Annotated in this window: 46 protein-coding genes (2 of these 46 running past the window's edge); 35 read left to right on the top strand and 11 right to left on the bottom strand. The window is 70.9% G+C overall.

What is annotated here, in order from left to right; translation table 11 throughout:
- The 4 genes in view from ACZ53N_RS13120 to ACZ53N_RS13105 are tightly spaced (at most 25 nt apart) and all read right to left on the bottom strand, a layout consistent with a single transcriptional unit that may run on beyond the window.
- A protein-coding gene (locus ACZ53N_RS13120) for a response regulator (protein ID WP_469140954.1) crosses the window boundary here: on the bottom strand, positions 1–355 show its 5' portion. It extends 317 nt beyond the left edge of the window; only the first 355 of its 672 coding nucleotides appear in the window; its start codon is at positions 353–355; its stop codon lies off the left edge, out of view.
- Positions 352–1,650, bottom strand: a complete 1,299-nt coding sequence (locus ACZ53N_RS13115; protein ID WP_469140953.1) for a sensor histidine kinase — start codon at positions 1,648–1,650, stop codon at positions 352–354. Before ACZ53N_RS13115 ends, ACZ53N_RS13120 begins: the two co-directional genes overlap by 4 nt.
- Before the next feature lie 25 nt (positions 1,651–1,675).
- Complete coding sequence (locus ACZ53N_RS13110; RefSeq protein WP_469140952.1) at positions 1,676–2,851, bottom strand: acyltransferase family protein; 1,176 nt, start codon at positions 2,849–2,851, stop codon at positions 1,676–1,678.
- The gene (locus ACZ53N_RS13105; protein ID WP_469140951.1) at positions 2,844–3,812 is read right to left on the bottom strand and encodes an alpha/beta hydrolase; all 969 of its coding nucleotides are present in this window, start codon (positions 3,810–3,812) and stop codon (positions 2,844–2,846) included. The genes ACZ53N_RS13110 and ACZ53N_RS13105 overlap by 8 nt, the downstream gene beginning before the upstream one ends.
- 360 nt (positions 3,813–4,172) lie before the next feature.
- On the opposite strand from ACZ53N_RS13105, the gene ACZ53N_RS13100 reads away from it, so the two are divergent.
- The 3 genes from ACZ53N_RS13100 to ACZ53N_RS13090 are packed head-to-tail and all read left to right on the top strand — an operon-like array spanning position 4,173 to position 8,249.
- Complete coding sequence (locus tag ACZ53N_RS13100; protein WP_469140950.1) at positions 4,173–6,404, top strand: MMPL family transporter; 2,232 nt, start codon at positions 4,173–4,175, stop codon at positions 6,402–6,404.
- A gap of 5 nt (positions 6,405–6,409) precedes the next feature.
- Positions 6,410–7,585, top strand: a complete 1,176-nt coding sequence (locus ACZ53N_RS13095) for a sensor histidine kinase (RefSeq protein ID WP_469140949.1) — start codon at positions 6,410–6,412, stop codon at positions 7,583–7,585.
- 1 nt (position 7,586) lies between these two features.
- Positions 7,587–8,249, top strand: a complete 663-nt coding sequence (locus ACZ53N_RS13090; RefSeq protein ID WP_469140948.1) for a response regulator — start codon at positions 7,587–7,589, stop codon at positions 8,247–8,249.
- Here ACZ53N_RS13090 and ACZ53N_RS13085 read toward each other — a convergent pair.
- Entirely contained in the window at positions 8,227–8,568 is a 342-nt protein-coding gene (locus ACZ53N_RS13085) for a nuclear transport factor 2 family protein (RefSeq protein WP_469140947.1), read from the bottom strand. The genes ACZ53N_RS13090 and ACZ53N_RS13085 overlap by 23 nt on opposite strands.
- A gap of 235 nt (positions 8,569–8,803) precedes the next feature.
- Here ACZ53N_RS13085 and ACZ53N_RS13080 point away from each other — a divergent pair, with 235 nt between their 5' ends.
- Positions 8,804–9,916: a CapA family protein gene (locus ACZ53N_RS13080; protein ID WP_469140946.1), complete on the top strand. Its 1,113-nt coding sequence runs from the start codon at positions 8,804–8,806 to the stop codon at positions 9,914–9,916.
- A gap of 33 nt (positions 9,917–9,949) precedes the next feature.
- On the opposite strand, the gene ACZ53N_RS13075 is transcribed toward ACZ53N_RS13080, so the two are convergent.
- Positions 9,950–11,293, bottom strand: a complete 1,344-nt coding sequence (locus ACZ53N_RS13075) for an NHL repeat-containing protein (protein WP_469140945.1) — start codon at positions 11,291–11,293, stop codon at positions 9,950–9,952.
- A 76-nt stretch (positions 11,294–11,369) separates the two neighbouring features.
- On the bottom strand, positions 11,370–13,676 hold the full coding sequence (locus ACZ53N_RS13070) for an NHL repeat-containing protein (protein ID WP_469140944.1): 2,307 nt from the start codon (positions 13,674–13,676) through the stop codon (positions 11,370–11,372).
- A gap of 621 nt (positions 13,677–14,297) precedes the next feature.
- Between ACZ53N_RS13070 and ACZ53N_RS13065 the strand changes: the two genes are divergently transcribed.
- From ACZ53N_RS13065 to ACZ53N_RS13055, 3 genes are all read left to right on the top strand, one after another.
- Positions 14,298–14,495, top strand: a complete 198-nt coding sequence (locus ACZ53N_RS13065; RefSeq protein ID WP_469140943.1) for a hypothetical protein — start codon at positions 14,298–14,300, stop codon at positions 14,493–14,495.
- Between the two features lie 714 nt (positions 14,496–15,209).
- A complete protein-coding gene (locus ACZ53N_RS13060) occupies positions 15,210–16,568 on the top strand; it encodes a glycosyltransferase (protein ID WP_469140942.1) in 1,359 nt (452 codons plus the stop codon).
- A 96-nt stretch (positions 16,569–16,664) separates the two neighbouring features.
- On the top strand, positions 16,665–17,765 hold the full coding sequence (locus ACZ53N_RS13055) for a calcium:cation antiporter (protein WP_469140941.1): 1,101 nt from the start codon (positions 16,665–16,667) through the stop codon (positions 17,763–17,765).
- A gap of 47 nt (positions 17,766–17,812) precedes the next feature.
- On the opposite strand, the gene ACZ53N_RS13050 is transcribed toward ACZ53N_RS13055, so the two are convergent.
- Positions 17,813–18,253 carry a hypothetical protein gene (locus tag ACZ53N_RS13050; protein ID WP_469140940.1) on the bottom strand — a complete coding sequence of 147 codons (441 nt, stop codon included), beginning with the start codon at positions 18,251–18,253 and terminating at the stop codon, positions 17,813–17,815.
- Positions 18,254–18,512: 259 nt separating this feature from the next.
- Between ACZ53N_RS13050 and ACZ53N_RS13045 the strand changes: the two genes are divergently transcribed.
- The 26 genes from ACZ53N_RS13045 (at position 18,513) to ACZ53N_RS12920 (ending at position 53,783) form a co-directional block, all read left to right on the top strand.
- Positions 18,513–19,076 (top strand): Pycsar system effector family protein, encoded by a 564-nt coding sequence (locus tag ACZ53N_RS13045; RefSeq protein WP_469140939.1) that lies wholly within the window; start codon positions 18,513–18,515, stop codon positions 19,074–19,076.
- A gap of 82 nt (positions 19,077–19,158) precedes the next feature.
- The gene (locus ACZ53N_RS13040; RefSeq protein ID WP_469140938.1) at positions 19,159–19,818 is read left to right on the top strand and encodes a Crp/Fnr family transcriptional regulator; all 660 of its coding nucleotides are present in this window, start codon (positions 19,159–19,161) and stop codon (positions 19,816–19,818) included.
- A 132-nt stretch (positions 19,819–19,950) separates the two neighbouring features.
- The gene (locus tag ACZ53N_RS13035; RefSeq protein ID WP_469140937.1) at positions 19,951–20,754 is read left to right on the top strand and encodes a hypothetical protein; all 804 of its coding nucleotides are present in this window, start codon (positions 19,951–19,953) and stop codon (positions 20,752–20,754) included.
- Positions 20,755–20,791: 37 nt separating this feature from the next.
- Positions 20,792–23,062 (top strand): hypothetical protein, encoded by a 2,271-nt coding sequence (locus ACZ53N_RS13030; RefSeq protein ID WP_469140936.1) that lies wholly within the window; start codon positions 20,792–20,794, stop codon positions 23,060–23,062.
- On the top strand, positions 23,059–23,772 hold the full coding sequence (locus ACZ53N_RS13025) for a hypothetical protein (protein ID WP_469140935.1): 714 nt from the start codon (positions 23,059–23,061) through the stop codon (positions 23,770–23,772). The genes ACZ53N_RS13030 and ACZ53N_RS13025 overlap by 4 nt, the downstream gene beginning before the upstream one ends.
- Before the next feature lie 69 nt (positions 23,773–23,841).
- The gene (locus ACZ53N_RS13020) at positions 23,842–24,081 is read left to right on the top strand and encodes a hypothetical protein (RefSeq protein ID WP_469140934.1); all 240 of its coding nucleotides are present in this window, start codon (positions 23,842–23,844) and stop codon (positions 24,079–24,081) included.
- A 47-nt stretch (positions 24,082–24,128) separates the two neighbouring features.
- Positions 24,129–25,979 (top strand): phage tail sheath C-terminal domain-containing protein, encoded by a 1,851-nt coding sequence (locus ACZ53N_RS13015; RefSeq protein WP_469140933.1) that lies wholly within the window; start codon positions 24,129–24,131, stop codon positions 25,977–25,979.
- Between the two features lie 7 nt (positions 25,980–25,986).
- Positions 25,987–26,511: a phage tail protein gene (locus ACZ53N_RS13010; RefSeq protein ID WP_087924793.1), complete on the top strand. Its 525-nt coding sequence runs from the start codon at positions 25,987–25,989 to the stop codon at positions 26,509–26,511.
- An 11-nt stretch (positions 26,512–26,522) separates the two neighbouring features.
- A complete protein-coding gene (locus tag ACZ53N_RS13005; RefSeq protein WP_469140932.1) occupies positions 26,523–27,254 on the top strand; it encodes a T4 family baseplate hub assembly chaperone in 732 nt (243 codons plus the stop codon).
- Positions 27,247–27,984, top strand: coding sequence for a hypothetical protein (locus ACZ53N_RS13000; protein WP_469140931.1), 738 nt, complete (start codon positions 27,247–27,249; stop codon positions 27,982–27,984). Before ACZ53N_RS13005 ends, ACZ53N_RS13000 begins: the two co-directional genes overlap by 8 nt.
- Positions 27,981–29,255, top strand: coding sequence for a Pvc16 family protein (locus ACZ53N_RS12995; protein ID WP_469140930.1), 1,275 nt, complete (start codon positions 27,981–27,983; stop codon positions 29,253–29,255). Before ACZ53N_RS13000 ends, ACZ53N_RS12995 begins: the two co-directional genes overlap by 4 nt.
- Positions 29,256–29,291: 36 nt before the next feature.
- Positions 29,292–31,295 (top strand): ATP-binding protein, encoded by a 2,004-nt coding sequence (locus tag ACZ53N_RS12990; RefSeq protein WP_469140929.1) that lies wholly within the window; start codon positions 29,292–29,294, stop codon positions 31,293–31,295.
- Entirely contained in the window at positions 31,286–31,642 is a 357-nt protein-coding gene (locus ACZ53N_RS12985) for a hypothetical protein (protein ID WP_469140928.1), read from the top strand. Before ACZ53N_RS12990 ends, ACZ53N_RS12985 begins: the two co-directional genes overlap by 10 nt.
- A complete protein-coding gene (locus ACZ53N_RS12980) occupies positions 31,639–37,788 on the top strand; it encodes an eCIS core domain-containing protein (protein ID WP_469140927.1) in 6,150 nt (2,049 codons plus the stop codon). Before ACZ53N_RS12985 ends, ACZ53N_RS12980 begins: the two co-directional genes overlap by 4 nt.
- A 27-nt stretch (positions 37,789–37,815) precedes the next feature.
- The gene (locus tag ACZ53N_RS12975; protein ID WP_469140926.1) at positions 37,816–38,409 is read left to right on the top strand and encodes a hypothetical protein; all 594 of its coding nucleotides are present in this window, start codon (positions 37,816–37,818) and stop codon (positions 38,407–38,409) included.
- Positions 38,406–39,056: a hypothetical protein gene (locus ACZ53N_RS12970; RefSeq protein ID WP_469140925.1), complete on the top strand. Its 651-nt coding sequence runs from the start codon at positions 38,406–38,408 to the stop codon at positions 39,054–39,056. Before ACZ53N_RS12975 ends, ACZ53N_RS12970 begins: the two co-directional genes overlap by 4 nt.
- Positions 39,056–39,421 (top strand): hypothetical protein, encoded by a 366-nt coding sequence (locus ACZ53N_RS12965; protein WP_469140924.1) that lies wholly within the window; start codon positions 39,056–39,058, stop codon positions 39,419–39,421. The genes ACZ53N_RS12970 and ACZ53N_RS12965 overlap by 1 nt, the downstream gene beginning before the upstream one ends.
- Positions 39,414–40,556, top strand: coding sequence for a hypothetical protein (locus ACZ53N_RS12960; protein ID WP_469140923.1), 1,143 nt, complete (start codon positions 39,414–39,416; stop codon positions 40,554–40,556). The genes ACZ53N_RS12965 and ACZ53N_RS12960 overlap by 8 nt, the downstream gene beginning before the upstream one ends.
- A 78-nt stretch (positions 40,557–40,634) precedes the next feature.
- Positions 40,635–41,150, top strand: a complete 516-nt coding sequence (locus tag ACZ53N_RS12955; protein WP_469140922.1) for a phage baseplate assembly protein V — start codon at positions 40,635–40,637, stop codon at positions 41,148–41,150.
- Between the two features lie 15 nt (positions 41,151–41,165).
- Positions 41,166–41,498, top strand: a complete 333-nt coding sequence (locus tag ACZ53N_RS12950; RefSeq protein WP_469140921.1) for a hypothetical protein — start codon at positions 41,166–41,168, stop codon at positions 41,496–41,498.
- Positions 41,495–41,914, top strand: a complete 420-nt coding sequence (locus ACZ53N_RS12945) for a GPW/gp25 family protein (RefSeq protein ID WP_469140920.1) — start codon at positions 41,495–41,497, stop codon at positions 41,912–41,914. Before ACZ53N_RS12950 ends, ACZ53N_RS12945 begins: the two co-directional genes overlap by 4 nt.
- Positions 41,914–45,108, top strand: coding sequence for a putative baseplate assembly protein (locus tag ACZ53N_RS12940; protein WP_469140919.1), 3,195 nt, complete (start codon positions 41,914–41,916; stop codon positions 45,106–45,108). Before ACZ53N_RS12945 ends, ACZ53N_RS12940 begins: the two co-directional genes overlap by 1 nt.
- Positions 45,105–49,016 carry a putative baseplate assembly protein gene (locus ACZ53N_RS12935; RefSeq protein WP_469140918.1) on the top strand — a complete coding sequence of 1,304 codons (3,912 nt, stop codon included), beginning with the start codon at positions 45,105–45,107 and terminating at the stop codon, positions 49,014–49,016. Before ACZ53N_RS12940 ends, ACZ53N_RS12935 begins: the two co-directional genes overlap by 4 nt.
- Positions 49,013–51,229: a hypothetical protein gene (locus tag ACZ53N_RS12930; RefSeq protein ID WP_469140917.1), complete on the top strand. Its 2,217-nt coding sequence runs from the start codon at positions 49,013–49,015 to the stop codon at positions 51,227–51,229. The genes ACZ53N_RS12935 and ACZ53N_RS12930 overlap by 4 nt, the downstream gene beginning before the upstream one ends.
- 46 nt (positions 51,230–51,275) lie before the next feature.
- The gene (locus ACZ53N_RS12925; RefSeq protein ID WP_469140916.1) at positions 51,276–52,832 is read left to right on the top strand and encodes a DUF6519 domain-containing protein; all 1,557 of its coding nucleotides are present in this window, start codon (positions 51,276–51,278) and stop codon (positions 52,830–52,832) included.
- Between the two features lie 75 nt (positions 52,833–52,907).
- Positions 52,908–53,783, top strand: a complete 876-nt coding sequence (locus ACZ53N_RS12920) for a peptidoglycan-binding protein (RefSeq protein ID WP_469140915.1) — start codon at positions 52,908–52,910, stop codon at positions 53,781–53,783.
- 65 nt (positions 53,784–53,848) lie between these two features.
- On the opposite strand, the gene ACZ53N_RS12915 is transcribed toward ACZ53N_RS12920, so the two are convergent.
- The gene (locus ACZ53N_RS12915) at positions 53,849–54,658 is read right to left on the bottom strand and encodes an alpha/beta fold hydrolase (RefSeq protein WP_469140914.1); all 810 of its coding nucleotides are present in this window, start codon (positions 54,656–54,658) and stop codon (positions 53,849–53,851) included.
- An 89-nt stretch (positions 54,659–54,747) separates the two neighbouring features.
- Between ACZ53N_RS12915 and ACZ53N_RS12910 the strand changes: the two genes are divergently transcribed.
- Positions 54,748–55,221 (top strand): MarR family winged helix-turn-helix transcriptional regulator, encoded by a 474-nt coding sequence (locus ACZ53N_RS12910; protein WP_469140913.1) that lies wholly within the window; start codon positions 54,748–54,750, stop codon positions 55,219–55,221.
- 211 nt (positions 55,222–55,432) lie between these two features.
- Here the strand turns inward: ACZ53N_RS12910 and ACZ53N_RS12905 are convergent, their stop codons facing one another.
- Positions 55,433–56,992, bottom strand: a complete 1,560-nt coding sequence (locus ACZ53N_RS12905; RefSeq protein WP_469140912.1) for a flavin-containing monooxygenase — start codon at positions 56,990–56,992, stop codon at positions 55,433–55,435.
- A gap of 179 nt (positions 56,993–57,171) precedes the next feature.
- On the opposite strand from ACZ53N_RS12905, the gene ACZ53N_RS12900 reads away from it, so the two are divergent.
- Positions 57,172–57,351, top strand: coding sequence for a hypothetical protein (locus ACZ53N_RS12900; RefSeq protein WP_469140911.1), 180 nt, complete (start codon positions 57,172–57,174; stop codon positions 57,349–57,351).
- A gap of 12 nt (positions 57,352–57,363) precedes the next feature.
- On the opposite strand, the gene ACZ53N_RS12895 is transcribed toward ACZ53N_RS12900, so the two are convergent.
- Positions 57,364–57,671, bottom strand: partial view of a hypothetical protein gene (locus ACZ53N_RS12895; protein ID WP_469140910.1) — the 3' portion only. The gene runs 226 nt beyond the window's last position; the window shows 308 of its 534 coding nt (coding positions 227–534); its start codon lies beyond the right edge, outside the window — the gene reads right to left on this strand; it ends in the stop codon at positions 57,364–57,366.

The raw sequence follows: 57,671 nt of genomic DNA, 5'->3' as shown, positions 1-57,671 counted from the left end.
GTACGGCCTGGGCGAGTTCGGCGGCGGAGGCGTCCTTCAGCAGGAACCCGGAGGCGCCCGCGCGCAGCGCCTCGTACACGTACTCGTCGAGGTCGAAGGTGGTCAGGACGAGGACCTTCACGGTGGCCCCGGCCGGTTCGGTGATGAGGCGCGTCGCCTCGATGCCGCCGAGGCCGGGCATCCGTATGTCCATCAGGACGACGTCGGGGTCGAGTTCGGCGACCTTGGCGACGGCGTCGAGACCGTCCACCGCCTGCCCGACGACCTCGATGCCGGGCTCGGCATTGAGCAGCACCGTAAAGCCCTGACGCACCATCATCTGGTCGTCGGCGATCAGCACGCGGATGGTCGTCATGGGGTGTCCTCGGCAGGTTCGGCGGGCACGGCAGGGGGGTGTACGGGCAGGATCGCGGTGACTTCCCAGCCGCCGTCCGGGGTGGGGCCGGTGGCCAGTTCGCCGCCCAGCATGGCAGTGCGCTCGCGCATGCCGAGCAGACCGTGGCCCGCGCCCGGCGAGGCCGGTGCGGTCCGGTCCGGTGCGGTGTTCGTGACCCGCACGGTGACCCCGGCCGGGCGGTACCCGATCTCCACCCGCACATCGGCTCCGGGCGCGTGCCGCATCGCGTTGCTGAGCGCCTCCTGCACGATGCGGAATGCCGACAGCTCGACGCCCGGTGGCAGCGGGAGCGGATCCCCGCTGGTGAGGCGGGTCACCGTGAGCCCGGCACCGCGCACGTTGCCGAACAGGTCGTCCAGCCGGTCGAGAGTGGGCTGCGGGGCGTGCCGCACGGTCTCCGAGAGGGGGTCCTCGGAGCGCAGCACACCGAGCACCTGGCGCAGCTCGGTGAGTGCCTCGACGGCGTTCTCGCGGATGCCCGCGAGGTTCTCCTTCAGTTCCTCGGACGGGTTCTCGACCAGGTGCGGGGCGACCTGTGCCTGGATGGAGATGACCGACATATGGTGCGCGACGACGTCGTGCAGCTCGCGGGCGATCCGGTTGCGTTCTTCGAGGAGGGTGCGCCGGGCCCGCTCCTCCGCGGTGAGCTCCTCCTGCTCGACCAGTCGCGAACGGGCCACCGCACGGCCGCGCAGCGCGGCGCCGATCGCCGTCGCGGCGACGAACACCGGGATGGCCACGTCGGCGTTCTGGTAATAGCCCGTCTGCGGGGGGCTCGCCAGGCAGACCAGCCCCGACAGCGAACTGATCACCAGCACCATGACCGAGGCCCGTACGCGGACCCGCAACGCCACCAGGAGCAGCACCGCGGCCTGAACGCCGATCCCGCCGCCGGTCCACGGGAACGGCATGGGGATCCTGGTGTCGACCAGGGACTGAGCGGCCACGAACGTGGTGAGCGTCGTGGCCCACCAGGCCGGGACCGGCCGGTACATCGCGACGACGAGGGCCACCGACTGGACGCAGGCGAGCGAAATGCCGAGGCCGTTACCCAACTGGTAGTCGAAGGCGTAGTCGTTCGCGTTCAGGAGCATCAGCAACCCCGCCGCCAGCAACAGGGGCACCGCGAGCGCGGGCCGCCAGTCCAGCCAGCTCGGCCGCCGCCGGTGGGGCAGCGGGTCGGGCTCCGCCGTCCACAGGTCCTCGCGCAGGGCGCGCGCCGCCGCTCGGATGCCTTTCGGCCACTTCGCCATGTTCTCCCCCTGTACAAGATCCACTCTAGGCACCGCGCACCACCGTCTTCCGCGCGGGGCGCCCCTCGCGCACGACTCTGTTGTGTTTTCGCGGCCGCCCCCGCTCGTGGGTCTCGTAGGTCCGGAACGCCGCCCAGCACACCAGCAGCGCCACCGCGAACACCGGCAGCCAGGCGAGCCGGGCGAACACCCAACCGGCACCGTCGGGAACGGTGTGCAGACCGGGCAGGGTGCTGCCCGTGAGCAGGCCGAGGGCGGTGACCGCGATCATCGCGGTCTGGTGCCACAGGAACACCGTCATCGCGGAGAGGTTCATCAGCGCCACCGCCGCCCACACCGCCGGCCGTCGCAACACCCGGCGCAACGGGCCGAGCAGGAGGAGGGCCGCCCCGCTCTGGGCGAGGCCGAAGGTGACGGCGGCGAGCGTGGGCGGGTTCAGGTTGGAGATCCCGGCGCCGGGCACGCCGACCATCGAAGCCGGGTAACCGGCGAACAGCACGAGAGAGGCGGTGGCGCACGCACCGCCGAGGAGCAGCCCCCAGCCGAGCCGGGGCCGCACCGGCAGCCCGCGCCGTGCCCAGCGCGTTCCCAGGCAGTACGGGACCATCCAGCCCGCCGCCACGTTGACCCAGCCGAGCGGCTCGGGGCCGTCGAAGGCGAACCGGAGCACATCGACGGACAGCACGACGACCAGGGGCCACAACGGGTGCAGCCGGGATATCACCGGGGTCGCCGCTGTCAACGCGGTGAAGACCAACAGGAACCAGAGGGGCGACACGACCAGTTTGCAGAGGGCCTGCACGGTCTTGAAGCCGGCCCCCGACATCAGCATGGCGCCCGCCGCCACCGCCCACACCGCCAGTACGGCGACGACCGGCCTGAACAGCCGGCCCGTCCGTGCGCCGAGCCACTGCCGGAACGTCATCCCCCGGGCACGGGCACCGGCCTGACTCCTGGCCCCTACGTACCCGCCCACCAGGAAGAAGATGGCGAGGGTCTGGAACACCCACGAGACGGGGGTGAGCCGGGGAATGCAGTGCAGGGGGCTGATACCGCGTACCGTGCCGCTGTCGGCGACCAGGGCGGTCACCAGCCAGTGTCCGAGCACCACGCCGAGGATGGCCAGGGCGCGCAGGGCGTCGACGGCCCGGTCGCGGTCCGGCGGGGTGGCGGCGTCGATCCGCCGGACGAGATCACGCATGACGGCCCGCCACGGAAGGCGCCTGTCCCAAGACGATCCGGGCGATGTTCCGCAGGGGAACGGAACCGGGCTTCAGATAGTCGCTGTGGCCGCCGGTCCCCGCGTCGAAGACACGGGCACCGAATTCCTTCGCGACGGGGTCGGGTCCGAAGCCGACGGTGGCGAAGGGCAGTCGGAGCCGCACATGGGGCACGGCGGCGATCCAGTCGTCGGCGCCCCGGCCCGCCCAGACGGTGGCCCGGCTGCGCAGTCGGCCGACGTCGTCCGAGCCGGTGCCGGGGCTGCCGTACAGGACGATGGCATCGACCCGCAGGCCCGAGGCGCCGCGGGCACAGACGACCGAACCGTAGGAGTGGCAGAGCAGCGACGTCCGGGCGGTGGGCTTCACCGCACGCAACTCGTCGATGAACCGGCGGAGTCGGGGCGCTGCCGCGTCGGCCCGCCCCGGTGTCATGGCCTCGGTGCTCATCATGCTCGGTGTCCCGTAGCCGAGCCAGGCGATGACCGCGGCCCTGTCGCCCAACTGCTGCCGCAGGGCGACGGCACCGGCTCGGAAGCGTCCGTACGTGTCGAGGCTGGTGTCCGAGCCCGGTACCAGCACGGCTATCCGCTCGGCCCGGGACAGGTCGCCGAAGACCTCGGTGGTGCGGCCGCCGTCGCGGCCGTCGAAGGAGAGGAAGTGACGCGTCGGTTCCGCCATGGCGCGCAGCACCCCGGCCCGCCTCCGGTCGCCGTGGTCCGCGGCCATCCGCCCGGCCGCCCGGATGCCGTCGCGGTTGACCGCGTAGCGCTCGTCGAGGGCGGCGGGCGTCGCGGCCGTCATCGGGGCGAGGAGGGCCGGTGCGGGCGCCGGGACGGCGGCCGGGCGGGCCGCTCCCGCCAGCGGCACCGCCACCGAAGCGGCGACGAGCGCGGCGAGCAGGGTGCGGCGCGGGCGGCTGCCGCGCGGGCGGAACGCCATGGTGTGGGTCCTTCCGTACCGGGTGTCTTGCGTGTTTCCGGTACCGAAGTTATGGATCGGGCCGAGTGGTCGGCGTCCCGCCGGGGAGTGCGCTTTCCGCGTAGCTCCGGAGTACTACGAGTAGGGGGTGGGGCCCGCCCGAGCAGCGACTGTCGTGGACGAGGTGTACGGCGAGCTCGAGGTCCCGGCCGCCGACGATGCGGCGGGCTGGCGTTCGGCCGCGGGCCGCAGTGGTGCCAGTCTGCGGTCGAAGCGACGAGATGGCGAGTCGGCAACACCTCGTGTCCACCGACAGGTGGACACGGAGTTCAACCGGTCGGGGCTCATGGCAGCCGCACCCCGGCGACCAGCATGTACGCCATGACGACTTTCCCTGTACGTATGGCCCGTTGGAGTGCCGGGCACCCGTGGCGTGCGACAGCCGGCTGGTTCCTCTTCGTCGCGCTGTGTCTCGGCACCGGAATCTCGGTGGGCGGCAACGCCGCCACCAGTGAGGACTTCCGCGTCGGCGAAGCGGGCCGGGCGGAAGCCATGGCGGCCGGGGGCGGTCTGCAACAGAGGCCCGTGGAGCGGGTGCTGATCTCCGCGAAGCCCGGCGCGGGCACGCTCGACCGGGCCGCCCAGGACACCGCCGCCCAGGACACCGCCGCCCAGGACATCACCGCCCGGATGCGGAAACTCCCCGAAGTCGGCGCCGTGGCCGCGCCCGTGCGCTCGGCCGACGGCAGAGCGGTCCGGGTCGACGTGACCATGAAGGGCCCCGAGCTCGACGGCAAGAAGCACGTCGGCCCCTTGCGGGCACAGACCGCCGCGGTGCAGGCCGCACATCCCGCACTGCGCGTGGAGGAGACCGGCAGTCCCTCCATCAGCAAGGGCGTCGAGAAGCTGCGGGGAGACGATCTCTCCCGCACGGAGATCATCGCGCTGCCCGTCACCCTGATCACCCTGCTGTTCGTCTTCCGCTCCGTGGCGATGGCCACCGTGCCGCTGCTGCTGGCGCTCTCCTCGATCGCCGCCGCCATCGGCCTGTCGATGCTGGCCTCCCACGCCTTCCCCGACGCCGGCGTCGGCACCAACGTCATCCTGCTGATCGGCCTGGCCGTCGGCGTCGACTACACCCTCTTCTACCTCAAGCGCGAACGGGAGGAACGCGCCCGGGCGGGCGGCCGGCTCAACTCGCAGGCCGTGGTGGAACTCGCCGCGGCCACGTCCGGACGGGCCGTCGTGCTCTCCGGGCTCGCCGTCGCCGTCTCCAGTGCGACGCTGTACCTGGTGGACGACGTCATCTTCTCCTCGATCGCCACGGGAGCGATCGTCGTCACCCTGGTCGCCGTGGTCAGCTCGCTCACCGTCCTGCCCGCGCTGCTGGCCACGTTCGGCGAGCGGGCGGAGCGCCGCGCGCTGCGCAAGGCCGCCCGCGCGGCGGGGAGCGGGACCGCGCAGCCGAAGCAACCCCGGCAGCCGAAGGCCGGTGCCGGTCGGATCACCGGGGCCGTACTGCGCGCCACGAGCAGGCGCCCGGCCGCCACCCTGACGGTCGCTGTCCTCGCGACACTCGCCCTGGCGGCCCCGCTGCTGGACCTCAAGCTGACCGACATGGGCCGCGAGACCCACTCCCGTTCTATCCCCGCCATGCGGACGTACGACCGGCTGAACCACGCCTTCCCGGAACTGAAGTCCATGCACCAGGTCGTCGTACGCGCCGAACCCGCCCGCGCCGACGAGGTGACCGGCGCGCTGCGCGAACTCGCCCGCCGCGCCGAAGCCGATCCGGCACTCGCCGGCACGGCGGAACTGCGCACCTCACCCGACCGGCGCGTCAGCCTCCTGGAACTGCCCGTACCGCACTACGTGAGCTCCGACGCGGCGCAGACTTCCCTCGAACGCCTTCGCCGGACGTACGTACCGGCCACCGTCGGCCAGGTGACCGGCGCCCGGACCGCGGTGACCGGGGACGTCGCCCGCTATGCCGACTACCCCGAACACCAGAAGCAGAAGCTGCCGATCGTCATCGGGTCCCTGCTCCTGGTGACCTTCGCCATGACGGTGTGGGCGTTCCGCTCCGTGGTCCTCGGCCTCGTCGGCGTGGCACTCAACCTGCTCTCGGCCGCCGCCTCGCTCGGCCTGCTGGTGCTGGTCTTCCAAGGCCAGTGGGCCGAGAGCCTGCTCGACTTCACCTCCACCGGCTCGATCGGGTCGCGCGTACCGCTGTTCCTGTTCGTGATCCTCTTCGGTCTGTCGATGGACTATCAGGTGTTCGTCATCAGCCGGATCAAGGAGGCCGTGCTCCGCGGTGTGCCGACCCGGCAGGCCGTACTCGAAGGCATCGGCGGCTCGGCGAGTGTGGTGACCAGCGCCGCCTTCGTGATGGTGACGGTGTTCGCCAGCTTCGTGCCCCTGCACATCATGGAGATGAAGCAGATCGGGTTCAGCCTGGCGGTGGCCGTGCTGATCGACGCCTTCGTCATCCGCATCGTGATCCTGCCCGCACTCATGCTGCTGCTCGGCGACAGGTGCTGGTGGCCGTCGGTGAAGGGACGCGGAGCACAGAACCTTGCCCCGGCCGGCCGGACGCTCGAAATCGTAGGCTGACCAGCATGAATCAACGGCCACAGCCGAACGACCAGTTCTGGATACCGACGCTCCACCGGTGGTACACCGTCTCCTGGGTGCTCCTCGGTCTGGCGCCCTCCGTCATCGGCGTGCAGAACGATTCCGGAGCGGCGAAGTACTGGTCGCTGGCGCTGCTGGCCGTGATCTCCCTCGGCTACGGCGTCCTGTGTCTCTTCCCGGACAATCCCGTGGTGCGTCCGCACGTCCATCTGAGTGTCCTCGCCCTCGGCGTGGGGGCGATGGCCGGTCTGCCGGGCGGGGGCGCGGCGCTGTTCATCGTGTCCCTCCCGCAATTCTGGATCTTCGCCGCGAGCCCGGGATCCGCCATCGCCTACAGCGGCGCCGCCGTGGTGGCGACCGTGACCGCCCGGGCCGTTCAGCACGCGGACCTCCTCACGGGCAATGTCGCCTTCACCGTCATCGGCTACGCGGCCGGTGTGCTCGTCGGGCTGCTGGTGCACCGCATCGTGCAACAGAGCGACGAACGCACCCGCCGCCTGAACACCGAGCTGGCGAACACCCATCAGCAGCTGGTCGAGGCCCACCAGCGGCAGGGCGCCGCAGAGGAGAGGGAACGGCTCGCGCGGGACATCCACGACACGCTCGCCCAGGGCTTCGCGTCCATCATCGTGCTCGCCGAGGCGGCCCGCTCCGGTCTCGGCACCGACCCGGGGAAGAGCGCCCAGCAACTGCTCTCGATCGAGCACACCGCCCGCGAGAACCTCGCCGAGGCGCGCGTCCTGGTCGGCTCCGCCCCCCAGAGCGGCGTCGCCCCCGGCTCGGTCGCCCGCACCCTGCGCCGCACCCTGGACCGGTTCGCCGAGGACACCGGCCTCACGGTCGACGCGGAGCTGCCGGACGTCGAATGCGACCAGCAGACCCGGATCGCCCTGCTGCGCTGCACGCAGGAGTCGCTGGCCAACATACGCAAACACGCGGCCGCCTCCACGGTGGGCGTCGTCCTCGCCGACCACGGCTACGGCCTGGAACTGGAGATCACCGACGACGGCCGCGGCTTCGTCGTCGGTGACTCCCGCGGCTTCGGCCTCGACGGCATGCGCAAGCGGCTGGCCGAACTCGGCGGCGAACTCACGGTCACCAGCTCGGTCGGCGACGGCACCCGCGTTCTCGCCATGCTCCCCACGAACGGTCAGGTGTGACATGACGGCTGTGACAGCGACAGAAGGCAAGCTCCGCATCATCGTGGTGGACGACCACACGGTGATGCGCGCCGGCGTGGTCGCCCTGCTGGCCTCGGAGCCCGCCATCGACATCGTCGGCGAGGCGGGCAACGGCCGGGAGGCCGTCGAGCTCGCCCGGCGCCTCGAACCCGATGTGGCCCTGATCGACCTGCGCATGCCGGTCCTCGACGGGGTGGCCGCCACCACGGAAATCGTGGCGGGCCGGACCGGGACGCGCGTCCTGATCCTCACGACCTACGACACCGACGTCGAGATCGAGCGCGCGGTCGAGGCGGGCGCCATCGGCTACCTGCTCAAGGACACCACGCGCGAGCAACTCGTCGACGCCATCCGTTCCGCAGCCCGGGGCGAGACCGTCCTGGCCCCCCGCGTCGCGCAACGGCTCATGGCCCGAATGCGGCAACCGGTCCCGGTCGCGCTGACCTCAAGGGAACGGGACGTGCTGAACGCGGTCGCCGACGGCCTGTCCAACGCCGACATCGGCAGGCGGCTGGTCATCGCGGAAGCCACGGTGAAGACGCACCTGCTGCGTGTCTTCGCGAAGCTCGATGTGAACGACCGCACGCACGCGGTGGTCACAGCCCTCGAACGCGGCCTCCTCACCCGCCCGGAACGCGGGTAGGCGTGGGCGCGGGCATACAACGAGGAGCATGTCGACGAACCGCGGTCTCGCCGGTGGCGAGGAACTTCTGATCCACCATGTCGAACGACTCCCACATGTCGCTCATCGCGAGGAAGAACCGTGCCATGCCCGCGTGCCCACGCCAGGTTCCGCCGTAGGGGAGCGCCGCGGCTTGACGCAGTACGACATCGGACGCGAAGTAAGGGGCGAGGAGATCGAAGGGCGCCTCGCCGGGGCTGCCGGCTGCCAGGTATGTCGCCTCGGCTTCGTACATGCCGGTGAGGACAGTCATCGAGTCGGTCGTGGATGGTTTCGTCATGCTCGCCAGTGTGATCAGTGGAGCCGGACGTTACTGGCGTCCTTCGGACATCGATATGAGGGGTGATGCAGAGCCGCTCGGCCGTCCAGCGGGGGCACGACGATGGGCCGTTGAGGAGATTCCCGAACGGGCCGGACCGGGGCCTCTGCCGTTCGGCATAGTCCGTGAACAGAACCGGGGACCGCGCCGATCACCGTGACGTGAAAACCAGAACGAATGGGCATAGCCTGGGGGAATGGGTGGTGACCCCGTCACCCTGTTCCTCAGCGGTGACGTGATGCTCGGCCGCGGCGTCGACCAGATCCTTCCGCACCCCGGCGACCCTGCCCTGCGGGAGGCGTACATCAAGGACGCCCGCGCCTACGTCGAGCTGGCAGAGGCGGTGAACGGCCCGATTCCCCGCCCCGTCGACTTCCCCTGGCCGTGGGGTGACGCGCTGGCGGTAATCGAGGAAGCCGCGCCCGACGCGCGGATCCTCAACCTGGAAACCAGCGTCACGCAAAACGACGAGGTCGCACCCGGCAAAGAGGTGCACTACCGCATGCACCCCGCCAACCTGCCCTGCCTGGCCGCCGCCCGGCCCGACGTCTGCGTGCTGGCCAACAATCACGTCCTGGACTACGGCCACCGTGGGCTGGAGGAAACCCTCGATGCCCTCGCCGCCGCGGGGCTGCGCACCGCCGGGGCCGGACGCGACGCGCAGGAGGCGCGAAGGCCTGCGATCGTCCCTGTCACCGGGGGCCGACGAATCCAGGTCCACTCCTTCGGGATGGCGTCCAGCGGCGTCCCCCGGAACTGGGCCGCCACCGCAGCCCGGAGCGGCGTCCACTTCGTGGCCGGGCCGTCGGACGCCGCGGCAGCCGAGGTGGTCGCGCGGATACGGCAGTCGAAGCGCCCCGAAGACATCACCGTCGCGTCGATCCACTGGGGCTCCAACTGGGGTTACGACGTCTCACGCGACCAGATCCGCTTCGCGCACGCCCTCATCGACGGCGGCGCGGACGTCGTGCACGGGCACTCCTCACACCACCCCCGCCCGCTGGAAGTGCACCGGGGAAAACTCATCGCCTACGGCTGCGGCGACCTGGTCAACGACTACGAGGGCATCACCGGCTACGAGGCGTACCGGGACGACCTGCGGCTGCTGTATCTGGTCTCGGTCGAGCCCGGCACCGGCCGCCTCCACGAGGTGCGCATCACGCCCTTGCAGGCCTGGCGAATGCGGTTGCGGCACGCCTCGCCGGAGGACTGCCGATGGCTTCACGGCCTCTTCGAGCGGATCGGCCGTGACTTCGGTACACGCGTCGATTCCGCGCCGGACGGCACGCTGATCGTTCATCCCGCCTGAGACGCGTGCCGCAGCCGCCGCCCGCGCGCCCCGTCACTCACGTTCCGCACCGCCGCTCACCTTCCGCACCCGATGGTTGCCGAAGTCGGCGATGTACAGCTCGCCGGTGACATCGACCGCGATGCCGAGGGGCTGATCGAGCAGGGCCAGCGGAGCGGGCCCGCCGTCCCCGCCGTACCCCTTCACCCCTCCGCCTGCCACCGTGGTGATGATCCCGTCCGTGCCGACCCTCCGAACCCGCTCATTGCCGTAGTCGGTGATGTAGAGGTTGCCGGTGCCGTCGACCACCACACATTGCGGCAGGTTCAGGGCGGCCGTGACGGCAGGGCCGCCGTCACCACGGAAACCGATGGTGCCGTTGCCGGCCACGGTGGTGATGATGCCGTCCGGATTCACCTTCCGCACCCGGTGGTTGTACCGGTCCGCGATGTAGAGATTGCCGGTGCCGTCGAACGCCACGGCGTGGGGAAAGTGGAGTGAGGCGGCGGTGGCGGGCCCGCCGTCGCCGCCGAAACCGTCGGCACCGTTGCCGGCCACGGTGGTGATGATGCCGTCCGGATCCACCTTCCGCACCCGGTGGTTGTAGTCATCGGCGATGTACAGATCTCCGGCACCGTCGACCATCATGGCGTGCGGAAAGTTCAGCGAGGCGGCGGTGGCGGGGCCGCCGTCACCGCCGAATCCGGGGGTGCCGTTGCCGGCCACGGTGGTGATGATGCCGTCCGGGCCCACCTTGCGCACCCGCTGGTTGGAGCGGTCCGCGATGTACACGTTGCCCTCGCCGTCCAGCGCCACACCGGCGGGATCCTTCAGGCTCGCGGCCGTGGCGGGCCCGCCGTCACCGCCGTATCCCTTGGCACCGTCGCCGGCCACGGTGGTGATGATGCCGTCCGCGCCCACCCTTCGCACCCGGTGGTTCTGGTAATCGGCGATGTAGAGAGAACCGAGGCCGTCGAGCGCCACGCCGAAGGGGCAGTGCAGACCGGCCGCCGTGGCGGGGCCGCCGTCGCCACCGAACCCGGCGGTACCGCTGCCCGCCACCGTGGTGATGCTGCTCCCGAACGGCGCCGCTGTCGGCTCCGCGATGCCGTCCCTCGTCGCTGTCAGATCCATGAAGAACCCTTTCGCAGGCGGATCGATGGTCTGTCCGGGCTGCCCCCACGCGGGCCCCGCCGGCCTTGAAGCGCTGCACCACCTGGGTGGTCCCGTCGAGGGGAGGTTTCCGGCACGGTCCACGGCCATGCCGTTGGGGAAGTTGAGCGGGATGGCGGTGGCCTGGCTGCCGTCGCCCGCGTAACCGCCCTGCCGGCCGTTGCCCGCGACGGTGGTGATGATCCCGATCGTGGCGAAGGGAGAAGCGGCAGAGCCTCCGGACATGCGGAAGCCCCACCGGGACCGCCGTCCACCCACGCCCAGGGGCGCGAGTGGACGGCGGCGGCCGACAACGCCTCGGTCAGAGGACGCGGCCGATCAGCGGTACGGGCGCGAGGCGGCCGATGACGGCCCGGCCGTCGTTGGGCTGGGTGCCCGATGTCGCGCCCGGCAGGGCCCTGACCACGATCGTGTGGATCAGGGAGGTCTTGTCCGTGGTGCCGGTGTTCAGGTGCGGGTTGGACTGGATGACGAGCGTCCTGCCGTTGTCCTCGAGGCGGGTGTCGAGGTTCCCCGTGACGTACGGCTTGGCGTTGTAGTAGCCGTAGGAGGCGGCGCCGGTGAACTCGAAACCGGTGGGTGCGGTGAGGCGCTGTTCGATGGTGCCGGGGTTGACCGGCTGGTTGTCGAACGAGCGGAACTCCAGGTTGAACTTGGAGGTCTGGCCCGGTGCCGCCGCGGGTACCGACGCCTGCACCACGCGCAGCGCGGTCTCGTCGTGGGCCTTGCTGGTGATCTTGCCGGAGATCTGGACCGGGGAGTGCCGGCCGATGCTGGCCGAGCCGTTGTCGTACTGCCCGGGCACCGCGTTGATGCGGGCCTGGACGGGGATCGTGTAGATCACCGAGCCGCTGTCGCTGGTGGTGGTGTTGACGTGCGGGTTGGCGGTGATGATCAGGGTGCGGCCCTCGTCCTCGATCCGGTAGTCGAGACTTCCGGTGACGATGCCGTCGAGGGCCTCGTAGTACGCGTACGTGGGCTGCCCGGCGAAGATGAAGGACGTCGGGGCCGTGAAGCGCTGGACGATGGTGCCGGGGTTGACCGGCTGCCCGGCCGGTGAGGTGTAACGCATGATGAAGGTGGACCGCTGGCCCGGGGCTACGTCGGGAACGGTGTCCTGGTAGATCGTCAGCGCCGTCTCGTCCGCGACGGGGGAAGGCACGACGACCGTGACGGGCAGGGTGTACGTGTTGTCCTTGAGGTTCAGGTCCCCGCCGTACTGGATCTCCAGCGTGGACTCGTACGTGCCCGCAGGGGTGGTGTCCGGGGCGATCACCCGGAAGACGCCGTCCAGGCTGCCCTGGTACGGGATGAGTTGCTGTCCGGTGAACGTGCGGGTGAGCCGCCGTCCCGTGGTGCCGGGGCCGCCGACGAGGCCGTCGGCCAGGGTGAGCACCATGGTCACGTGCTGGCCGTCGGCCGGGTTCGGGCCGCGGCTCCTGATCCGCGCGCCGAGGTCGAACTCCTGGCCGCGCTGGACCCGGTACGGGCTGACGACCTCTCCGTACAGATCGGCGGCCGGCGGGAGCGGCGGGGTCATCTGGGCCACGCCCGTGACGCCGCGCACCCGGTGGTTGTACTGGTCGGCGATGTACAGATTGCCGGCCCGGTCCAGGGCCACCCCCACGGGGTAGTAGACGCGGGTGCCCGCTGCGGGGCCGCCGTCGTCCACGTAGCCGGCCGTTCCGTTGCCTGCGACGGTGGTGATGGTGCCGTCCGAGGTGACCTTGCGGATCCGGTGGTTGTGCTGGTCCCCGATGTACAGGCTGCCGGCCGCGTCCAGCGTCACCCCCCACGGGTAGTGGAGCCGGGTCCCGATCGCGGGCCCGCCGTCGGAGACGTATCCGGCGGTGCCGGTGCCTGCCACGGTGGTGATGATGCCGTTGGGCGTGACCTTGCGGATGCGGTGGTTGTGGCGGTCGGCGATGTACAGATTTCCTTCGCCGTCCACGGCCACCGCCACGGGGTAGTGCAGCCGGGTCGAGATCGCCGGTCCGCCGTCGGAGACGTAGCCGGCTTCGCCGTTGCCCGCGACGGTGGTGATGTTGCCGTTGGGAGTGACTTTGCGGACGCGGTGGTTGTAGTGGTCGGCGATGTACAGGTTTCCGCCGCCGTCCACGGCCACCCCGTACGGGTAGTGGAGCCTGGTGGCGATGGCGGGCCCGCCGTCGGAGACGTAGCCGGCTTCGCCGTTGCCCGCGACCGTGGTGATGATGCCGCTCGGGGTCACCTTGCGGATCCGGTGGTTGTGGGTGTCCGCGATGTAAAGATTGCCTGCGTCGTCCACCGCCACGCCACCGGGGTAGTGGAGCCGGGTGGCGACCGCGGGTCCGCCGTCGGAGATGTAACCGCCGGTGCCGTCGCCCGCGGCGGTGGTGATGATGCCGCTCGGGGTCACTTTGCGGACCCGGTGGTTGTGCTGGTCGGCGATGTAGAGGACGCCGTTCTTGTCCACCGTGACGCCGAGCGGGTGATAGACCCTGGTCAGCGCGCCCGGTCCGCCGTCGGAGATGAACCCGGCCACGCCGTTGCCCGCCACCGTGGCGATGGCGCCTTCGGTCAGGCCCGCGGGTTGCGGGCCGGTTCCGGTGCTGGGTGTGGTTGTCATGAGTTGGTGCTCCTGTCTGGTCAGAGGACGCGAGCGGTCAGTGGTACGGGTGCGAGGCGGCCGACGGTGGCCTCGCCGTCGTGGGGCTGGGTGCCCGGTGTCGCCGTGGGCGGTGCCCTGATCGCGAGGGTGTGAATGAGGGCGGTCTTGGCGCGGCTTGACGTTCGCAGGGGCGGGGCATCGGGTACGGGCCCGGAGGCCGGCGGCACGTGACCGGGCATCGCCGGGCTGCCCGGTCGCCCCCGCGGGGAGCCCGCAGCGGGAGCCGGTTGACTTCTCGCACCCGATGACGCACCCGCATCCGCGAATTCCCTTTCGGCCGCCGCGTCGAACCTCACACCCAAGCGAAGGCACTGCGTGAAATAAGATCCGGGGCGCGCGTTCGGGACGTGACCGTACATCGACTCCTCGCTCGCGGTACGGACCAATGGATTCATGAGGCTTGCCACGCAAAGGTCAATGACGGGCACGGATAGGATCTCTGTCGCCGCCGGACCAATGCGTCGGATTGAAAGCTTCCGCTTTCTTCCTCGGTGCGCGGTCGCCAGAGCGAGCGAGGGCGTAATTCTGTTCGATTCGTTTTGATTCGGAATCGGATCGTCGGCGGATGGCCTTCGGGTCGTGGTGACGACCGAGTCGATCGTGGTGTCGTCGGTCGCCGGAATCTGCTCGTCCGCCGCGGCCTGGGTGATGGCCTCACGGGCCTTCGATTCCTGGGTGGCCGGCGGGGATTTGATGGCCTTCGGCCGGGTTTGCGCGGCCGTCGAAGAGTGCTGTCGGGCGTTCGACGTCCCCATGCTCTCCGCCCCTCGTGCGTAAAAAAGCAGCCGGCATGTCGGCGGCCCGAAGGAATGGTGGCGCACAGAATCGACCGCCCTCGCTCGGCGTGCTGAAGGCCCAGCAAAGGCAGGGAGGTTGAAATGGATACCTGTCACTCATGGTGTGGAGTGCGGTCCGCCCATGAAGTTAACGGCCCGCGTACGCGGCGTGCAATGGGCTCGATACGGCGTGATTGGCCGGATCCCCACAGTGTCGGGATTTATTGGGCGGAAACCCCTTGGTGTGCCTGGCGGGTGGGGAATACGGATACCTCCTGGGTCGGCGCGAAACTGCCCTCCGGCGCCCTATGTGCGTTGTGGTGGGGTCTGGTCACCGGCCGTTTCCTGAGCAAGAGTGGTCGGACTCTCTTCCCCCCTGCGCGCAGGACGCGCTCCCTGCTGCCCGGAGGTGCCGCCGCACTATGTACACGGGATTCACCTGGCCGCTGGTCGGCGGCATGGCGGCGACCCGTGTCGGGGGAGGCGGCGCGTCCGGACGCGGCGCACTCCTGGCGGCGATCGGTGCGGCAGTGGTGCCCGTGGGCTTCGTCCTGGGACGGGAGATGCAGCGTCGCATCACCGGGAGCATCTGGATGGCTGAACCCGCCCCGGAGAAGGCCGAAGGCCTTCCTGCGGTACCCGCGCACCCACTGCCGGCTCCCGCAGTACCGGTGCGGCTGCCCTCATGGAGACGTCAGAAGTGGGAGGCCCGTCGGTGAGACGCAAGCTGTTGAAGGCCGTTGACACGATCGGCCTTGCCGTCATCGGCATGTCCGCGAGCTATCTCGCCCTCGCCATGGGGGCGGGCCTCATCGAACTGCGCCGCCAGAAAGCCGCGTTGCGCGTCCAGGGCGACACCGTGTACGGCAGCCCACATCTGGGCCGCCACGATTGCCGGCATCTGTACGCCCTCATCCCGTGTCTCAACGAGGAGTCCGTGATCGGCACGACGGTCACCGGGCTGCTCGGACCCCGTACCACGGTCGTCGTCATCGACGACGGCTCGGACGATGCCACCGGGCAGGAGGCGGAACGGGCCGGTGACGAGGCGCGGGTGGCGGGGCGGCCGGGCGAGGCGGTCGTGCTGCGTCGGGAGCTGCCGAACGCCCGACAGGGCAAGGGCGAGGCCCTCAACCACGGAATCCGGCGAATCCGGGAGAGCGTCGCGGCGCGCGGCCAGGATCCCGGCGAGGTGATCGTGTGCGTGATGGACGCGGACGGCCGCCTGTCGGACCGGGCGCTGAGCCACGTCCTGCCGCTCTTCGACGACCCCCGCGTCGGCGGCGTACAGCTCGGTGTGCGCATCCGTAACCGCCGCGGCAACTTCCTGACGTGGTTTCAGGACTACCAGTTCTGGGCGATGGCGGCGGTCACCCAGTTCGGCCGCAACCTCACGTCGACCGTCAGCCTCGGTGGCAATGGACAGTTCACCCGGCTCTCCGCCCTGGACGGCCTGGGGGACCGCCCGTGGTCGCAATCGCTGACCGAGGATCTGGACCTGGCCATCAGTCTCGCCGCGCGGGGATGGCGACTGCGCACCACCGCCCACGCCTCCGTGGACCAGCAGGGTGTGAGCGATCTGCGACGGCTCGTCCGGCAGCGGACCCGCTGGTACCAGGGCCATATGACGGCGATCCGGCGGATGGGCGAGATATGGCGGGCGCCTCGGATGCGACACCTGGCCGCCCTGGAGATGTTCTCCTACCTGCTGGTCCCCTGGGTGCTGGACCTGCCTTGGTCGATCCTCTTCCAGTACTGCCTGATCTGGTTCATCCGCAGCCCCAATGTGCTGGTGCTGCACGGTCGGCGTGTCGCCGCCGTCAACGCGACCTGGCTGAAGTGGCCGGTCAACCTCATCGCCTGGTACCTGCTCACCTTCGCGCCCGCGCTCGCCACGTCCTGGACGTATCTGCGCCGGGACAGGACCGTGGGCGTGCGGCGGGCCCTGCTGCTCGGGCACTCCTTCGTCGTCATGAACTACATGTCGTTCCTCTGCGCCTGGAGTGCCTTGTTCCGCATGATCCGCGGGCAGACGGGCTGGACCAAGACCGCCCGGGAGGCGGAGGCGGCCTGATCGTCACCCGATGGTCACGCAGGACGTCGGGGCGCTGCACGCATTCCAGCAACACGGGTGAAAGGGATTTTCCGGGCAATCTGCGAAGCTTGCCCTATGAACCATCAGCTCCGCACGCTTGCCGGGCGCTGGCCCTTCCTTGTGCCTGCCCTGGCCGCCGTCGTCCTCGCCCTGACCTGGGGGCGGTCACTGTCCGCCGGGATGGTGGCGCTGGTGAGCTGCTGTCTGGCCGGTGCGGTGCTCTCCGCGGTGCACCACGCGGAGGTGATCGCGCACCGGGTCGGCGAACCCTTCGGATCGCTGGTGCTGGCCGTCGCGGTGACCATCATCGAAGTGGCCCTCATCGTGACCCTGATGGCCGACGGCGGCGAGAAGAGCAGCTCCCTCGCCCGTGACACCGTCTTCGCCGCCGTCATGATCACTTGCAATGGCATCGTCGGCCTGTCGCTGTTGGTGGGCGCGCTCAGGCGCCGGGTGGCGGTGTTCAACGCCGAGGGCACCGGCGCCGCCTTCGGGACCGTGGCGACGCTGGCGGGGCTGAGCCTGGTCCTGCCGACCTTCACCACCAGTACCCCGGGACCGCGGTTCTCCTCGGCCCAGCTGGTCTTCGCGGCGCTCGCCGCGCTGATCCTGTACGGGCTGTTCGTGGCCACCCAGACCGTGCGGCACCGTGACTACTTCCTGCCGGTAACCGCCGAGGGTGTGGTCATCGACGCCGATGACCACGCCGATCCGCCCTCGTCCAAGGTCGCTCTCACCAGTCTCGGCCTGCTGGCCGTCGCCCTGCTTTCGGTGGTCGGTCTGGCCAAGGGGGTCTCCCCGACGATCGAGTCCGGGGTGGCCGCCGCCGGTCTGCCCGCCTCGGTCGTCGGGGTCGTCATCGCGCTGCTGGTCCTGCTCCCCGAGACGATCGCGGCCGTGCGCGCGGCCCGCCGCGACCGCGTCCAGACCAGTCTCAACCTCGGACTCGGCTCGGCCATGGCCAGCATCGGCCTGACCATTCCCGCGGTCGCGATGGCCTCGATCTGGCTGGAGGGCCCGCTGGTGCTCGGCCTGGGCGCGACCCACATGGTGCTGCTGGCCCTGACGGTGGTCGTCGGCACCCTCACGGTGATCCCGGGCCGCGCGACGCCGCTCCAGGGCGGCGTGCACCTCTCCCTGCTGGCGGCTTACCTCGTGCTCGCGGTCAGCCCCTGACCCGCCGTATCGGCGCCGCACGGCCCCCGCCTGCCCCGCCGGTGGACTCATCCCTCCGGCAGGGCGAAGACCATGAGGATCACCATCACCGGTGGCAGCAGCGCGCACCACGCGACGATCCTGCGTGCCGTCGAGAACCGCATGCGACGTGGCAGAAGCCAGGAGGTCAGAAGCAGCGCGGGCGTGCCGAACACGGTCGCGTAGAGGCATCCGATGATGCCCGCGAGGGCCTGATCGAGGGCAGCGGAACAGTGGTCCGGGCCGCAACTGTCCGTGGCCATCGGGGAGAGCCCGCCGAAGATCATGGCCACGGGGATGAGGAACAGCGCCAGTCCCGTGGCCCAGCCGGGTGCCACCCAGGCGGTCTCGTCGCGGTCGGCGGGCCCTCGGGGTGAGGTGTCGCGTGCGTCCGCGGCGGCGTCCGCGGCGTTGGCGGTGGCCCACGCCCGCCGCAGTTCGCGGTCCGCGACCGTCTCTTGATCGTTCATACGGGCAGTGAACCCTCCGGCCCCGGCGACGCGCTTCGGGACGGGTACTCAGAAGGCATCGGTACACCTACTCAGTACCCGAGACGCCCGCGGCCCTGTGGTGCCCGGGGAAGCCGGATCCGCTCGGGCAGCGGCACGTGCCGCGGATCTCCTCCCGAGTGCCCAGCATTGGGCAGCGTCCCGCCCCGCACACAGCCACTCTGGGGTCACCTGCCCGGACTTCCGGCCGGACCCTGGAGGGACCATGAACCACCTCGGCATGAGGACACCTCGCACCACGGACCCCGACCCCTCTTCGTGCTCCTTGGCATCCCGCTCCGCGGACGAGGTCGCGGTCGAGCGTCTGCGCGTACTGGCGGGTGACGCCTTCGCGGAGTTGCAGCGCGGTGATGCCAAGGCGGCGGCGGTCTGCGGCACGGCCGGGGCCGGTCTGGGAGCGGTGATCGCGGCGGTGTCCGCAGCGGCGCACGCCCTGCCCCTGGGGGCCGTGACCGGTCTGTGGTGTGCGGGCGCGTGCTTCGTCCTCTCGGTCGGACAGTGCCTCTCCGCCGTGCGTCCGTCGCTCCGGGCCGGGAACCGGCGACGACCGGCCTGCTACCTGGACTGCGCGGAGACCACCACCGACGAGCTGCTGGCCGTGGTAGCCGGCCTCACCACCGCCGACCTGGCCCGGGCCGAAAGCCGCCGCGTCACGGAGCTGTCCTTCCTCGCTCAGGCCAAGTTCAGGATGCTGCGCCGGGCCACCCTGCTGTCGCAGCTGGCCTTGACGGCGGCAAGTCTCGGCGCCCTGACCGCGTTCGTCGACGCGGTCGCCGAACGGTGAACGGGTTGAATATGCTCTACCCCTGACGGCCTGTCGAGGCTGCGGGCGGCCCGCACCTCCCCTCTCCTCAACCGGGGGTGCCTTGTACCAGTCCCATCGGGCGTTGCTCGGCGACCGCTTGTGGAACGCCCTGCTGCGCCTCGCCCCGGAGCGGCCCCGGGAGCCCCGCAGCTTGCTGCTGCGCCAGGACGCTCCCGCCACCCACGTCCTCGTGCTGTGCTCAGGATCCGTCGCCGTCACCCGGCGGGACGGGCGGGGCCAACGTACGCTGCTCGCCGTGCGCGGAGCCGGCGAACTGCTCGGCGAGCTCTCCTTGCTCGACGGCGGAGTCCGCAGCGCCACCGTCATGGCGGCCGGCCCCTGCCGGGTGCACACCGTGCCCGCACCCGACTTCGAAGCCTTCGTCAGCGAGCACCGACTGATGCACGCGCTGACGCGGCACGCGGTGGGCCGTATCAGGGAGAGCGAAGAGATCCGCCAGGAACTGGCGACCGCCCCCGCTCCCGCCCGGCTCGCCGCGGCTCTGCTCCGCCTGGCCGAGGCCTCGGGACAGCCGACTGTCCTGCCCGTGCACATCGGGCTGACCCAGGAGGAGCTCGCCCAGCTCATCGGCACCTCACGCAATTCCGTGGTGCATTCGCTCTCACCCTGGCGCGCCGAGGGATGGATCCGCGCCGCGCCGGGCGGTGGGCTCGTCCTCGAGCATCTCGACGGATTGAGGCGCGTCGTCGGTCCCCGGTGAGGTGCCCCGCGGCACGATGAGACACAGGCCATGCGCGCCGTGCCCAGTTCTGGGCAGCGGGGGCTTCGCGGGGCGCGCATCATCGTCCCGAACACTTCCTCAACGCTCCCTCCGACAGAAGGACGTGCGCACATGGATGCCCAACAGCCCGATGACGTCCGTGACATACCGGACTACCAAGCCCTGGTCGTGATCGACATGAAGGGGTACAGCAAGGTTCCCTCCCACCGCATGCCCGCCATGCGGGGCGACCTCGACCGCATGCTCGCCACCGCCTTCGCGGAGAGTGGCCTCGGACGGGAATGGGAAGAGCGCGCGTACTGGAGCGACACCGGTGACGGCTGCATCCTGGCCCTGCCGGTCCGCCGGATGTGGCGGCTTGTGGACCCCCTGCCCGAGATACTCGACGGCGTGCTCGCCCGCCACGACCGGGAACGCCTCGCGTCGACTCCGGAGATCCGGGTGCGCATGAGCGTTCACGTAGGCCCGCTTCCCGACAGCTACCGGGGCGATCCCATCAACGACGCGTGCCGGCTGATCGACAGTGACGCGGCCCGTGACGCGGTGGACAAGGCGCGGGCACTGGGTTCGTACGTCGCGTTGGTGATCTCCGAAGCGGTGTTCCAGGCCGTCGTGCGTCCTCGGCGCACGACACGGCTCACCGAGCACGACTTCCTGCCCACACGGGCCGAGGTGAAGAACAAGTACTCCGAGACCGCGTGGGTCCACGTCCCCCGGCGGAGCCCGGCCGATCTCGGTGCCCCGACCGCAAGCGGATCCGAGCGGGCCGCTGAGGCGGCGCCGTCTCCCGAGGCGCCGGGTGCGTCGCCGGTGCCGGCCGCTCCCAGGTTCGCCATCGAAACCGTAGGCAACATCATCGATACGCCCCAGGGGGACCTGTCATTCACGCAGGACTTCAGGCCGTCCGGCCGATGAGCGACCGGCACCCCGAACGTCGTCCTGAGGAGGACATGTGAACGAGCCCGTACCCGGCCGGCCGGTATCCGACGAGGCAGCCCCGAACCCGCCCGTGGACCACACCCATGCCCCTGATCCGCAGGCCACGGCCCAGGGGCCCGACCGGGAGCTGCCCGCGGATCCGGTCCGACCGGAGGACAGCCCGAGTCGGGAACTGCCCATGCCCCGAGCACAGCCGTACGTGCCGATCGCCACGCTCACGCTCCCCGGCCGCACACCGTCGATCGATACCGTCGGCAACCTCATCGTCGGTGCCACCGGACCCATCAACGTCAGCCAGACGTATGAGGTACGCACCGCCGACCTGCTGGAGACCGTCCTCGTCTCCCGTGAACACGTCCTCTCCGATGCCTCCTACGTCGAGGCGGAGGTGTGGCGGGAAGTGCGACGACGCGCGGCCGGGGCGCTCGACGAAACCTCCGTCGTGTTCCTCGTCGCCCCGCGCCGGCACGGCGCCACCACGTTCTCCCTGCGCCTGCTCGCCGAAGCGACCGAAAAGACCGTGGCCCTGCAGGTGGTCGAGCCCAGCTGGGACCGTCCGCTGGTCAGCAAGCTTCCCGTCCAGCCCGACTCGGCCTATCTGCTCGACTTCCAGGACCCGGAACGGGACAGGATCGACAGGTCCTTCCTGACCGGTCTCGAACAGCACGCCCGGAACCTCGGCGGCATCGGCTCCCGTCTCGTCATCACCATCACCCCGGAACTCTGGTCCCACGTCGCGGGCCAAGTGCCCGCCGGGCCGGCCGTGGTACGGCTGAGCAGCCACCCGAAAGCCGACCAGGTGGCGCGGGCGCACCTGCTTGCCCGCGGGCACACGAGCCTGACGCACTACCTGGACGATCCGACGGTGCGGGACGGCATCGAGGACTGGACACCCGCCCGCGCGGTGTGGCTGGTCGACGAGATGATCGACCTGGCACAGGAACACGCCCGTGCCGCCGCCGAAGAGGGAGCCACCCTCGCGGACCACGAGGGCCGCCTTCGCTCGGCGATCCGGGAACTGGCCCAGGGCTGGGCGACGATCCTCGGCAGCCGTTTCGCGGACAGTACGAGGCCGGGGGTGCGGGCCCTCGCGACGCCGCACGGCAATGTGGCGCCGCTCGATGTCGACGACCGTTGTCTGTCCCTCGCCCTGGCTGTTCGTGGCTCCGGCCCGGTCACCAGGATCCAGGCCGACGCCGAGCGCCTGGCGGGCATTCTGGCGGGCGCGGCCGTGTCGGGTGCGCCGAAGAACGGCGAACGGAAGGGGCCCGTCGATCTGACGCATGTCCTCGGCGGTGTCGGACTGCGCACCCGTTTTGAGAACGTCGGCGCCGATGTGCGCTTCGGAGAGGCGCAGTTCACCTCGCCGACCTACGGGGACGCCCTCCTGACGCACATATGGGACCAGTACCACCCGCTGCACGAGCGGCTCATCGGGTGGATGGTGTCCTGCGGGGAGGAGGACAGCCGTGCCGCCGGTGACGATCCGGCCGTACGGGCCATTCTGGGAGTGCTCACCTACCATCAGGACGACTCGCAGCTCGCGGAGGTCCGTAAGCAGGCCGCTGCCCTGGGGAAGACACAGCTGGCGACCGCCGTGATGGCCGGGGCGGCGCGCGATGAGCACTTGGGCCGCCGCGCCCGTCAGTTGCTGTACACCTGGGCGGGACAGAAGGACGCGAACACGCAGCGGCTGGTCGTCGCCGTCTGTCGTGAACTGCTCGACGACCAGCCGGTCCCCGCGCTGACCCGGCTGCGCAGGGTGGCAGACAACCGCGCCGATGAGCACGTCACCGCCGATGTCCTGCGCACGTTCAAGGAGGTGGCGAACGCACCCCGGCTGACGGGCTGGTTCGCCGAATCCGTCACCGCCTGGCAGCACCAGGCCGGGAGCGGGGGCTCACGCGCCGTGAACCTCGGAACGCTCGCCCTCATGTCCGTGGATGCGGGGAACCGCCCGTGGCTCCTGACCGGGGCCGCACCCGAGCTGGACGTCACCGCCGCGCTGCGTGAGCTGTTCGCGGACCTGGACGAGAACGCGGAGGTGATCGACGAGCTCACCCGTTGGCTGCGAGCCGACGGAGGCACGATGCACGACCAGGTGCTCGCACTCTTCCAGGACGCCGTCTCCGACCGGGTCGGATTCAGGGCGCTGGCACGGCTGATCAACGAGTTGGGCAAGGTCCGCAGGCCGGACGGCAGCGACCCCGGCACGCAGTTGCGGGACATCCTCGGGGACGACCCCGACCTCGGAGAGCTCCCCCTGAGGACGTACCCCGCGTGACGTTCCGATTCCGCCGCCGACGCCCACCCGTGTACACCGAGCACACCTTCGCCGAGCCCAGGTCCCTGCGCAGCGGCACTCCGGGCATCTGCTTCACGGCGACGTTCTCCGCCAGGTGGGTGCTGGGCGGCACCGGGCATCACACCCCGGAAGCCGTGGTGATCACCGAACTCGTACGGCTGGCCACTTCGATCACCGGGAACTGGGAGGCCACGGACGTCCGCGGCGCCGAGGACGCGCTCAACGCGGTGCTCGGCCACCCCGTCCCGATCCCGGGGACGGCGGACTCGGAGCTTTCCGCGCGCGCCCGGCTGACACTGTCGGCGCGGGCGCGCGCGGACGCCGAGCAGTACCACGGGGACAGAGCCAGGGTGGCCCGCCTGCGCTACCTCAAGGAACACCTCTACAGCGATCCGGAAATGGTTCTCCTGGACCATCTGGAACGGCACCCCCAGGACCTCAGGACCGCGGACATCAAGGACTTCCAACGTCTGTCGCGCAGCCTGCGGGTGGGGGGCCAGTGGTGGTACCCCTTGCTCGACTGCCTCGAGACGCTCTCCGTCGAGCTCCCCGACCGGCACGGCGACCGGCTCGCGATGAAGCTGCTGCTGAGGGCGTTCAAGGACACCCTTCCCGAGCTCATCGACCGGTACCAGCTGCGGGAGGTGGTCGACCAGTTGCTGGACGAGCCGGAAGGAGGCAGCCCATAGGGGCCCGGCACAGGTTTTGACGTCTCCCCGGATCGGAATTCAGTTTTCCGCATTTCTTGATCAGGTCGGATGAGTGAAGATCAATATCCAATTGATCTATCGGCGGCGACACTTGAAGAAAATGCAGATGCTTTTCAGATCTTGACTAGTGCTGCGAGTGAACCCATGATGGGCACGCGCAGAGGCACCAGGAGTCCCAAGCGGGTGCTTGAGTCCCTCGCGGCATGGAGTCGCGAGGTTTATGACGGGGAACGTCCTATTTTGCATTCGCATGCGACGCTGCATGGCGCACCGAACGCTGAAAAATGATCAGCTCCCCTTCATATCTCTTGGCGTCCGGAGGAAATGGAGGGTCAATGCCGGTGCAACCGACCTATCCCGGCGTCTACATCGAAGAACTTCCCAGCAGCGTCCGTACCATCACGGCGGTCAGCACCTCCGTGGCCGCGTTCCTCGGGCACACCCGCCGGGGCCCGGTCAACCGGCCGGTGACCATCACCAGCTTCGCGGACTACGAGCGCCGGTTCGGCGGTCTCGCCTCGGACAGCGCGGTCAGCTATGCCGTCCAGCAGTTCTTCCTCAACGGGGGATCGGTCGCGGTCGTCGTGCGGGTGGGCGCCGCGGGGACCGGTAAATCCGCCGGGGTGACGCTGACGTCGAGCGAGACCGAGGCGGCGGCCGACGCGCTGGGGCTGACCGCCAAGGAGCCGGGCGCATGGGGCTCCGGGCTGCGCGTCGCGATCGACTACGACACGCCGAAGCCGAAAGAGACGTTCAACCTGCACGTTTTCGACAGTGCGGGCGGATCACGGGAATCCTTCACCGGAATCTCCATGGATCCGGCCCACCCCCGTTACGTGAAAGCCCTGGTGGATTCCGCTTCTTCCCTGGTCCAGGTGACTTTGGCCCGGGGCGGTCGCCCCGACCCCGTGGGTACGGTGTCCAAGCCGTTCGGGGAACGGATTCCGGATTTGACCTCGGCGATCGACGTGAAAATCGGCGCGGTCAAGCACACATTCAAGATCTACGATCCGCAGGCCGACGGCGACTCGCCACCGAAATCCGTGCCGCAACTCGCCCTCCTGCTGGAACGCAAACTGCGGGCCCTTCCCGACGCCCCGGGCAAGCGGGCCTTCGCGGGTACCCGGGTCACCGCGTTCGGGCAGCGGCTCCAGGTCGTGGCGGGCTCCCTCGACAAGGACGACGTGGTCCATTTCAGCGGTGACGCCGCGGGACCGCTCGGTCTCGAGGACTTCGCCCGGCCGCCCGCCTTCGTCCTCGACGGCGGTCAGGACGCGAGCCCGCCGGGACCGACCGACCTGATCGGCAGCGAGGCCGGCAAGACCGGTATCAACGCCCTGCGCGAGGTCCAGGACGTCAACCTCCTGATCCTGCCCGAAGTGGCCGGCTACACCAACGTCGATGACGCCGCGACCGTCCTGTCCGCCGCCGTGGCCCTGTGCCAGGAGAAGCGGATGTTCCTGGTGGCCGACGCGCCCGCCGCGTGGCGGAGCATCGACGCCGCACGGGCCGGCCTGCCCATGTTCGAGTCCGTGCCCGGCCCGCACGCGGCCCTGTACTTCCCGCATCTCGAGATGGTCGACCTGGTCACCGGGCGGCTGCGGGCCTTCCCGCCGTCGGGCGCCGTCGCCGGGGTCATGGCCCGCACGGACAGCGAGCGCGGGGTGTGGAAGGCACCGGCCGGAACCGAAGCCCGGCTGGCCGGGGTACGGGCGCTCACCGTCCCGATGACCGACCGGGAGAACGGGCTGCTCAACCCCGTGGCGCTCAACTGCCTCCGCTCCTTCCCCGTCGTCGGCCCGGTGATCTGGGGTGCACGGACCCTGGCGGGGGCGGACGTCCTCGCCTCCCAGTGGAAGTACGTACCGGTCAGGCGGCTGGCGTTGATGCTCGAGGAGAGCCTGTACCGCGGCACCAAGTGGGTCGTCTTCGAGCCCAACGACGAACGCCTGTGGTCGCAGATACGGCTCAACATCGGCGCGTTCCTGCACACGCTCTTCCAGCAGGGGGCGTTCCAGGGCACGGCCGCGCGCGAGGCGTACTTCGTCAAGTGCGACAAGGACACCACCACGCAGGACGACATCAACCGCGGCGTGGTGAACGTCGTGGTCGGGTTCGCTCCGCTCAAGCCCGCGGAGTTCGTGATCGTCAAGATCGAGCAGATGGCCGGACAGATCGAGGTATAGGAGCTCCATGGCCGAGTTCACGGTCAACGCGCAGCGGTTCGACCCGTATAAGAACTTCAAGTTCCTGGTCGTCTGGGACGGGCGCGTCGTCGCAGGCGTCAGCAAGATCAGTCCACTCAAGCGCACCACCGAGGTGGTCAAGCACCGCAACGGAGGCGACGCCAGCTCTCCGCGCAAATCACCGGGGCGCACCGAGTTCGAAGCCGTCACGCTGGAACGCGGCGTCACCCACGACACCGAGTTCGACCGCTGGGCGAACAAGGTGTGGATGGTCGGCGCGGGCCGCGGCTCCGAGGTGTCACTGGCCGACTTCCGCAAGGACATCGTCATCCAGGTGCTCAACGAGGCAGGTCAGGTCGCGGTCTCCCACAAGCTCTACCGCGCCTGGATCAGCGAGTACCAGATCGTCGGTGAACTGGACGCGAACGCCAACGCGGTCGCCATCCAGAGCCTCAAGCTCGAATGCGAGGGCTGGGAGCGGGACTACGAGGTCCCCGAGCCGGAAGAGCCCTCGTACCAGCAGCCGGCCTAGGCCGGTCACGGATGGAACACCTGAAGGCCGGGGCGCTGCTCGCCGCGTGGGAGGCGGGACTCGCGTCCGACGACGGCGGGCGCGCCCTGCTCCTGCACGGGCTCGCCCGCCCGGGATCCGAAGCCGGGGAGCTGCTCTCGGTGCCGGTGGGCCGGCGGGACGCCGAGCTCTTCGCCGTCCGGCGGGCGCTGTTCGGGGCGCGACTGGAGGTGCGCACCGACTGCGCCGAGTGCGGGGAGGAGATGGAGTTCGCGTTCGACGCGGGCGGCCCGGGTACCGCCGGCGACGTACCCGACAAGCCGATCCGCGTCGAAGTGGGGGAGTGGACGGTCGAGTTCAGACTGCCCGCCCCTGCCGACCTCGCCGCGGTCGAGGCCGTACCGGAGCACCGGGCCAGAGCCGCGCTGCTGGCCCGGTGCGTCCTGCGGGCAGAGCACGGCGGCCAGGACGTAGCGGACCGGCCCCTGCCCGACCATGTGCAGCGACGGATCGCCGAGGTCTCCGAGGAATCCGATCCGTTCGCCGACGTCACCCTCAACGTCACCTGCCCGGCGTGCGGGAAGGCCACCCGGGCCGAACTCGACATCGCCTCCTACCTATGGGCCGAGCTGGACGCCTGGGCCCGCGACACCCTCCTGGACGTCCACCTGCTCGCCACCGCGTACGGCTGGAGCGAACCAGAGATCCTGGCGCTCAGCCCGCTGCGGCGCCGCTACTACCTGGAGCTGTGTGCGGATGCCTGACTTCTTCGACCGGCTGCTGGCACGCCACGTGCCCGGCCGACAGGGCGCGCCGACCGCCGTGGCGAGGCTGCGCCCGCGCCTGCCAGGGCCGTTCGAACGGATCGAGACCGCCGGGACGGACGCACCCCCGCCGACCACCGGGCCCGCGCCCGCTCCCGGCTCCGCCCGGAGCGCCGGGCCGTCACCCGTACCCGCGCCGCCGCGTCCGGCCCCACCGGCCGCCCCGCCCGCGCCCCGCGCGACGACGACACCGGCCCCGGAACGCCCCGCCCCGGCGGTACGTCTCGTCCCCGCGCGACCCCTGCTCGTCGCCCCGCCCCTACCGCCGGCCGCCACCGCCGCACCGAACGGCGAACGGGCGCAGGGCCGGCCCACCGGCACCGCACGGCCGGACGCCACCGAACGGCCCTCGGCACAAGCCACCCGGCGTTCCGCCCCACCGGTCGCCCGGCCCTCCACGCCGACACCCGGCACACCCGCCGTCCCGACCGTCCGCCCCAAGTCTCCCCGGCGGCCCGCCGACGGCACGGCCGTCGGCGACCGGCGCCGACGCCAGAAGCCACCCGAGCGGGTCGTCCACGTCAGCATCGGCCGCCTGGAGGTCACCGCCGGGCAGCGGCAGGGCTCGGCGAAACCGGACCGGCGCTCCGGGACCGAAGACGGCGGACGGCCCGGGCCCGCCATGACGCTCGACCAGTATCTGGGAACGGGGAGGGGCGGGGAGTCATGAGCAACTCGTTGGCCATCGCCACCGTCACCGAAGCGCTGCGCCTGCTCATCGCGAACTCCGTCGCCCTCGACGTCCCGTTCGCCGTCGACGTCGCCGCCATCAAACCACCCGCCCAGCCCCCGGCCCAGCCCACGGTCACCGTCTTCCTGTACCAGGTCACGCCCAACGGGACGCTGCGCAACCGCGACACACCGACCCGCACGGGCGACGGCACCCTGCTCACCAAACCCGCCGCCGCCCTCGACCTGCACTATCTGGTCAGCTTCTACGGTGACGAACGGGAACTCGTCGCCCAGCGCCTGCTCGGCTCGGTCGTCCGCACCCTCCACGAACTTCCCACGCTGCCCAAGGAGTTGATCGACGAGGCCGTGGCTTCGCCGTTCCTCGTGGGAAGCGACCTCGCGGCGGCACCCCAGCGGGTGCGGTTCACCCCCTCGCAGATGGACGTGGACGACGCCTCGAAGCTCTGGTCGATGCTCTTCCAGACCCCCTACGCGCTGTCCCTGACCTATCAGGGCACCGCCGTCTTCATCGAGGGCAGACAGGAGCCCATCGCCGGAAAGCCGGTCCTGCGCCGCACCGTGCGGGCCATCCCCACCCGGCAGCCCCTCATCGACCGGCTGCTGTCCCGCCCCGCCGGATCACCACCCGGCACCGAACCGGTGGAGGGACCGGTGCCGGCGGGCCACGAACTGGTCGCCCGCGGCACGGGGCTGCGAGCCGACCGCGTCTCCGCCCGCGTGGGCGGCCGCGAACTGCCGCTCGACGCCGACAAGGTACGCGACGACCAGGCCGTCATCCGGGTGCCGGACGACCTGCCGCCCGGCGTCCACCCGGTGCAACTGCTCCACGCCCTCGACCTGGGCGTACCGGCGACACCGCACTGGGGCCTGGAATCCAACGCCGCCACGTTCGCCCGCCGCCCCGGCATCACCGGGCCCATCGGCGTCGAGGGCCGCACCGGCGACGACGAGATCTCGGCCGTCCTGGTCCTCGGCCTCGACATGCCGCTCCGCGCCGACCAACGGGTGCTGCTCCTGCTCGACGAGCAGCAGCCACCCCCGGGCCGACGCCCGGCCGGATACCAGTTCCGCGCGCCCTTTCCGCTCGGCCAACGGCCCGACCCCAAACGGCTGAGGATCGCGATCGCGGGTGTACGGCCCGTCGCCTACCTGGTGCGGGTCCAGGTGGACGGAGTGCCGAGCGCGCTCACGTTCTCGGCCGGGGGCACGTTCGACGGACCGGCCCTCGACCTCGGCGAGACGCGCTGACGGGGGCTGGACGGTGACGAGACGGGGGACCGGGCGGTGCACCGCTACACGTCGGGGGAGGACATGAACGAGCGGCACGACGCACACCAGCGGGCGCTCGCCGCCGCCGTGGAGGCGGTGCTCCGACGCCTGGACGCGCACGCCTCCACGCGCCCGCGCGCCGGGACCCGCACCACCCCGGACGCACCGACCGGCGAACCCGCCGCCGGAGACGCGAGGTCCGCGCCCGCCCCGGCGAGCGGCACCCCGTCCTTCGACGCCCTGGCGGTCGTCGTCTCCTGCCTCGGTCTCACCCCCTTCGAACGCGATGTGCTCGTCCTCGCCGCCGCGGCCGAGACCGACCCGACCACCGGCTCCCGCTGCGCCGCCGCCTGCGGCGACCCGGCCCGCCCCCACCCCACCTTCGCCCTCGCCCTGGCCGCCCTCGACGACCCGCACTGGAGCGCGCTGACCCCCGTCGGGCCGCTGCGCCGGTGGCGGCTGATCGAGCTCGACGACGAAACGTCCCCGACGACGTCACGCTTACGCCTGGACGAACGCATCCTGCACTTCCTGGTGGGCGTGCCCTACCTGGACGTACGCCTGCACGGACTGCTCAGACACCGGGCCCCCGGCCGGGAGGAGCTGCCCCCCGGTCACCAGGACGCCGCCGAGAGCATCGCCCGCGCCTGGTCCGGTGCCGAGCTCGACGGGCCGCCGCACACCGAACTCGTCGGCGCGGACCGCGCCACCCGCTGGGACATCGCCGCCACCGCCGCCGACCGCGCGGGCCTGGCCCTGTACACCGCCTCCGCCGACGACCTGCCCACCGAGCCCGCCGAACGGCACCGGCTCGCCCGGCTCTGGCAGCGCGAAGCCATCCTGCTGCCGGCCGCCCTCCTGATCGAGGGCGGTGACCGGGCGGCCGAACGCCGCGGCGCGGCCGAGGCCTTCCTCGCCGAGCTGCCCGTACCCGTGATCGTCTCCAGCGACGAACCCCAGCCGGGCCTCACGGCACGCCGCGAACGGGTCATCGCCCAGCCCCTCACCCCCGACGAGCAACTGCGGCTGTGGACCGGGGCACTCGACGGCGTCGCGGGCGTCCGGGAACAGGACGTACGAGACCTCGTCGCCCAGTTCTCGCTGCCCGCCCATGTCATCCGCTCGGCGGGTGCAGCGGTCCGCCGGGCCCCCGAGGGCGACGCCAAGAAGCTGGCGTGGCGAGCGGGCCTGGCCGAGGCACGCATGTCCCTGGACGAGCTCGGGCGCCGGATCGAACCCCGCGCCGGATGGGAGGACCTCGTCCTCGCCGACCGCCAGCGCGAGGCGTTGAGAGAAGCCGTGGCCCACGTGCGGCGCCGCGCCACCGTCTACCAGGAGTGGGGCTTCGAGGCGGTGCTGCGGCGCGGCCTCGGGGTGACCGCCCTGTTCGCCGGGGGGTCGGGAACGGGCAAGACACTCGCCGCCGAGGTCGTCGCGGGCGAGCTGGGCGTCGACCTGTTCGTCATCGACCTTTCCCAGATCGTCAGCAAGTACATCGGCGAGACCGAGAAGAACCTGCGGAGGGTCTTCGACGCCGCCGAGCGCGGCGGCGCCCTGCTGCTCTTCGACGAGGCCGACGCGCTGTTCGGCAAGCGCAGCGAGGTCAAGGACAGCCACGACCGCTACGCCAACCTCGAAGTCAGCTACCTGCTGATGCGCATGGAGGCGTACCGGGGACTCGCCATCCTGACCACCAACATGAAGCAGGCACTCGACCAGGCATTCATGCGCCGGATCCGCTTCATCGTCGACTTCCCCTTCCCCGGGGTACCGGAGCGCGCCGAGATCTGGCGCCGGGTCATCCCCCGGCAGACACCGAGCAAGGACCTGGACCCGGAGCGACTGGCCCAGCTCACCGTGGCGGGCGGCTCCATCAGGAACATCGCCCTGTCGGCGGCGTTCCTCGCCGCCGACGAGGGCAGCCCGCTGCGGATGCGGCACATGCTGGCCGCCGCGCGTACCGAGTACGTGAAGCTGGAACGCTCGCTGACCCCCTCGGAGGTACGCGGATGGGAGTGACGGATCCGGGCCGCGGTCCGGGGCGCGATCATTGGGGGCGCGAGCATCCGGGGCGCGTTCATGTCGAGATCGGCGAGCTGGCGCTGCACGGTTTCGAGCATGTCGACCACGAACGCGTCGCCGAAGCCTTCCGGCACGAACTCCACCGGCTGGTCCGGGACCGCGGTGTCCCGATCGCCGGGGACACCGGCGTCCGCCTGGACCTCCTCCGAGGTCTGCCACCGCTGCCGGCCACCGCCTCCCCGCACCGGCTGGGCGCGGCGCTGGCGCGCGCGGTGCACGCCGGTCTGTCGGGCCGGGGAGACACGGGCGTGAGTCGTACGGCCCCCGGGGGGCGGGACGCATGAGCCGGGTGAAGGTGTCCGCCGGTCACCAGCAGACGAACGAGGCTGCTTCGCAGCAGCGCAAACGCAAGGCCCGCGCGCCCAAGGCCCGCACCCCGGAACCCAAAGAGATCATCACCGGCGCCGGACAGCCGCTCGACCTCGGCCTGCGCCGCGAGCTGGAGGAGCGGCTCGGCCACGACTTCAGCCGCGTCCGTGTCCACACCGACCGTGACGCGGCTCTGCTGACCGACCTGCTGGGCGCGGACGCCGTCACGGTGGGCGAGGACGTCTTCTTCGCCGAAGGGAGGTTCCGCCCGGGAACGGAGGACGGCCGGCGGCTGGTCGCCCACGAACTGCTGCATACCGTGCAGGCGCCGCACCCCCTGGGCGCGTTGAAGGCGGGTCGTGACCTCGGCGCGGTCAGCATGCCGCAGGACGCGGTGGAACGGCAGGCCGAGGACGGCGCCCGCTCGGAGCGCCCGCGCCCGGAGGTGACGCGGAACGCCACACCGGGCTGGCTGCGGTACGCGCGGGTGCGCGCCGACCAGTTCCGCACCGAGCTGCTGGACCCCGCGACGCTGGTGGACCGCCTCACCGCGGGCATCCTCCGCTCGCTGCGCGGCGACCCGACGGACGCGGCCGGGCGAGTGCGGCAACAACTGGTGCGCTTCGCACCGGAGTTGAAGGCTTCGGTGCTGGAGAGGCTCTCCCTCCGTTTGCCGTCGTCGGACCATGAGCGGCTGCTGGAACTGGTGGAGCGGACCGAACGCGGCCCGGCGGAGACGGACGCGGGGGTGATCCCGGGGCCGGTGACGGAGCCGACGCACGAACCGGCCGAGGAGCCCGACGTCCCGCCGAAGGAACTGCCGAAGGGCCCGGCGGGGGAGAAGGGCGAGGAAGAGGAGGGGGAGAAGGAGGAGGAAAAAGAAGGCAAGCAGAAGGAGAAGCAGAAGGACAAGGGCAAGGACGAGAAGTCCGAGGAGGAGGCAAAGGAGGAGGCAAAGGAGGAGGAGCGCGCCAAGGACAAGGAGTCCAAGTCCCGGCCCCCACAGACGAACCCGGCCGGAACCGAGCATCCGCAAGAGGCCGCTGTCGGCGCCGCCGGCGGGGCTGTGGTGGGCGCTGAACCGCCCCAGGTGGCTGCCGCCGCGCAGGCCCCCGGTGCGCCCGAGCAGCAGCGCATGGCCGGGCAGCGCCGCCCTGCCGAGGGTTCCAGGCCCAAGGCCGTCGACCGGCGCCAGGACCAGCAGCCGGGTCCGGCCCGCCCTGAGCAGGTGGACAAGCTCGCCGGTGCGAAGGACAGTCCGCTGGCCCGGCACGGCCTGCTCGACGAGGAGAACGGCAAGGCGGAGGACGAGCCGCTGGGCGTGGAGGCGGAGGCCGAGAAGGAAGTCGAGACCCCGAAGGACGAGGAGCCGGAGACCGTCAAGCCGGCCGGTCCGGAGCTGCGTCCGGAGGACTTCGTCCCGAGCACCGATCTCGATGTCTCGTCCGTGCCGACCGCCGACCGTCTCGATGTCTCCGCCGGCGGACCGGCGGCACAGGAAGCACCCTCGTTTCCCGAGCCGCCGAGCACGAAGGCCGACGAGATCCAGCAGGACCGGGAGAACGAGGCGGAGGAGGAAGCCGAGGAGGCACCCGAACCGCCCGCTCCCCAACAAGCCGCGGCCGACCGGCCCGCACCGACGCCCGAGGCCGACGCCTCGGCCCGGCGCGAGGCCGACCGGGAGGCGGAGAGCCGCACGGCGCGGGACCTCCAGCCGGACAAGCCGGTCGAGCAGGAAGTCGGACCCGACCCGGAGGCGGGGAGGCCCGAGGCGGGTCGGCTGGGCCCGGAGACGGAACAGGAGGCGGCGCCCGAGCCCTCCTACAGCGACGGCCCCAGCCGGCTGGACACCGAACCGGCTGCCGCCGAGGCCACGCCGACGGATCTGCGGGGCCGCTCCGAGCGGGCCCGCCCGGGCGGGCCGGAACCCGCCGGAGCCCCCGGCGACCTGGCCGAGACCGAGGAGCCCGGCCCCGGTCTCGGGGCCATGGGTCCCGCCGCGGAGCAGGCCGAGGCACCCGGCGCCTTGGGTGCCCCCGGTGCGCAGGCCGGTCCGGATGCCTCCATGGAGGACGGCGGTGGCGCCTGCGCCGGCGCCCCGCAGCCCACCACCGAGGAGGCCGGTGGCGGCGAGGGCGGCTGTGGCGGCGGTGGCGGTGGGGCGGGCGGCAAGGAGAAGGAGGCGGAGAAGCCGGCACCTCCCGATGTCTCCGGCCAGGACCCCCCAAGCGCCCTCGCCACGGCCGGCACCCTGCCGCCCGACCAGATGGTGTCCACGCTCGACGGCGTCGACGGGGCGGTGGACCGCTCCGTCGGTGAGCAGCACGCCGCTCTGGATGCCGACGCCCCTACCGCGCAACGCCCTTCGGGTGCCCCGCGCACGCTCTCCGGCACACCGGAGGAGGCGGCCCCCGCCCAGCAGGTCACCGAACGCGTCGAGCGGGAAGGCGCTGAGGGCGGTAAGGAACAAAAGAAGGCCGACGGAGAGAAGGTCGCGGGACAGAACCCGGCGGCCGACGTGTCGCGCCCCAACGTCGCGGATGACGCGGCGAACCAGGTGACCGCGCAGGACGTCCAGAACATGCAGCACGCGGTGGGCGAGGTGCCCACCTCGGACCTGTCCTTGAACACCACCGTGGGCACGGCGCCCAAGGTGCAGCTCACCGGGGAGAGCGACCCCCGGCGCACCGACAAGCAGGCCGAGAACCTCAAGACCTCGTCGGCGAAGATCCTCGGCGTCGGCCGCGAGGACGCGGCCAAGCCGATGGGCGAGGACCAGATCTACCCGGACGTGCCCGGGGAGGTGCTCAAGGGCGACGTACCAGGGGGCAGCGGCGGTGCGGGCGGGCGGCGCCGGGCCGGCGCGGCCGCCGCGGCCAAGCCGGGGGTGGCGGTCGTCGCCCAGCAGGAGCGGGGCCCGCAGATCCAGGCTGCGGTCGGCCAGGGCCAGGGCCGCATGGGCCAGGAGCAGTCCCAGCAGAAACAGGCCGAGGCCGAGGAGCGCCGCGCGAGCCAGGAAGCCCAGGACCAGGCCGTCGCCGAGAACGCCGAAGCCCAGGCGGGCGAGCGCGGCCAGGCCGCCGAGCAGGTGCGGGCCGAGCGCACGCAGTGGCAGTCGGAACAGGACGAGGAGATCGGCCGCGCCGACACCGACGCGGTGAAGGAACACGGCGACAGGAACAAGGAGATCGACACCAAGCGCACCGACACGGACAAGGACGTCGGCAAGCGCCAGGACGAGGACAACAAGAAGATCCAGGACAACCGGAAGGAGGCGGAGGAGAAGGCCCGTAAGGAGAAGGAACGCAAGAAGGAGGAGTCCTCCGGCTGGTGGGGCTGGGTCAAGTCCAAGGTGAAGGCGGCCTTCGACGCGCTGCTGAGCGTGGTCACCGGGATCTTCGACTTCTTCCGCAAGATCGTCAACGGGATCATCGAGAAGTTCCGGGAGTTCGCCAACTGGGCGATCGAGCAGGCCAGGAAGTTCGCGGTCGAGCTGATCAAGAAGCTCGCGGACGCGCTGATCGCCATCGGTGATGTGTTGCTGGCGGCGTTCCCCGAGCTGCGCGAGAAATTCCGGAACAAGATCCGGCAGTGGCGTGACCAGGCCATAGCCAAGGTCAACGAGTGGGCGGACAAGCTCAAGGCAGCCGTCAACAAGCTCCTCGACGTGCTGGCCGCCGGCCTGAACAAGCTGCTGAACCTCCTGGAGAAGGGCCTCAAGGCCGCGGTCAACATGGTCCGCGACGCGGTGGTGGCCGCCATCGACTTCGCGCAGAAGGCGATCGCGATGCTGGGCCAGTTCGCGGCACTGGTCGCGGACATCGCCCCGGACCCGGGCGGTTGGCTGTCAAAGCTGGGCACGGCAGCGAAGGAGGGTATCCAGAACCACCTGTGGGGCGCCGTGAAGACGGCGGTGAAGTCGTGGTTCAACGAGAAGGTCGAGTCGGTGCTCGGCCTGGGCAAGACCATCATCAACGTCCTGGTCAAGGGCTGCGTCTCGATGGCCCAGATCGGTCGGATGGCCTGGCAGGCGCTGGTCCAGTCGCTGCCCGCGATCATCATCTCCATCGTGGTGGAGAAGGTCGTCTCGATGATCGTGCCGGCCGCCGGTGCGATCATGACGATCATTCAGGGCCTGATGGCGGCCTGGGGCACGATCAGCAAGATCATCGCCGCGTTCGGCAAATTCTTCGGCTTCCTCAAGGCGGTCAAGAGCGGCGTCGGAGCGGCTTGCCTGTTCGCCCAGGCGGTCGCGGCGGGCGTGGTCGCGCTCCTCGAGTTCATCACCAACTTCCTGCTGAGCCGCTTGAAGCTGGCTGCGAAGGGGGTCGGCGGGCGGCTCAAGGCGATGGCCCAGAAGATCATGAAGGGCCTGGCGAAGGCGACGAAGGGCCCGCGGAAGGCGGCGGGGGCCGCGGTGAACCGGGCGAAGGCGAGCCTGGGCCGCGCGGCACAGGCTCTGAAGGGCCCCCGCCGCCCGGGGCCTCGGCCCCGGCCGACCTCGGCGAAGCGACCGACTCGGCGTGAACGCACGCCGTCGGGCAAGGCGACCCCGGCCAGGGGCACGCCGACCCGCACCAAGCCGAGCCGCCGGTCGCCGGCGGGCCGCGCGCTGAACGGCGCCAAGGCGGCGGTGAAGGGTGCCTTGAAGAAGGTGAACAACGCGGCCCGGGCGCTGGGCCGGAAGCTCAAGAACAGCAAGCTGGGGAAGTCGCTGACGAACGGCGCGAAGAAGATTCGTGAGGCGTTCACGCGGCAGCGGGACCGGTTGCGGGAGCGGTGGAACAAGCGCAAGCAGCAGCGTGATGAGCGCAGAAAACGCGAGAACTCGCCGGAGGCGAAGGAAAAGCGGCTTGCTCGCATTGTTGCCCGCATACGGCCGAAGATTCGAAAGCTGTTCGCCCGTGGCGTTCCCAAGCCCGCGCTGAGTGCTGTTCTCGCGGGGATGCGGGCTTGGTATCGGCTCTCCTCCCTCGCGATTCGAGGTGCGGAAAAATTCGGGATCCAGGCAGTACTCAATCCGGAGGACCTAGTCCTCGAAGGGTTGAAGGTAACGATCCCTCAGCGTGAGGTCCTGGATTTCCTGCACAAGCTTGCCATAGAGATAGAGAACAATCCCACTATCGTCAAGGCGAGTGAGCATGTAAATATCACTCAAAAGGAGCCGGGTGTTGTCCCTCGGCATACAGTCAGCAAGCCTGTTCCGCCTCCTGCCATTACGCGCAAGACGCGAGGCATGGACATGTTGAATCAGAGGGAGCAGGAAGCCCTGGACTTTTCGGACGCTGGAGGGGAAGCCTCCCTGCGCCGGACCCAAAAGGGGGACAAGCCTGCCAAAAAGGTGGTGGTGGGCGAAGGGTTCAAATCGGCTGAACAACTCAGCCACATCTACCTCACCAAAAAGGTGAAAGGGGAGACGAAGGTAGGCATCGCGGAGGAATTGACCGAGAAAAATCAATGGGATGGTTTCGTTAAGTACGCCGATAATTTCTTCCGGGGGAAGCCACAGGCCAAGGATATTCCCAGGAAGGAGCGGACCGACATGCTCAAGACCGCGTGGCTTCTGGGCGGTCAGGAAGTGGAGCGTGATCCGCTGGCCATGGTGACGAATGCCCTTACGGTGCAGAGGTTGGTCAAGGCGAACGAGGGGAGTCGTGGAAGCGGGGAGATGGAGAAGATATTTGAGTCCTTACCGGCAGCCTTTCCGGGATCTGAGTCCGGGGGAGAGCGGCTCGGCGAGGATCTGACCGGTGCTCGGCCCATAGAGGAGGAGAGGGCGAGGATCCGGGAGCGACGCGAACGGGATCTGGAGCGGTTAAGGCAGAAGGCGGCGGACCCGAAAGCGAAGCCTGAGGACTTGAAGGAAGAGCGCAAGAAGCTGGACAATAAATACACAAGGGACATGCGCCCCATTCGCAATGCCGGTACCCTTGCGGACCGGCACGTAAATTCAGTATCGACCTGGATCAAAGATTTCGGTGTCGAGGGAAAGGTCGAAGCTATAGTGAAGGCCATGAATATTCAAAGTGGGCAGGAGTACGAGGCGAAGGTCAAGGAGCTGATCTTCCAAGAGGTTCGGGTAGCGGTGATAGAGATGTACACGGCCGCTCACCGAAATTAGCTCGCCTTTGCTGCAAGGGGGTCTGATGTGAAAGATTACCTACACCAGTCGCGCCGCTATGTGCTTCGTTCGGAAGTGTCGGCAGACGACATCGATGAATTCGCTCTTGCGTGGGGCTGGCCCCTTGTTCATGAAACCCCTCGTGACAGGGACGAACAGGTCGACGGCCAGCTGATCTGGCAAGGGCTGCCCGATGTTGCGCTGCACTTCATCGTTGACGCAACGTCCGGCGTCGCCTACGTGGTGTTCACCGGAGATGGTCGGAGCAGTGTGGAACCTTTCGAGCAACAGTTTGTCGATCAGATTCCCCTATGGGGGCTCGATGAATTGTTCCGGGCGTTCGATGAAGCTGAAGATGCGCGTTCGTGTGCTCAGCACGCGCTGCGGATTGGTCTGGCCGCCCCGCAAGAGTTCGACGAGGGTGTGTTCCGGAGAATCAGCGAGACCATCGCGAACAGCGAACCAAAAGTGCGTTACGCAGGTCTGTGGGCCACGTCTTACACCGGGTACCAGCGGTTCGTCCCGGTGCTCCGGGGAGTCTCGCTCGAAGATCCAGAGGACTACGTGCGGTCGAGAGCGCTGAGCATCGTGGAGGCATTCGAGGCGGAGGGGAGCCAGTGACCCGCTACGCCGACCTGTCCAAACCCATCCGCTCCGGAATCGTCATCATCGACCCCCAACGCGGCACCCCCCGCGGCATCATCGTCCTCCAGTTCAACCCCGACTCCCTGGAGCGCTCCCTCACCCCCCAAGGCGCCGGCGCCGAAGGGGCCGGTGACCGTACCGAGGCGTTACGGCTCAAGGGCCCCGCCGCCGAGACGTGGAAGTTCACGGCGGAGATCGACGCCACCGATCAGATGGAGCTGCCCGTCCCGCAGGGGATCCAGCCTCAGCTGGCCGCGCTGGAAACGTTGCTGCACCCGGCCAGCGCGCTCCTGCGGCGCAATCAGAACCTCGCATCCCTGGGGACCTTGGAGATCACGCCGATCGAGGCGCCCCTGACCCTGTTCACCTGGGGGCGCAGCCGCGTGCTTCCCGTTCGGCTGACCGAGCTCACCATCACCGAGGAAGCCTTCGATGTCGAGCTCAACCCCATCCGGGCCTCGGTCGGGATCGGGCTGCGGGTGCTGACCGTCAACGATCTGCCCACCGGACATCGCGGTGCGGAGCTCTACCTCGCGCATCTCGCGCAGAAGGAGCAGCTCGTCGGGCCCGCGGCCGGCGGGAACCGCGGTGCCCTCGGGCTCGGGAACGCAGGGGGTTTCTGATGACCTATGACACTGGGAACGGCCACACACCGGACGCGTTACCCGCGCCCTCCGCCTATCCCCGCTCCAGCCGCTATCACGCGATACCCGTCGCCGTGCACACCGAAGCCGACGGTCGGCAGACCCCGTATCTCCGGCGGCGCCTGCTGCCCGACCCCGCCCGGCTGAGCACGCTCACCGAGCACACCGTCAGCGTCGGCGACCGGGCGGACCTGCTCGCGTACCGCTACCTCGGCAGCGCCGAGCAGTGGTGGCAGATCGCCGACGCCAATCCCGTCGTCGACCCCGGGGAGCTGACCCGGACGCCGGGGCGCAGGCTCAAGATCGCGCTTCCGGCGGGCGTACCGGGAGCCGCGAATGGCTGACGCCCCGGTCACCACCGGACCGATCCGGATGACCCTGATGATGGGGCCCCGGATCCCCGTGCCCGTGCCGCAGCCCGTCACCGACGCCTTGCTGTCCGCCCAGGTCACCGTGGCCAGCGGGCAGCGCAGCGGGTTCCAGCTGGCGTTCGACCTGTCGAAGAACGGGCTCATCAACACCGCCCTGCTCCCGGGTGGGTTCTTCGACCCCGAGATCCGGGTTGTGCTCGTCGTCACCGTCCAGGGCACGCCGACTGTCCTCATGGACGGTGTGCTCATCCGTCAGGAGGTCGGGGTCAGCAATGAGCCCGGTCAGTCCACCCTCACCGTCACCGGCGAGGACCTGACGGTGCTGATGGACCTGGAGGACAGGACCGGTACGGACTATCCGGCGATGTCGCCCGCCGGGCGGGTCGCCGTGATGCTGACCCGGTACGCCCAGTACGGCATCACCCCGCTGGTCGTCCCCGAGCTGATCCCGCAGATGTCGGTGCCGACCCACCGTGTGGAGGCCCAGAACGGGACCGACCTCGCCTACATCAGTGAACTGGCGAAGGCCAACGGCTATGTCTTCTACCTCGACCCGGGGCCCGTTCCGGGGATGAGCCGGGCCTACTGGGGGCCGGAGGTGCGGCTCGGTATTCCCCAGCACGCGCTCAACGTGAACATGGACGCCCTGTCCAACGTCGACCAGCTCACCTTCGCCTTCGACGGCACCGCTCGCGAAGAGCTGAGGGCGCGGGTGCAGATCCCCGCCACCAAGATCTCGACCCTGCTGCCGATCCCCGAAGTGAGCATCCTGCGGCCCCCGCTGGCCCTCAAGCCTGCGCCCGCGCTGAAGAAGACGACGGTCAACGACGCCGCCAAGAAGGAAACCGGTTCGGCCCTGGCCGAAACCCTCGCCAAGGCCATGGAGTCGGCCGACGCGGTGTCGGGGTCCGGGCAGCTCGACGTCGTCCGCTACGGCCATGTGCTGCGCCCCCGCGAACTCGTGGGCGTCCGCGGAGCGGGGATCACCTACGACGGCCTCTACTTCGTCAAGAGCGTCACCCACAACCTCCAACGAGGCTCCTACACACAGAACTTCACCCTCGCCCGCGAGGGACTGATCTCCCGCACGCCCGTCGTGCGCCCGTAAGCGCAAGGAGCCACAAGAAGCGCAAGGGGCCACAAGAGTTGTCAGAGCCCGACAGAGCAGGAGCACAGGAGCAGACGCATGGCCACTGAACCCACCCGCTATCTCGGCAAATACCGGGGCACCGTGGTGAACAACATCGATCCGGAGCGGAAAGGCCGCATCACGGCCCTGGTGACGGACGTCCTCGGTGAGACGCCGTCCAACTGGGCCATGCCCTGCTTCCCGGTGGCCGGCCGGGGGATGGGGCACTACGCGGTGCCACCGGTCGGGTCCGGGGTGTGGATGGAGTTCGAGCAGGGCAACCCCAGCGACCCCATCTGGTCCGGCTGCTGGTACGGACACGAGAGCGAACTGCCGACGCAGGCGCTCACCGGCCTTCCCGGCGCTCCCAACCACGTCATGCAGACGACGCTGGGCCGGCGGACCCTCGTGCTCTCCGACGACCCGGTCACCGGGATCACTCTCAAGTCCGCGAACGGCGCCTCCATCGTGATCAACGACTCCGGCATCCACATCGACAACGGCCAGGGAGCGAAGATCACGCTCATCGGCCCGACCGTGACCATCAACCAGGACGCCCTGAGCGTGACCTGAGAGGGGAGGGTTCTTTTGTCCGGGAATCTCTTACACGTCAACGCCACGGTGACCTGTCCGCACGGCGCACGGGCCACGATCCTGCCCGCGCAGACCCGGGTCGTGGTCAGTGGCAACGTCGCCGCCTCGGTGGGTGACCTCCACACCGTCAGCGGCTGCCCGTTCATCGTGGCCAACGTGCCGCATCCGTGTGTGACGATCCGCTGGGTGGTGCCCTCCACCCGGATCAGGATCAACGGCTCGCCGGCCGTACTGCGCTCCTCGACGGGCCTGTGCCTGGCGGCCGACCAGGCGCCGCAAGGGCCGCCCAACATCTCCGTGGTCCAGCAGCGGGCGGTGGGGCGATGAACGAGCGGAGCAGGGGGCCACGCCTCCGGGCCCCCGAGGCGGGGCCGCGCCGGACCGACATCGCGTTCCCGTTCCGGGTCGGCAGCCGGGGACGTACCGCGGACACCGGGTACGACGACCATGTGCGTGACCTCGTCGAGCAACTGCTGTTCACCAGCCCTGGCGAGCGGGTGATGCGCCCCGACTTCGGCTGCGGACTGCTCGACCTGGTCTTCGCACCGAACAGCCCCGAACTGGGCTCCGCGCTCCAGCTGACCGTGCAGGCGGCCCTGCAGCGCTGGCTCGGTGACGTGATCGAGGTGGAGTCCCTCGAGGTGGTGAGCGAGGAGAACGTGGTGCGGGTGCATCTGGTCTATGTGGTGCGCCGCACCGGCTCGCACCGCGTCGAGGAGTTCGAAGGACGGGGAGCGGCGTGATGGGCGGGGCAACGGCGCAGAACTGCGCCACGGAACGCAGACGGGACGAGGTCCGGCGGGCGGAACGGAGCGGCGTCGACGGCATCGAGGTGAGCGACGACGGCCGTACCCTCACCGTCACCTTCCTCGGCAAGGCACCCTCACCGTGCCACATCGGCCCGCAGAACATACGCATCGACGGCGGGCGCCGGGTCACCGGCATCCGCGCCGTCGAGGTCACGGTGCAGGTCGAGGAGGACCCGGAGCGCGACGACCGCATGCTGGTCACCGTCGACAAGCCCGGGGACACCTCCCGCTACCGACTGGGCGTGGTCGAGGCCGACGCCTACGGGCGGCCGGGCGAGCAGCCGTACCGGGGATTCGATCCGCGTTACCACCAAGCCGAGTTCGGCTTCGACCGCTCCTGTCCCACCCCCTTCGACTGCCGCACCTCACAGCCCTGCCCACCGGAGCCGGGGCCGCGCCCGGTCATCGACTACACCGCCCGCGACTACGAGAGCCTGCGGCGCCTGGCCCTGGACCGGATGACGCTCACCACCCCCGACTGGACCGAGCGGCACGTCCCGGACCTCGGGGTGACGCTCGTCGAACTCCTCGCCCACACCGCCGACCGGATCAGCTACCAGCAGGACGCGGTGGCCACGGAGGCGTACCTGGACACCGCCCGGCGCAGGGTCTCCGTGCGCCGCCACGTCCGGCTCATCGACTACCCGATGCACGACGGCTGCAACGCCCGCGCGTTCGTGGCCCTGGAGGTGGACGGCTGCCTGACGCTGGAGGCCGGAACGTTCCGGTTCGCCGCCGTGGACGTCAGCGGACTCCAGCCGCAGGAACGCCCGGAGCTGGGCACCGTCATCCCCGACGGGGAACTGGACACGATCGCCGAGAACGCCCTGGTCGAGGTCTTCGAACCGCTCGGCCGGTGCGACCTCGAACTGCGCCCGGAACACAACGCCGTACGCCTGTGGACCTGGGGCGACGAGGAGTGCTACCTGCCTGCGGGAGCGACGGCTGCGACCCTGCGCGACGAGTGGCGGGACGGGGACGGCACGGAAGAGGGGGGAGAAGGGGGCGAGGAACGGGAACGGGTCCTCGCGCTCAGCCCCGGCGACGTCCTGCTGATCGAGGAGGTGCTCGGTCCGCGTACGGGCGCGCCCGCCGACGCCGACCCGGCCCACCGCCAGGCCGTCCGGCTCATCTCGGTCACCCCTGCCGTGGACGAGCTCTACGACCAGCCCGTCGTCGAGGTGACCTGGGCCCCGGCCGACGCACTCACCTTCCCGGTCTGCCTGTCCAGCCGCGGCGGCACCGACTGCGCGCTCCTGACCGACGTGAGCCTGGCCCGGGCGAACGTCGTCCTCGTCGACCACGGCCGTTCGCTGACCCACTGCGACGGCGAGCCGGAGTGCGTTCCCGTGCCGCCCGCCCCCGTCGTCGTCGCCGGGTGCGAGCCGCCGGAATTCGGCTGCGGCGACCGCGCGGAGACCACCGGTTCCGCCGCGGCGCTGCACGACCTTCTCGACCTGACCCGGTCGGGGCATCAACTGGACCCCGACCACGTCCGTGAACTGCACCGGCTCGTGGGCGAGGCGGCCGTGGCCCGGGCCGGGCTCGACATCCACCTGGCCCCCGGCTTCGACGGTGAGGAGCAGGTCGTACCACCCGGCGCGGACGCGCAGGCCGCCGCCCTGGAGACCCTGCTCGCCCAGACCGGCTATCCGCGCCTGCCCGTGCGGTTCCGTCCCGTACTGCCGTACGCGCCCGTCACCCAGGCCACTCCCTACCCGGCCCCCGCGCACGTCGCCGCGGGCCAGGCCGACCTTCTCGCCACCCTCCCCGAGCGGCTGCGCGTACGGCTGGAGGAACTGTGGCACCAGGTCCATGAGGGCGAAGACCTGACACAGGAGCAAACAGCCGAGCTGACGGTCGTCTTCGGCGCCCGCACCCTCGACCGGTTCCAGCTGGGCCAACGGCCCGCCCAGGCCCTGCGTGAGCTGATCGCCCGCCGCGAGCGGCTGCTCGCGGGCAAGCTGCGCCGCCTCTCGGTGCTCGTGGCCCGGGCCCGCGCCGGCGGCGTACTCGACCGGCGCACCGTTTGGGAGGTGCGGCACAGCTGGGGCGAGGAGTACGCCGACGGCCTCGACCCCGCCGACCCCCGGCTCGCGGGACCCGCCGCCGCGACCGGCCAGGACCCCCGCTCCGCCCTGCCGGCCGTCAGCGCCGTCGGGGAGCCGGCCGACGGCGCCCGGACCGGGCGCCGAACGAGGTGGCTGCCCCGCCGCGACCTGCTCTCCAGCGGCCGCAGGGACCGTCACTTCGTCGGCGAGCTGGAGGACGACGGCAGGCTCGCCCTGCGGTTCGGCGACGGCCGGCACGGCGCCGCGCCGCCGCCCGGCTCCCGGCTGGAAATCGCCTACCGGATCGGCAACGGCCCGGCGGGCAATGTCGGCGCCGAGGCCGTCAACCACCTCCTCCTGTGCGGCTCCGGCTCCTGCGAGGTCACCCGGGTACGCAACCCGCTGCCCGCCGCCGGGGGCACCGAGCCCGAGTCCCTGGACGACGTCCGCCAGCTCGCCCCCCTGGCCCTGAAGCGGTCCCGGCTGCGCGCCGTCACCGCCGGGGACTACGCCGAACTGGCCGCCCGCGTCCCCGGGGTGCAGCGCGCCGCCGCCGACATCCGCTGGACCGGCGCCGCCTGGGAGGTCCACGTGGCCGTCGACCCGCTCGGGACCGCCGCCCCCGGCGCCGTGCTGCTGGAGACCGTCGGCCATGTCCTCGACGGCTACCGGCGCATCGGCCACGACGTGGTGGTCCACCCGGCCCGCCTGGTCCCGCTCGACATCTCCCTCACCGTGTGCGCCGCCCCCGGACACCAGCGCGGGCACGTCCTCGCCGAGCTGCGCCGGACCCTGGGCACCGGGGTCCTGCCCGACGGCCGGCCCGGATTCTTCCATCCGGACGCCCTCACCTTCGGCGAACCCGTCCGCGTCAGCCGTCTGGTCGCCGCGGCCGCCGCGGTACCCGGTGTGCTGAGCGTCCACGCGACCCGGCTGCGCCGGCTCCACCACCACGACGACGGTGAGCTGGAGGCCGGAGTACTGCGGCTGGGCCCCCTGGAGATCGCCCAATGCGACAACGACCCGGACTGGCCGGAGAACGGCCGGCTCGCGATCGAGATCGGAGGCGGCCGATGAGCGGCCGATGCGACTGCGGCTGCCGGGGCACCTCGGCGGCGCCGCCCACCGAGGTGACGAACCCGCCCGGCCAGAGCGCGATCCACTACCGGGTGGGCACTTACCGGGAGTTCCTCTCCTCCATGCTCGCCCGGCTGTCCGGCCCTGCCTACCCGGCGCTGCGCGATCTGACCGTGCGCACCCCCGACGACCCGGCGATCGGCCTCCTCGACACCTGGGCCGTCCTGGGCGACCTGCTCACCTTCTACTCCGAGCGGATAGCCAACGAGGGGTATCTGCGCACCGCCACCGAGGACGGCTCCCTCACCCTGCTCGGCAGGCTCGTCGGGCACCGGCCCCGCCCCGGTGTGGCCGCGGACACCTTCCTCGCCTACACCCTCGACCGGGACCCGCGCCCCGGCCAGGAGACGCCCGTGCTGATCCCGCGCGGCGCCCGCAGCCAGAGCGTGCCGGGGCCGGGGGAGGAGCCGCAGTCCTTCGAGACCTCCGAGGAGCTGACCGCCCGCTGGTCATGGAACGAGCTCGCCGTGCTGCGCCGCCGCCCCTACCAGGTGACGCCCGACCGGCTGGAGAAGCGCACGGAGCTGTTCGTCGCGGGTACGGCGAACAACGTGAAGCCCGGCGATCAGCTCCTGTTCGTCTTCAGCGCCGAGGAATCCGCCCGGGACAAAAGGTTTCTGCGCACCGTTCCCCACGTGCGCGTCGACCGTGAGAACGACGTGACCGCCATCGGTCTTCCCGTCGCCGCGCAACCGTCGCTGAAGAGGCTCCGTGAGGAGCTCGGGAAGTGGATCGCCCCGTCGGCGAAGGACTCGCCCCACCCCCGGCCCAAGAACAGCCGCCTCGTCGAGCGGTTCGACAAGGACGTCCTCGCGCCGCTGCGCGACGACCTGGACGCGCTCAAGACCGCCACCGCGCTCGCCGACCGTCTGACCCGCGATGGGGAACGTGTTCACGAGGCCGCCGAACTCGCCCGCCGGTACCAGGACATCGCCGGCTGGTTCGAGACCCTGGCCGCGAAGTTCGCCGAACTGATCGGGCAGGCCCGTGCGTTGGAGCCGCCGCAGCCCTCGAAGCCGTCGGCCGGTGGCGGGGAGGGGGAACCCCTGTTCGCCGGACTGCGCCTCGGGGCCGACGCCGTGGCGGAGCGCGGCGGGCAGCGGACCGCGGCGATAGAGCCGGACGAACCCGCCAACCCGGCCTTCCGCGGCCTGGGCGCCCTGCTGCCCGCCCTGCGGACCGCGCCCGTCCGGCCCCCGGCGGGCGCCCGCCACCTCGCCCGGGACCCCGAGCGTATCTACGCGCCCGGCTCCGACATCGGTGCCCAACTGCTGGCCGCCCTCGACACCAGGGTCCGTGACGGTCTGCACGACGCCTGGCGGCAGGTGGACCTGACCGCGCCACTGGCGCTGGCCACGGTCCAGGTGATGAGGGCCACCGCGACGCCGTTCGGCGCGACCGCGCCCATGAAACCCCGCTACAAGAACAACAACGAGATCGACTCCTACGAGGACTGGCCGCTCAGCGGAAGCACGTCACTGGACACCACGGTCACCTACGACGCGGCGGGCACCGCCCCGGTGAAGATCAAGTTCACCCACTCGGTCGCCGACTCCTCCTCGCCGACCAAGGAGCTCACCCTCCCCGACGACGAGGAGATCAACAAGAAGGTCCCCGACGTCGGCCCCGGAGAGGTGCAGGTCAGCACCCTGCTACCGCCGCCCGAGCGGGACCCCGAGCCGGGAGGCGCGGCAGGCGAGGCCGGTGAGGTGGCACCCCCGCCGCCCCCGGACCCGCACAAGCTCGGCGTCCGCGCGGAACTGCTGCCCAAGCTGCCCAAGGCCACCGTGTTCGTCTCCCGGCCCAACAGCGACAACAGGGTGCTGGTCACCGTCACCGACGGCGCCGCCACCGTGGAATACCCCCTGGGGCCCGACGAGTCCGCCCAGCAGCGGACGCTCGGCCGGCTCACCATCAACGTGGCCCGCAGGACACCCACCGGCAAACCCTCCACCGTCAGCGTGACCATCGGCACGCAACTGGAGGTCACCGACCGGAACAAGCTGGCCCTCGACGCCGTCTACGAGGGCATCGGCCCCGGCAGCTGGGTCGCCGTCGAACGCCCCCGCAAGGGCAGCCCCGGCCAGATCCCCGGCAGCAAGGAACTCGCGCTGGTCGTCACCCGGGTCACCGGCGTGCGGGTCCTCTCCCGGGCCGCCTTCGGCATCACCGGCAAGGTCACCGAACTCACCCTCCAGGACGACTGGCTCGACGCCGACGACGTCTCCCTGGCCCACATCCGGGACGCCACCGTGCACGCCCGCGGCGACGCCCTCCGGCTCGCCGAGGAGACCGTGACCGAGGACATCCACGGCAACGAGATCGAGCTGGCCGGGCTGTACGACGGGCTGGCCCCCGGCCGCTGGCTGGTCTTCAGCGGCGAGCGCACCGACATCCCCGGCACCACGGGGGTGCGCGGCACGGAACTCGCCATGATCGCCAGCGCCCGGCAGAGCGTCGACCCCGCCCTGCCGGGCGACGCGGTCCACACCACGCTCGTGCTCACCGCGGACCTGGCCCACCGCTACCGGCGCGACACCCTGCGCATCCACGGCAATGTGGCACGGGCCACCCACGGCGCCACCCGGGACGAGCCGATCGGCAGCGGCGACGCGGGCAGGGCCCACCAGACGTTCACCCTCTGGCAGTCCCCGCTGACCTGGCTCGCCGCCGAGAACGCGCTGGGCGCCCAGAGCACCCTGGAGGTCCGGGTGGACGGGGTGCGCTGGCGGGAGGTCGACAGCCTCGCCGGGCGCGGCCCGCAGGAACGTGTCTTCGTCACCGGCACCACCGACGCGACCGATTCCGCAGGCGCCACCGCCGGCCGGACCACCATCACCTTCGGCGACGGCGTCCACGGCTCGCGGCTGCCCACCGGACACGAGAACGTCCGTGCCCGCTACCGCATCGGCGTCGGCAGATCCGCCAACGTCAAAGCCGGCCGCATCACCCAGCCCACCACCCGGCCTCTCGGGGTCACCGCCGTCGTCAACCCGCTGCCCGCCACCGGCGGCGCCGACCCGGACGGCCCCGGGCTCGCCCGCCGCAACATCCCCCTGGCCGTCACCGCGCTCGACCGCCTCGTCTCCGTGGCCGACTACGAGGACTTCGCCCGCTCCCGGGCCGGCATCGGCCGCGCCAGTGCCCGGGAGATCTTCGACGGCACCCGGCGCAGCGTGCACCTGACCGTCGCAGGCGTCGACGACATCGAACTCGGCAACGACTCCGACATCGTCCGCACCCTGCGGTCCTCCCTCGCCGCCCACGGCGACCCCCGGGTGCCGGTCACCGTGGCTGTACGGGAACTGGTGCTGCTCATCGTCGCGGCCAACATCCGGGTGCACCCCGACCACTCGTGGGATCTGGTCGAACCGGCACTGCGCCGCGCACTGCTGGCCCGGCTCGGCTACCCGGCCCGCGAACTCGGCCGGCCCGCGTACCTGTCGGAGGTGCTGGCGACGGCCCAGTCCGTACCGGGCGTGGACTACGTGGACGTGGACGCCTTCACCGGGGTGCCCGGCAGCCTGACCCCCGAAGGCCTGGAGAAACTGCCCGAGAGACTGCGGCGCCCGCAGGCGGTGGTCGAGTCCCGGCTCGCCGCGTACGACGAGGCCCGCTACCAGGTGTCGCCCCCGGGCCAGGAGACCACCGAGACCCTCACCGCGGTGGCCGCGAAGAACGGCATCACCGTCGCCGAACTGCTGCGGCTCAACCCCGACATCACCGACACCCGGCCGCTGCCGAAGGGCCGCACCGTGTTCGTCTTCCGCGGCATCCGCCCGGCGCAGTTCGCGCTGCTCTCCCCGGACGTGCCGGACACACTGATCCTTAAGGAGGCACGGGCGTGAACCGTGAGCCCGACGGCCTGCTGGAACTGCTCCCGCAGTGGCACCAACTGCGCGACGCCGAGGCCGGGGAGCCGCTGCGGGCCCTGCTGGCCGTGATCGCCGAGCAGGTCGACCTGGTGCGCTCGGGCGTGGAACAGGGCTACGAGGACTGGTTCGTCGAGACCTGCGCCGACTGGGCCGTGCCCTACCTCGGCGACCTCGTCGGCTACCGGATCCTGCCCGGCTACGAAGAGGTGCTGACCACCGGCCTGTCCCCGGGCGGCCCCGGCGGCGGCAGGGCCGCGTCCCGACGGCGCCTTGCCGCCCGCCTCGCCCCCCGCCGCGACGTGGCGGACACCGTCGCCAACCGGCGCCGCAAGGGCACTCTGGCACTGCTGGAACAGTTGTCGGCGTCGGTGGCCGACTGGCCCGCCAGGGCGGTGGAGTTCTCCCGACTGCTCGGCGCCCACCAGCCGGTGCGCCTGTTCGGGACGGGCCAGGAGGCGGCCACCGCGACCCGGCTGACCCGGGGACGGCTGCTCGACGTCCGCGAGGGGGCCACGCTCGACCTGCTCGGCGGGGCCTTCGACGCGGCCGCGCACAGCGTCGACGTGCGACGGGCCGGATCCGCCCGCCGCCGGAGCGGATACACCCCGGCGGGCGTCGGTCTGTTCGTATGGCGCCTGAAGCCCTACTCGGTGACCCGCGCCCCCGCGTACTGCGTCGACCGGGCCCGCAACCTCTACACCTTCTCCATCCTCGGCAACGACAGCCCACTGGTGGCCAAGCCCGAACCCGAGCCCTCGGCCTCGCACCTGGCGACCATGGACAACGTCCCCGTCCTCATCCGCCGCCGACAGCTCGCCGACCGGCTCACCGACACCTACGGCCCCGGCCGCTCCTTCGCCCTCTGGCGGGACGACGACGAGGAGCCGGTGCCGCCCGCGGACATCGTCGTCGCCGATCTGTCCGACTGGACCTACCGGGCCCGGCGCGGTCAGGTCGTCGTCGATCCCGAACTCGGCCGGATCGCGTTCGGCACCCGCTGCGCGCCCCGGCACGGGGCATGGGTCAGCTACCACTACGCGTTCAGCGACGACACCGGCGGCGGGGAGTACCCGCGCGAACGCGACACACCGCCCCGGTCCACCGTCTACCAGGTCGGACCGGGCCGCCCCCACGAGCGCATCATGGACGCCTACGAACAATGGCGCTCCGACGGCGGCGCCGAGGCCGTCATCGAGCTCACTCACAGCGGCGCCCACCAGGAGCAGCTCGACTTCGACCTGTCCCCCGGGGAGCGGCTGGAGCTGCGCGCCGCCGAGGGCGCCCGGCCGGTGATTCGCCTGCTCGACTGGTACAGCAACCGGCCCGACGCGCTCAACATCCACGGCAACCCCGGTGAGGGGCCGGGGCCGCGCGTCGTCCTGGACGGGCTGCTCGTCACCGGCCGCGGCATCAACGTGACCGGCCCCGTCGGCTCCGTCGTCATCCGGCACTGCACGCTGGTGCCGGGCTGGTCGCTGGAACCACGCTGCGAGCCGAACTCGCCGCAGGAGCCCAGCCTGGTCCTGGAGTGCACCACGGCCTGCGTACAGATCGAACGCAGCGTCCTCGGCACGATCGAGGTCGTCGGCGACGAGGCCGGCACCGATCCGCTGGAGATCCACATCGCCGACAGCGTCCTGGACGCCACCGGCTCCGACCGCGAGGCCCTCTCCGGCCCCGAGTGCCGGCACGCTCACGCCGTGCTGCACGCCCACCGCACCACGGTGATCGGGGAAGTCCACGTCCACGCCGTCGACATCGCCGAGGACAGCGTCTTCACCGGCCGCGTCCACGCGGCCCGGCGCGGCATCGGCTGCATGCGGTTCTGCTACGTCCCGCCGGGCTCCCGCACTCCCCGCCGCTACCACTGCCAGCCGGACGAGGTACGCGCCGCCGTGCGGGAACGAGCCGAGAAGGACGGGACGGTCCAGGCCGACGTGCCCGCACTGCAGGACGCCGAGGCCGCCCGCGTCCGACCGGTGTTCACCAGCGTCCGCTACGGCACCCCGGCCTACGGCCAACTGGCTGACGGCTGCGCACCGGAGATCACCCGCGGGGCCGAGGACGGCTCCGAACTCGGCGCGTTCCACGATCTCTTCCAGCCCCAGCGCGAGGACAGTCTGCGGGCCCGCTTGGAGGAGTTCTCACCGGCAGGCACCGACGCCGGGATCATCCACGTCACCTGACCCCGCCCGACGGACCCAGGGGAACGAACACAAGGGGAACGAACTCATGCACGCAGACCTCTCCCGCCTCACCTTCCGGCCCGCCAAGCACTACTCCGCTGTGCTCGCCCAACAGGGCCGGGTCCAGCTCGACGCCGACGCCAACGAGCAGACGGCGATCACCCAACACCAGGCGCGCACCCTGGCCGCCGACCTGATCGGGCAGCACGGCGGCCCGCAGAACGCCACCGGTTTCCGCATCGACTACTGCCCGGGTGAGAACAAGCTCGACAACCTGGCCGTCCACGGCGGGCGTTACTACGTCGACGGCATCCTGTGCGACGCCGACCGGCCGCCGATGGGGACACCGGCGGGGACTTCGGCAGGGCAGGAGCCCACCACCACGCCGCACGACGCTCCGGCCGGTGCCGACGCCCCGGCGGGCTCCCGACGTTCCGCCGGCGCCGCCCGTTCCGCCGGTTCGGCCGGTTCCGATGGCGACACCGGTGGTGAACCCCACCCGTGCACCGACGGGACCGTCTGGACGTACTGGGACCAGCCCGACGCCTACCGGGACCCGGAGAAGCCCGCCGACCGGCTGCCCGCGCAGTTCCCCTACCTGGTCTACCTCAAGGTGTGGGAGCGGACGGTCACCGCCGCCGAGGACCCCGAGATCCGGGAGGTGGCCCTCGGTGCCGCACTGCCGGACACGGCGGCCAGGATCAAGACCGTCTGGCAGGTTCTGTCCCTGAGCGGCACCGACCTCGGTGCCCCGGCCAACCCGTCGGCCGACCAGGTGCGTACGGCCTTCCGTACCTGGGCCGACGCACAGCGCGCGTCGGCCGCGTCGGCCGCCTTCCGCACCGAACGCCCGGAGCGCTCCGACGACGAGCCCTGTCTCACCCGGCCCGACCACCGCTACCGGGGCCCGGAGAACCAGTTGTACCGCGTGGAGATCCACACCGGGGGCGCGGCCGATACCGCCACCTTCAAATGGTCCAGGGAGAACGGTTCCGTCGTCTTCCCCGTGGCCGCCCTCGACGGCACCTGGGTGGAGCTGGCCACGCTCGGCAACGACGACAAACTCGACCTGGGCGCCGGGGACCGGGTGGAACTCGCCGACTCCGCCTACACCAGCCGCGGCGAGCCCGCCGATCTGCTGCGGGTCGAGGAGGTCGACCTGCCGGGCCGCCGGGTGCGACTGAACGCCGAGCCCGGCCCGGGCACCGGCAGGCTGCCCGGCCTGCACCCCTTCCTGCGCCGCTGGGACCACCGCGCCCCCGGCGGCCGCGGCACGGCCAAGCACCACCGCAACGGCGCCCTGAAGGTCGTCGAAGGCACGTGGATCGACCTGGAGGACGGGATACAGCTCTGGTTCGAACCCGGTGGCCGCTACCGTCCGGGCGACTTCTGGGCCGCACCCGCCCGCACCGCCACCGGCACGGTGGAGTGGCCCGTGGCGGCGGACAGCCGGCCCCTGCTCCAACCCCCGGCGGGCGTCGACGCGCACTACGCCCCGCTGGCCTGGGTGGTGGGCGGCGAGCGCGCGGTGACCGACTTGCGGTACACGTTCCGGCCGTTGGCCGCGCCGATCGAGTCGATCGGGGACACCTCACGGGAGTGACGCCCCGGGCGGTTTGTTGTTCCGACGCTGTTCCGCACGCGAGTACGACGTTGTGATGTAGTCAAGGAGGAAGTCATGGCACAACCCCTGTCCGCCGACCGACTGGTCGAGGCTCTCCGTCAGGAGGGTGTGAAGGTGCGGGAGCACCGCAGTTGGCGTACCCACAACCGCAACGGCAAGGGGGCGTGGGGTCCCGTACACGGGGTGGTCATCCATCACACCGTCACCTCGGGGACGGACGAGTCGGTCGACCTTTGCTACGACGGTTATGCGGAGCTGCCCGGGCCGTTGTGCCATGGCGTCATCGCCAAGGACGGCACGGTGTACCTCGTCGGCAACGGCAGATCCAACCACGCGGGACTGGGGGACGGCGACGTCCTGAGCGCGGTGATCGAGGAACGGGCGCTGCCCGCGCCCGACGAGAACGACACCGATGGCAATGCCCGCTTCTACGGGTTCGAGTGCATCAACCTCGGCGACGGGCAGGACCCGTGGCCCGCCGCTCAGCTGGAAGCCATCGAGAAGGTGTCTGCGGCGATCTGCCGCGCCCACGGCTGGACCGAGCGCTCGGTGATCGGCCACAAGGAGTGGACCAACACCAAGATCGACCCCAAGGGCTTCACGATGAGCTCGATGCGCTCACGGATAGCCGGCTGCCTCAAGGGGAAGCCGGGCGGGCCGGGGCCCCAGCCGAAACCACCGCAGTACGAGCCCTTCCACGGCGCGGACTTCTTCCGCGCGGGCCGGAACAGCCCCGTCATCACCGCGATGGGCAAACGGCTGGTGGCGGAGGGATGCGGTCGCTACGAGGAGGGCCCCGGCCCCGAGTGGACCGAGGCCGACCGGAAGTCGTACGCGGCGTGGCAGCGCAAACTCGGCTACTCCGGCTCGGACGCGGACGGCACCCCCGGCAGCACGAGCTGGACGAAGCTGCGCGTGCCCAAGGTGTGATTCCCGACCGCACGTCCTGGGGTGGCTCGGTGCCCGTGCACCGGGCCACCGGACGTCCGGCCCCGTCACAAGCCGCGCAGGAACTCCTCGAGAGCCTGGTTGAAGGCGCCCGGCTCCTCCATGTTGGGGAAGTGGCCGGTGCCTTCGACGGCGGTCACGCGGCCGTCGGTGACGGAGCCCGCGACGTGTTCGGCCATGCCGATGAGGTCGGTCGCGTCGAGTGCGCCGTTGAGCGCCAGGACGGGAACGGAGATCTCCTTCGCGCGCGTCGCGGTGTCGGGCACGGGGACGTTGAAGTCCGGTTCGCCGGCGGTGTGCTTGGCGATGGTCCGCGCGGCCATCTCCCGCAGCCGTCGTACGACGTCGGGGTGCACGTCGTCCGGCGTGCGGAGCGGTCCGGACGCGCTGAGCGCGAAGGTGTCGAGCCAGCCCCCGATGTCACCGGCTCCCAACGCGTTGAACTGGGCGGCTCGCAGGGCATCGGTCCAGGGGTCGCCGGGGCCGGGGGTGCCGCCACCGCTGACGACCAGGGCCCGCACCAGGTCGGGGTGTTCCAGCGTGGTGTCGACCGCGATGTTCGCCCCCATCGACACCCCGACGAGGACCGCCGGGCCGACGGCGAGGTGGCGCAACAGCGCGGCGACGTCGTCGGCCTGGCGGAACGGGGCGCTCGCGTTGGCGGACCAGCCGTGTCCCCGGGCATCCGGGGTGATCACCCGGTGGTGGCGGGCGAGGGCCGGTATCTGGTCGTCCCACATGGTGTGGTCCAGGAAGCCCGCGTGCAGCAGCACCACGGGCTGTCCGCTGCCGGTGTCGCGGTAGGCGAGGGGGCCGTCGTGGCTCTCGAAGGTGCGGAGGTCGGAGGCGTCGTTCATGACAACCAAGGTGCCATACGCGGCCCAATTCGACAACTGAGGTGTCATATGTTTTCGAAAGACGGCACCCCGGGTGTCATCATGGTCCGATGACCGACACCGACCAGCCCCTGCCGCCCGACGACCTCGCTCCCCGACTCATGGAGGTGTTCGCCCTGGTGGGGCCGCTGTACCGGCGCGTCCAGCGCAAGGTCGAGCAGGACGCGCCGATCCAGGGGATCTCCGTCGGGGTGCGGGGTGTTCTGGAGCTGCTCCGGGAGCACGGACCCATGACCGTCCCGCAGATGGGCCGCGCCCAGGCGCTGAGCCGCCAGTTCGTGCAGCGCATGGTCAACGACGCCGCGGCACGGCAGCTCGTCGAAATCCTCCCGAACCCGGCCCACCAGCGGTCCTCGCTCATCTCGTTGACCGACGACGGCCGGGCGGCCATCGCGGCCGTGCTCGACCGTGAACATGTCCTGTTGCGCCAGGTCGGCGGGGACCTCACCGACGCCGACGTCACGACCTGCGTACGGGTCCTCGGCCGGATGCTGGAACTCTTCGACGACGTCGATGTGAACTGACTCGGCACCTCACGGGCCCGCAGCACACGAGTGGCGTTCGTATCGACCGGCTGGATCACGAAGGAGAAGTGCCGCCCTTCGTCGCGCAGCGGAACGTACCCCAACCGCGCGAAGTACCAGCCGGTGGGGCAGACGACGGGCTCGGGGACGACGCCCGGCGGCAGGTGGTCGTGGACCTCCCGGTCGTAGGACCGCAGGTGCCGACGTCGGGTCATGACTGCTCCCCGTGCGCGGGCTGCGCGCGGTGGCCGTCCTGCGGCGTCGCGGAAGCGGGCGGGAGGGCGCGGCCGGCCGGGGTGTGCCAGACATAGGCGCCGGGATCGAAGCGGCTCAGCCGCTGGACGAGCCGCCCGGTGGACCAAGGCCACACGAAGGTGTTCCGCCCGCTGGGGGCGAGGTAGTAGCTGGCGCAGCCGCCGGAGTTGTACACCGTGGTCCGCAGCGCCTCCTGCACGGCCGCGTTGTAGGCGGCCTGCACGCCCGGCCGGACGTCCAGGGCGGCATGGCCGCTGCGGCCGAGATGGGTCAGGGCCGCGGTGAGGTACGTCAGTTGGGCTTCGAGGGCGGTGATCGCGGAGGAGGAGCCGCCGAGCAGATTGGGGCCCAGGAGCACGAAGAGGTTGGGGAATCCGCTGACGCTGGTACCGAGGTAGGCCCGTGGCTCTCCGCCCCAGGCATCGTGGAGAGTGCGGCCGTTCACGCCGTGCAGACTCCGGGCCAGCGGCAGCTCACCGACGCGGAAGCCCGTGGCGGTGACGAGGACGTCGGCCCGGACCGCGGTGCCGTCGGCCCCCAGGATCTCCTGGCCACGGACGGCCGTCACGGCCGTGGGGTGAAGGTGGACGTGCGGCCGGGCCAGGGCGGGGTAGTAGGTGCTGGACGTCAGGAGGCGCTTGCAGCCCAGCCGGTAGTCCGGTGTGAGCGCCCGGCGCAGCCGCCGGTCACGGACCGCGAGCCGCAGGTGCGCACGGGCGCCCGCCTCGACGAGGCGCGCGAGCTCCGGATGACGGAAGGCGCCGCCGAGGCTCTCCTGCAGCCCGTACTGTGCGGCGCGCAAGGCCCGCCGGGCTCCGGGAAGTCGGTCCAGACACCGGTTGACCGCGGCGGGGACCGGCAGGTCCGGTTTGGGCAGTACCCATGGGGCGGTCCGCTGGAAGAGGTGCACCGCCGAAGCGCGCTTCTCGACGGCCGGGACGAGCTGGACGGCGGAGGCACCGCTCCCCACCACGGCCACGCGACGACCGGCCAGCTCGACGTCATGGTCCCAGCGGGCGGTGTGGAGCACGGGCCCGGGGAACTCCTCGACGCCGGGCACGTCGAGGCCGCGCGGCACGTGCCACGGCCCGGTGGCCAGGACCAGTATCGCGGCGGTGCGGGGCCCGTCACTGGTGTCCAGCCGCCAGCGCCCGACGCCCGGGTCCCACCGGGCCCCCAGGACCCGCACTCCGCAGCGCAGCACGTCGCCGAGACCGTACCGCTCGGCCGTCGACCGCAGATAGGCGTGTATCTCCCGCTGCCCCGCGAAGACTCTCGTCCAGGCGGTGTCCGGGGTGAAGGAGTAGCTGTACAGCGTCGAGGGCACGTCGCAGGCGCAACCCGGGTATGTGTTGTCCCGCCAGGTGCCGCCGAGTTGTGGTCCCTTCTCCAGGACGAGCACGTCGTGGAACCCCGCCCGGCGCAGTCGGACGGCGGCGCCGATGCCGGAGAAGCCCGCTCCGACGACCACAACGTGCGTGTCCCGGCCGGGCCGGCCGGCCTGCGGCGGGATCACCGCATCGGTCCGGCCGTGCGGACGGCGTGGCTCGTGGTGTTCGCGGTGGTGAGCGGCGAACCTCGTGGCATCAACGGGCCCTTCCACGACTGCAGTCCGGATTGCGCCAGCGTGTCGTGTTGGCCGGGGTTTCGGCAGAGCGCGAACCGGGGCGCCCGGATCGCGCGGCGAGGCGCGGCGTGCCCCGTACGCCCGTCCGTTCACCTGCTGCCGGGCCGTCGGTGTTCAGGCCCTCCGGCTGCCGATGTGGCGCCAATTGGGCCGCCCGGGCGCGCCTCGCCGACCACGTCGGCGACACGGCCCGGGCCGCCGACGCCCGCCGCCGGGCGGGCGAGCAGGCGTCGGCCGCCCTGGGCTGAGACTGTTCGAGGTCAGGCGCGCACGGTGTACCACGCACCGAGGCCGCTGCACCCGGACGCGCTGTAGGTGGTGCTCCGGTAGCCGGCCGGAATGGGCGAGCCCGGGCAGGTCCAGATGCCGTTGCGGACCAGCTGGTGGTACCAGGCGCCGATGCCGCTGCAGCCGCTGCGGTTGTACATGGTGGTCACGTAACCGGACACGATGGGCGAGCCCGAGCAGGTCCAGATGCCGTCACGGGCCAGCTGGTGGTACCAGGCGCCGATGCCGCTGCAGCCGTTGCGGTCGTACATGCTGATGACGTAGCCGGACACGATCGGCG

The sequence above is a fragment of the Streptomyces sp. NPDC033229 genome (assembly GCF_055576875.1).
The sequence above is the reverse complement of the archived record's forward strand: the minus strand, read 5'-3'. Positions and strand labels throughout refer to the sequence as shown.

Bases quoted from the DNA above. Each gene is read 5' to 3' on its own strand.
- ACZ53N_RS13115 (WP_469140953.1), bottom strand. From the start codon at position 1,650: ATGGCGAAGTGGCCGAAAGGCATCCGAGCGGCGGCGCGCGCCCTGCGC.
- ACZ53N_RS13110 (WP_469140952.1), bottom strand. From the start codon at position 2,851: ATGCGTGATCTCGTCCGGCGGATCGACGCCGCCACCCCGCCGGACCGC.
- ACZ53N_RS13105 (WP_469140951.1), bottom strand. From the start codon at position 3,812: ATGGCGTTCCGCCCGCGCGGCAGCCGCCCGCGCCGCACCCTGCTCGCC.
- ACZ53N_RS13100 (WP_469140950.1), top strand. From the start codon at position 4,173: ATGACGACTTTCCCTGTACGTATGGCCCGTTGGAGTGCCGGGCACCCG.
- ACZ53N_RS13095 (WP_469140949.1), top strand. From the start codon at position 6,410: ATGAATCAACGGCCACAGCCGAACGACCAGTTCTGGATACCGACGCTC.
- ACZ53N_RS13090 (WP_469140948.1), top strand. From the start codon at position 7,587: ATGACGGCTGTGACAGCGACAGAAGGCAAGCTCCGCATCATCGTGGTG.
- ACZ53N_RS13085 (WP_469140947.1), bottom strand. From the start codon at position 8,568: ATGACGAAACCATCCACGACCGACTCGATGACTGTCCTCACCGGCATG.
- ACZ53N_RS13080 (WP_469140946.1), top strand. From the start codon at position 8,804: ATGGGTGGTGACCCCGTCACCCTGTTCCTCAGCGGTGACGTGATGCTC.
- ACZ53N_RS13075 (WP_469140945.1), bottom strand. From the start codon at position 11,293: ATGTCCGGAGGCTCTGCCGCTTCTCCCTTCGCCACGATCGGGATCATC.
- ACZ53N_RS13070 (WP_469140944.1), bottom strand. From the start codon at position 13,676: ATGACAACCACACCCAGCACCGGAACCGGCCCGCAACCCGCGGGCCTG.
- ACZ53N_RS13055 (WP_469140941.1), top strand. From the start codon at position 16,665: ATGAACCATCAGCTCCGCACGCTTGCCGGGCGCTGGCCCTTCCTTGTG.
- ACZ53N_RS13050 (WP_469140940.1), bottom strand. From the start codon at position 18,253: ATGAACGATCAAGAGACGGTCGCGGACCGCGAACTGCGGCGGGCGTGG.
- ACZ53N_RS13045 (WP_469140939.1), top strand. From the start codon at position 18,513: ATGAGGACACCTCGCACCACGGACCCCGACCCCTCTTCGTGCTCCTTG.
- ACZ53N_RS13035 (WP_469140937.1), top strand. From the start codon at position 19,951: ATGGATGCCCAACAGCCCGATGACGTCCGTGACATACCGGACTACCAA.
- ACZ53N_RS13020 (WP_469140934.1), top strand. From the start codon at position 23,842: ATGAGTGAAGATCAATATCCAATTGATCTATCGGCGGCGACACTTGAA.
- ACZ53N_RS13015 (WP_469140933.1), top strand. From the start codon at position 24,129: ATGCCGGTGCAACCGACCTATCCCGGCGTCTACATCGAAGAACTTCCC.
- ACZ53N_RS13010 (WP_087924793.1), top strand. From the start codon at position 25,987: ATGGCCGAGTTCACGGTCAACGCGCAGCGGTTCGACCCGTATAAGAAC.
- ACZ53N_RS13005 (WP_469140932.1), top strand. From the start codon at position 26,523: ATGGAACACCTGAAGGCCGGGGCGCTGCTCGCCGCGTGGGAGGCGGGA.
- ACZ53N_RS13000 (WP_469140931.1), top strand. From the start codon at position 27,247: ATGCCTGACTTCTTCGACCGGCTGCTGGCACGCCACGTGCCCGGCCGA.
- ACZ53N_RS12995 (WP_469140930.1), top strand. From the start codon at position 27,981: ATGAGCAACTCGTTGGCCATCGCCACCGTCACCGAAGCGCTGCGCCTG.
- ACZ53N_RS12985 (WP_469140928.1), top strand. From the start codon at position 31,286: ATGGGAGTGACGGATCCGGGCCGCGGTCCGGGGCGCGATCATTGGGGG.
- ACZ53N_RS12980 (WP_469140927.1), top strand. From the start codon at position 31,639: ATGAGCCGGGTGAAGGTGTCCGCCGGTCACCAGCAGACGAACGAGGCT.
- ACZ53N_RS12965 (WP_469140924.1), top strand. From the start codon at position 39,056: ATGACCTATGACACTGGGAACGGCCACACACCGGACGCGTTACCCGCG.
- ACZ53N_RS12960 (WP_469140923.1), top strand. From the start codon at position 39,414: ATGGCTGACGCCCCGGTCACCACCGGACCGATCCGGATGACCCTGATG.
- ACZ53N_RS12955 (WP_469140922.1), top strand. From the start codon at position 40,635: ATGGCCACTGAACCCACCCGCTATCTCGGCAAATACCGGGGCACCGTG.
- ACZ53N_RS12945 (WP_469140920.1), top strand. From the start codon at position 41,495: ATGAACGAGCGGAGCAGGGGGCCACGCCTCCGGGCCCCCGAGGCGGGG.
- ACZ53N_RS12940 (WP_469140919.1), top strand. From the start codon at position 41,914: ATGGGCGGGGCAACGGCGCAGAACTGCGCCACGGAACGCAGACGGGAC.
- ACZ53N_RS12935 (WP_469140918.1), top strand. From the start codon at position 45,105: ATGAGCGGCCGATGCGACTGCGGCTGCCGGGGCACCTCGGCGGCGCCG.
- ACZ53N_RS12925 (WP_469140916.1), top strand. From the start codon at position 51,276: ATGCACGCAGACCTCTCCCGCCTCACCTTCCGGCCCGCCAAGCACTAC.
- ACZ53N_RS12920 (WP_469140915.1), top strand. From the start codon at position 52,908: ATGGCACAACCCCTGTCCGCCGACCGACTGGTCGAGGCTCTCCGTCAG.
- ACZ53N_RS12915 (WP_469140914.1), bottom strand. From the start codon at position 54,658: ATGAACGACGCCTCCGACCTCCGCACCTTCGAGAGCCACGACGGCCCC.
- ACZ53N_RS12910 (WP_469140913.1), top strand. From the start codon at position 54,748: ATGACCGACACCGACCAGCCCCTGCCGCCCGACGACCTCGCTCCCCGA.